At 68.4% G+C, this 55,587-nt stretch carries 52 protein-coding genes (1 of these 52 only partly in view); 18 read left to right on the top strand and 34 right to left on the bottom strand.

Features of this window, described 5'->3' with window-relative positions; genetic code table 11:
- The 3 genes in view from AX750_RS23930 to AX750_RS23920 are tightly spaced (each overlapping or abutting the next) and all read right to left on the bottom strand, a layout consistent with a single transcriptional unit that may run on beyond the window.
- A protein-coding gene (locus tag AX750_RS23930) for a DUF6352 family protein (protein WP_066723797.1) crosses the window boundary here: on the bottom strand, positions 1-391 show its beginning. It extends 620 nt beyond the left edge of the window; only the first 391 of its 1,011 coding nucleotides appear in the window; it begins with the start codon at positions 389-391; its stop codon lies beyond the left edge, outside the window.
- The gene (locus AX750_RS23925) at positions 388-942 is read right to left on the bottom strand and encodes a DUF6505 family protein (protein ID WP_156446623.1); all 555 of its coding nucleotides are present in this window, start codon (positions 940-942) and stop codon (positions 388-390) included. The genes AX750_RS23930 and AX750_RS23925 overlap by 4 nt, the downstream gene beginning before the upstream one ends.
- Positions 939-1,682, bottom strand: a complete 744-nt coding sequence (locus AX750_RS23920) for a biotin/lipoate--protein ligase family protein (protein WP_066723802.1) — start codon at positions 1,680-1,682, stop codon at positions 939-941. The genes AX750_RS23925 and AX750_RS23920 overlap by 4 nt, the downstream gene beginning before the upstream one ends.
- A gap of 131 nt (positions 1,683-1,813) precedes the next feature.
- Here AX750_RS23920 and AX750_RS23915 point away from each other — a divergent pair, with 131 nt between their 5' ends.
- Positions 1,814-3,853 carry a 4Fe-4S binding protein gene (locus AX750_RS23915; RefSeq protein ID WP_068074440.1) on the top strand — a complete coding sequence of 680 codons (2,040 nt, stop codon included), beginning with the start codon at positions 1,814-1,816 and terminating at the stop codon, positions 3,851-3,853.
- Between the two features lie 84 nt (positions 3,854-3,937).
- On the opposite strand, the gene AX750_RS23910 is transcribed toward AX750_RS23915, so the two are convergent.
- On the bottom strand, positions 3,938-5,212 hold the full coding sequence (locus AX750_RS23910; RefSeq protein ID WP_066718145.1) for a c-type cytochrome: 1,275 nt from the start codon (positions 5,210-5,212) through the stop codon (positions 3,938-3,940).
- Between the two features lie 101 nt (positions 5,213-5,313).
- On the opposite strand from AX750_RS23910, the gene AX750_RS23905 reads away from it, so the two are divergent.
- Entirely contained in the window at positions 5,314-5,544 is a 231-nt protein-coding gene (locus AX750_RS23905; protein WP_066718143.1) for a sulfurtransferase TusA family protein, read from the top strand.
- 24 nt (positions 5,545-5,568) lie between these two features.
- Complete coding sequence (locus AX750_RS23900) at positions 5,569-6,702, top strand: Mrp/NBP35 family ATP-binding protein (protein ID WP_066718140.1); 1,134 nt, start codon at positions 5,569-5,571, stop codon at positions 6,700-6,702.
- 157 nt (positions 6,703-6,859) lie between these two features.
- Here AX750_RS23900 and AX750_RS27100 read toward each other — a convergent pair whose 3' ends face one another.
- The 5 genes from AX750_RS27100 to AX750_RS23880 form a co-directional block, all read right to left on the bottom strand.
- Entirely contained in the window at positions 6,860-6,985 is a 126-nt protein-coding gene (locus tag AX750_RS27100) for a hypothetical protein (RefSeq protein ID WP_280939924.1), read from the bottom strand.
- Between the two features lie 76 nt (positions 6,986-7,061).
- A complete protein-coding gene (gene mobA, locus AX750_RS23895) occupies positions 7,062-7,682 on the bottom strand; it encodes a molybdenum cofactor guanylyltransferase MobA (RefSeq protein ID WP_066718137.1) in 621 nt (206 codons plus the stop codon).
- Positions 7,682-8,113, bottom strand: coding sequence for a hypothetical protein (locus tag AX750_RS23890; RefSeq protein WP_156446447.1), 432 nt, complete (start codon positions 8,111-8,113; stop codon positions 7,682-7,684). Before AX750_RS23890 ends, mobA begins: the two co-directional genes overlap by 1 nt.
- 116 nt (positions 8,114-8,229) lie before the next feature.
- A complete protein-coding gene (locus AX750_RS23885; protein WP_156446446.1) occupies positions 8,230-9,123 on the bottom strand; it encodes a formate dehydrogenase accessory sulfurtransferase FdhD in 894 nt (297 codons plus the stop codon).
- 13 nt (positions 9,124-9,136) lie between these two features.
- Positions 9,137-9,649, bottom strand: a complete 513-nt coding sequence (locus AX750_RS23880) for a DUF2478 domain-containing protein (RefSeq protein WP_066718128.1) — start codon at positions 9,647-9,649, stop codon at positions 9,137-9,139.
- Positions 9,650-9,837: 188 nt separating this feature from the next.
- Here AX750_RS23880 and AX750_RS23875 point away from each other — a divergent pair, with 188 nt between their 5' ends.
- Positions 9,838-11,076, top strand: a complete 1,239-nt coding sequence (locus AX750_RS23875) for a hypothetical protein (protein ID WP_066718125.1) — start codon at positions 9,838-9,840, stop codon at positions 11,074-11,076.
- Positions 11,077-11,082: 6 nt separating this feature from the next.
- Here the strand turns inward: AX750_RS23875 and AX750_RS23870 are convergent, their stop codons facing one another.
- The 6 genes from AX750_RS23870 to argE all read right to left on the bottom strand — a co-directional run bounded on the left by AX750_RS23870 (position 11,083) and on the right by argE (position 18,107).
- Positions 11,083-12,084, bottom strand: coding sequence for an oligopeptide/dipeptide ABC transporter ATP-binding protein (locus tag AX750_RS23870; RefSeq protein ID WP_066718123.1), 1,002 nt, complete (start codon positions 12,082-12,084; stop codon positions 11,083-11,085).
- Positions 12,081-13,082 carry an ABC transporter ATP-binding protein gene (locus tag AX750_RS23865; RefSeq protein WP_066718121.1) on the bottom strand — a complete coding sequence of 334 codons (1,002 nt, stop codon included), beginning with the start codon at positions 13,080-13,082 and terminating at the stop codon, positions 12,081-12,083. The genes AX750_RS23870 and AX750_RS23865 overlap by 4 nt, the downstream gene beginning before the upstream one ends.
- 5 nt (positions 13,083-13,087) lie before the next feature.
- Positions 13,088-14,032, bottom strand: coding sequence for an ABC transporter permease (locus AX750_RS23860; protein ID WP_156446445.1), 945 nt, complete (start codon positions 14,030-14,032; stop codon positions 13,088-13,090).
- 16 nt (positions 14,033-14,048) lie between these two features.
- Positions 14,049-15,032: an ABC transporter permease gene (locus tag AX750_RS23855; RefSeq protein ID WP_066718118.1), complete on the bottom strand. Its 984-nt coding sequence runs from the start codon at positions 15,030-15,032 to the stop codon at positions 14,049-14,051.
- A gap of 176 nt (positions 15,033-15,208) precedes the next feature.
- On the bottom strand, positions 15,209-16,810 hold the full coding sequence (locus AX750_RS23850) for an ABC transporter substrate-binding protein (protein WP_066718105.1): 1,602 nt from the start codon (positions 16,808-16,810) through the stop codon (positions 15,209-15,211).
- A 151-nt stretch (positions 16,811-16,961) separates the two neighbouring features.
- Positions 16,962-18,107, bottom strand: coding sequence for an acetylornithine deacetylase (argE, locus tag AX750_RS23845; RefSeq protein WP_066718163.1), 1,146 nt, complete (start codon positions 18,105-18,107; stop codon positions 16,962-16,964).
- 169 nt (positions 18,108-18,276) lie between these two features.
- Between argE and AX750_RS23840 the strand changes: the two genes are divergently transcribed.
- The 4 genes from AX750_RS23840 to AX750_RS23825 all read left to right on the top strand — a co-directional run bounded on the left by AX750_RS23840 (position 18,277) and on the right by AX750_RS23825 (position 22,146).
- Positions 18,277-19,245 (top strand): pyridoxal-phosphate dependent enzyme, encoded by a 969-nt coding sequence (locus AX750_RS23840; protein WP_066718103.1) that lies wholly within the window; start codon positions 18,277-18,279, stop codon positions 19,243-19,245.
- Between the two features lie 146 nt (positions 19,246-19,391).
- Entirely contained in the window at positions 19,392-19,781 is a 390-nt protein-coding gene (locus AX750_RS23835; RefSeq protein ID WP_066718101.1) for a cupin domain-containing protein, read from the top strand.
- Positions 19,782-19,852: 71 nt separating this feature from the next.
- On the top strand, positions 19,853-21,025 hold the full coding sequence (locus AX750_RS23830; protein WP_066718099.1) for a M20 aminoacylase family protein: 1,173 nt from the start codon (positions 19,853-19,855) through the stop codon (positions 21,023-21,025).
- 14 nt (positions 21,026-21,039) lie between these two features.
- Positions 21,040-22,146 (top strand): NAD(P)/FAD-dependent oxidoreductase, encoded by a 1,107-nt coding sequence (locus AX750_RS23825; protein ID WP_066718097.1) that lies wholly within the window; start codon positions 21,040-21,042, stop codon positions 22,144-22,146.
- Positions 22,147-22,268: 122 nt separating this feature from the next.
- Here the strand turns inward: AX750_RS23825 and eda are convergent, their stop codons facing one another.
- The 8 genes from eda to AX750_RS23785 all read right to left on the bottom strand — a co-directional run bounded on the left by eda (position 22,269) and on the right by AX750_RS23785 (position 30,613).
- Entirely contained in the window at positions 22,269-22,913 is a 645-nt protein-coding gene (gene eda / locus AX750_RS23820; protein WP_066718095.1) for a bifunctional 4-hydroxy-2-oxoglutarate aldolase/2-dehydro-3-deoxy-phosphogluconate aldolase, read from the bottom strand.
- Positions 22,914-22,952: 39 nt separating this feature from the next.
- A complete protein-coding gene (locus AX750_RS23815) occupies positions 22,953-23,642 on the bottom strand; it encodes a 6-phosphogluconolactonase (protein WP_066718092.1) in 690 nt (229 codons plus the stop codon).
- Positions 23,642-25,144: a glucose-6-phosphate dehydrogenase gene (zwf, locus tag AX750_RS23810; RefSeq protein ID WP_066718089.1), complete on the bottom strand. Its 1,503-nt coding sequence runs from the start codon at positions 25,142-25,144 to the stop codon at positions 23,642-23,644. The genes AX750_RS23815 and zwf overlap by 1 nt, the downstream gene beginning before the upstream one ends.
- Positions 25,145-25,268: 124 nt before the next feature.
- Positions 25,269-26,021 (bottom strand): ABC transporter ATP-binding protein, encoded by a 753-nt coding sequence (locus AX750_RS23805; RefSeq protein ID WP_066718086.1) that lies wholly within the window; start codon positions 26,019-26,021, stop codon positions 25,269-25,271.
- 154 nt (positions 26,022-26,175) lie between these two features.
- Positions 26,176-27,042, bottom strand: a complete 867-nt coding sequence (locus AX750_RS23800) for an ABC transporter ATP-binding protein (RefSeq protein WP_066718081.1) — start codon at positions 27,040-27,042, stop codon at positions 26,176-26,178.
- Positions 27,043-27,047: 5 nt separating this feature from the next.
- On the bottom strand, positions 27,048-27,938 hold the full coding sequence (nikC, locus tag AX750_RS23795) for a nickel transporter permease (RefSeq protein WP_066718080.1): 891 nt from the start codon (positions 27,936-27,938) through the stop codon (positions 27,048-27,050).
- Between the two features lie 7 nt (positions 27,939-27,945).
- On the bottom strand, positions 27,946-29,001 hold the full coding sequence (locus AX750_RS23790; RefSeq protein ID WP_197426546.1) for an ABC transporter permease: 1,056 nt from the start codon (positions 28,999-29,001) through the stop codon (positions 27,946-27,948).
- A 115-nt stretch (positions 29,002-29,116) separates the two neighbouring features.
- On the bottom strand, positions 29,117-30,613 hold the full coding sequence (locus AX750_RS23785; RefSeq protein ID WP_245282508.1) for an ABC transporter substrate-binding protein: 1,497 nt from the start codon (positions 30,611-30,613) through the stop codon (positions 29,117-29,119).
- 355 nt (positions 30,614-30,968) lie between these two features.
- Between AX750_RS23785 and AX750_RS23780 the strand changes: the two genes are divergently transcribed.
- The 4 genes from AX750_RS23780 to pobA all read left to right on the top strand — a co-directional run bounded on the left by AX750_RS23780 (position 30,969) and on the right by pobA (position 39,052).
- Positions 30,969-34,370 (top strand): transglutaminase family protein, encoded by a 3,402-nt coding sequence (locus AX750_RS23780; protein ID WP_066718079.1) that lies wholly within the window; start codon positions 30,969-30,971, stop codon positions 34,368-34,370.
- Between the two features lie 36 nt (positions 34,371-34,406).
- Positions 34,407-36,899 carry a circularly permuted type 2 ATP-grasp protein gene (locus tag AX750_RS23775; RefSeq protein WP_245282507.1) on the top strand — a complete coding sequence of 831 codons (2,493 nt, stop codon included), beginning with the start codon at positions 34,407-34,409 and terminating at the stop codon, positions 36,897-36,899.
- Positions 36,896-37,774, top strand: a complete 879-nt coding sequence (locus AX750_RS23770; protein ID WP_066718077.1) for a transglutaminase family protein — start codon at positions 36,896-36,898, stop codon at positions 37,772-37,774. The genes AX750_RS23775 and AX750_RS23770 overlap by 4 nt, the downstream gene beginning before the upstream one ends.
- Positions 37,775-37,879: 105 nt before the next feature.
- Positions 37,880-39,052 (top strand): 4-hydroxybenzoate 3-monooxygenase, encoded by a 1,173-nt coding sequence (gene pobA / locus AX750_RS23765; RefSeq protein ID WP_066718076.1) that lies wholly within the window; start codon positions 37,880-37,882, stop codon positions 39,050-39,052.
- A 9-nt stretch (positions 39,053-39,061) separates the two neighbouring features.
- Here the strand turns inward: pobA and AX750_RS23760 are convergent, their stop codons facing one another.
- Entirely contained in the window at positions 39,062-39,412 is a 351-nt protein-coding gene (locus AX750_RS23760; RefSeq protein ID WP_066718073.1) for a helix-turn-helix domain-containing protein, read from the bottom strand.
- 101 nt (positions 39,413-39,513) lie between these two features.
- On the opposite strand from AX750_RS23760, the gene AX750_RS23755 reads away from it, so the two are divergent.
- A complete protein-coding gene (locus AX750_RS23755; protein ID WP_066718070.1) occupies positions 39,514-40,527 on the top strand; it encodes a zinc-binding alcohol dehydrogenase family protein in 1,014 nt (337 codons plus the stop codon).
- A gap of 543 nt (positions 40,528-41,070) precedes the next feature.
- Here AX750_RS23755 and AX750_RS23745 read toward each other — a convergent pair.
- From AX750_RS23745 to AX750_RS23735, 3 genes are all read right to left on the bottom strand, one after another.
- On the bottom strand, positions 41,071-42,075 hold the full coding sequence (locus AX750_RS23745) for a BMP family protein (RefSeq protein ID WP_082735139.1): 1,005 nt from the start codon (positions 42,073-42,075) through the stop codon (positions 41,071-41,073).
- Between the two features lie 109 nt (positions 42,076-42,184).
- Positions 42,185-43,630 (bottom strand): aldehyde dehydrogenase family protein, encoded by a 1,446-nt coding sequence (locus AX750_RS23740; RefSeq protein ID WP_066718065.1) that lies wholly within the window; start codon positions 43,628-43,630, stop codon positions 42,185-42,187.
- Positions 43,631-43,739: 109 nt separating this feature from the next.
- Positions 43,740-44,396: a glutathione S-transferase family protein gene (locus AX750_RS23735; protein ID WP_066718062.1), complete on the bottom strand. Its 657-nt coding sequence runs from the start codon at positions 44,394-44,396 to the stop codon at positions 43,740-43,742.
- Positions 44,397-44,571: 175 nt separating this feature from the next.
- Here AX750_RS23735 and phaZ point away from each other — a divergent pair, with 175 nt between their 5' ends.
- Positions 44,572-45,786 carry a polyhydroxyalkanoate depolymerase gene (gene phaZ / locus AX750_RS23730; protein WP_066718059.1) on the top strand — a complete coding sequence of 405 codons (1,215 nt, stop codon included), beginning with the start codon at positions 44,572-44,574 and terminating at the stop codon, positions 45,784-45,786.
- A 13-nt stretch (positions 45,787-45,799) separates the two neighbouring features.
- Here phaZ and AX750_RS26665 read toward each other — a convergent pair whose 3' ends face one another.
- Entirely contained in the window at positions 45,800-45,964 is a 165-nt protein-coding gene (locus AX750_RS26665; protein ID WP_156450759.1) for a hypothetical protein, read from the bottom strand.
- 102 nt (positions 45,965-46,066) lie between these two features.
- Between AX750_RS26665 and AX750_RS23725 the strand changes: the two genes are divergently transcribed.
- Positions 46,067-46,555 (top strand): pyridoxamine 5'-phosphate oxidase family protein, encoded by a 489-nt coding sequence (locus AX750_RS23725; RefSeq protein ID WP_066718056.1) that lies wholly within the window; start codon positions 46,067-46,069, stop codon positions 46,553-46,555.
- A 15-nt stretch (positions 46,556-46,570) separates the two neighbouring features.
- On the opposite strand, the gene AX750_RS25740 is transcribed toward AX750_RS23725, so the two are convergent.
- The 4 genes from AX750_RS25740 to AX750_RS23705 form a co-directional block, all read right to left on the bottom strand.
- On the bottom strand, positions 46,571-47,248 hold the full coding sequence (locus AX750_RS25740; RefSeq protein ID WP_197426543.1) for a phosphatase PAP2 family protein: 678 nt from the start codon (positions 47,246-47,248) through the stop codon (positions 46,571-46,573).
- Positions 47,249-47,316: 68 nt separating this feature from the next.
- Complete coding sequence (locus AX750_RS23715; RefSeq protein WP_066718050.1) at positions 47,317-48,219, bottom strand: diacylglycerol kinase family protein; 903 nt, start codon at positions 48,217-48,219, stop codon at positions 47,317-47,319.
- A gap of 76 nt (positions 48,220-48,295) precedes the next feature.
- Positions 48,296-49,189: a transglutaminase family protein gene (locus AX750_RS23710; protein ID WP_066718155.1), complete on the bottom strand. Its 894-nt coding sequence runs from the start codon at positions 49,187-49,189 to the stop codon at positions 48,296-48,298.
- 194 nt (positions 49,190-49,383) lie between these two features.
- Complete coding sequence (locus AX750_RS23705) at positions 49,384-49,779, bottom strand: PRC-barrel domain-containing protein (protein WP_066718152.1); 396 nt, start codon at positions 49,777-49,779, stop codon at positions 49,384-49,386.
- A 276-nt stretch (positions 49,780-50,055) separates the two neighbouring features.
- On the opposite strand from AX750_RS23705, the gene AX750_RS23700 reads away from it, so the two are divergent.
- The gene (locus tag AX750_RS23700; RefSeq protein WP_066718047.1) at positions 50,056-50,316 is read left to right on the top strand and encodes a hypothetical protein; all 261 of its coding nucleotides are present in this window, start codon (positions 50,056-50,058) and stop codon (positions 50,314-50,316) included.
- A gap of 75 nt (positions 50,317-50,391) precedes the next feature.
- Here AX750_RS23700 and hutC read toward each other — a convergent pair whose 3' ends face one another.
- Entirely contained in the window at positions 50,392-51,141 is a 750-nt protein-coding gene (hutC, locus tag AX750_RS23695) for a histidine utilization repressor (RefSeq protein WP_066718045.1), read from the bottom strand.
- A gap of 5 nt (positions 51,142-51,146) precedes the next feature.
- Positions 51,147-52,514 (bottom strand): formimidoylglutamate deiminase, encoded by a 1,368-nt coding sequence (locus AX750_RS23690; protein WP_066718043.1) that lies wholly within the window; start codon positions 52,512-52,514, stop codon positions 51,147-51,149.
- Between the two features lie 104 nt (positions 52,515-52,618).
- On the opposite strand from AX750_RS23690, the gene hutI reads away from it, so the two are divergent.
- Positions 52,619-53,851 (top strand): imidazolonepropionase, encoded by a 1,233-nt coding sequence (gene hutI, locus AX750_RS23685; RefSeq protein WP_082737723.1) that lies wholly within the window; start codon positions 52,619-52,621, stop codon positions 53,849-53,851.
- A complete protein-coding gene (gene hutH / locus AX750_RS23680) occupies positions 53,848-55,383 on the top strand; it encodes a histidine ammonia-lyase (protein WP_066718039.1) in 1,536 nt (511 codons plus the stop codon). Before hutI ends, hutH begins: the two co-directional genes overlap by 4 nt.
- Positions 55,384-55,587 lie beyond the last annotated feature (204 nt).

Raw genomic sequence — 55,587 nt, 5'->3', positions numbered from 1 at the left:
CAGCCTCGTCGAGCGCCGCGCGCATGATGACGTGAACCAGCTGGTCGAGGAAGAGCGGCGGGATCCCGCTCACGCCCTCGCGGATGATGCCGGCATAGGCCGCCTCGAGCGTCGGTGCGGCCAGCAGCCGGTCGCGCCAGCCGAGCATGAAGCGCCAGTTCTCGCGTGCGTCCTCGTCGGCGATGGCCGCAATCGCGCTCGCCGGCACCTCCGCCTGAGGCGTCTCCATCAGCCTTGCATGCAGCGCACGCTCGGCCTCGCAGGCCTCCGCCGGCGGCAGCAGTTCCGGCCGGGCGAGATAGGCCTTGATGAAGTCGTCGGTCACGCGCAGCCCGCCGCCGGGTTCGCGGTCCAGCAGGAGATGGCCGGAGCTGGCCCAGAAATGCGTCATGTCAGCCTGGTCTTTTCGAGATTGAGGAGGTCGACATGCTCGACCGGCCCGTCCTCCTCGCCCGCCACCTCGAGGAATTCGAAGGCGCGGAAGCCTTCGCTCTGGCTGGCATCGCGCGGCGTCAGGGTGCGGAAGCGCTCGCGAATCTCGCCGTCTTCAATCGTCCGGTGCAAAGCGAGCAGGGTCTGAGGGGGATGATCGCAGAGGGTGGCGGCAAAAGCGACCTCCTCGGCGGCGGCCGCGCGCGCCGTCGCGAGATCGGGTGCGCCGAGCTTGTCGACGAGATGACCGGCGAGGCTTTCGACCGCCGCCTCGAGCTCGGGCTCGCTCGCCTCCGTCACCACGGCGAGCGTGCTCCAGCCGAAGCTCGCCACGCCGAGGAAGCCGGAGCGGAAGGCGGCCTTGCCCTTGGCGTCGAGCGCGGAGGGATCGGTGCCGCCGAACAGGAAGGACCCGGTCACGAGCCAGTCGCCCGGCTCGGCCGCCCTCCGGAAGACGAAGGTGTCGGACGGGTCGAGCCGGATGGCGCGAGGCAGCTTCAGCCCCTTCACAGCTTCGGCCCGCCGCTCTCGCGGTCCAGCCAGTCGACCCGGGCCAGCGCCTCGACCAGGCTGCGGCGCTCGGTACCGGCCTGGGTGGTCGCGACGAGATCGCCGTTGGGCTCGATGCCGTGGCGCGTGCCGACGACCTTGTCGAGCCGGTCGAGCCAGCGCAGCGCGGCAGCCTTGGGCCCGGCGCTCTGCCAGCGGGTGACGGCCAGCATGAGATGGCGGGCGAAGGCCTCGATCAGATCGACGGCGTCGATCTCCTCGAAGCCCTCCTCGGCCATCCCGACACCGACCTGCCCGATCGCGAAGGGCGTCATCGTGGTGGCCCGCAGCATGGCGCCGAAGACGACCCAATCCGGCACCTCATCCTCGCCGCAGTTCTGCGGCCAGGCGAGCCGGCCGCCGCCGATCAGGCCGAGATCGTAGATCAGCGCATCGGGCCAGCGGAACAGAATCGGCCGCTCGGGCGGGCTGTAGACCGCAAGCGCGTCGGCCAGCGCCGTCATCGCGAGGTAATGCGCCAGCCGCGCCTCGCGCAGCGGATTATCGGGTTCGAGCACGACGGCAAATTCGATGACGTCGAAGCGCCGGGTCCAGACCAGCGTCGCCGCGCCCGCCTCGGCCGCGATCGAACAGGCATGGGCGAAGGCGTCGCCCGATTCCCGCAGCGCCACCAGCGAGAATCCCGGCGGCAGGACCGGCTCGCGGCGCAGATCGTCCGTACGCAGGGCGCTGGCTGCCATGATCGGGCTTCCTCCGAGACTGCGACGAAACACGCCGGCTTCGTTTCTTTTGAACCGCTCCAATTCCATATAAGCATGGTTTATCGCAAGAGAGGCGACACAACGCCGCCGGCCCGAGGATCAAGCCCACCATGCCTGACACCACCCGCACGCTGATGGTGTGCTCGTGCGAGGACACCATGCCGCTCGATGCGGCGGCCATCGCACGCGGCTGCAAGGGCGCCGATATCCGCAGCGCGCGCCATCTCTGCCGGACGCAGACCGACCTCTTCACGCGCGCATTGGGCGAGAGCCAGGCCATCACCGTCGCCTGTACGCAGGAGGCACCGCTGTTCGAGGAGATTGCGGCCGATCTCGATTATGCGGGCGATCTCGTCTTCACCAATATCCGCGAGACGGGCGGCTGGTCGCGCGAGGCCAAGGCGGCCGGGCCGAAAATGGCGGCGCTGCTGGCGGCGGCGGCCGAGCCGATGCCGCCGATCTCCTTCACGACCCTGACCAGCAAGGGCGTCGCCCTGGTCTATGGCCGCGACGAGACGGCACTGTCCGTCGGGCAGCGTCTCTCGGAGCATCTCGACGTCACCATCCTGATCAGCCGGCCCGGGGAGATCACGCCGCCGCGCGTGGTCGAGACGCCGGTGCTGAAGGGCACCATCGTCGCCGCGACCGGCTGGCTCGGCGCCTTCGAGCTGCGCATCGACGATTATGCCGCGCCGGCCCCCTCCTCCCGCGCCCGCCTCGTCTTCGGCGAGCCCCGCAATGGCGCGACCTCGCATTGCGACATCGTCATCGACGTCTCGGGCGGGACGCCTCTGTTTCCCGCCGGCGAGTTGCGGGCGGGCTATCTGCGGGCCGACCCGGCGAGCCCCGCCGCAATCGAGAAGCTGATCGCGGAAGCCGGCCATCTCGTCGGGGAGTTCGACAAGCCGACCTATGTCCGGCTGAACGAGGATCTCTGCGCGCATTCGCGCTCGAAGAAGACCGGCTGCACGCGCTGCCTCGAGCTCTGCCCCACCGGGGCCATCACCCCGAACGGCGACCATGTCGCGATCTCGGCCGAGATCTGCGCCGGCTGCGGCGCCTGCGCCGCCGTCTGCCCGACCGGTGCTGTGACCTATGCGCTGCCGCCGGCGGACGCGCTGCTGCGCCGGCTGCGGACGCTGCTGACCACCTATGCCGAGGCCGGTGGCCGCGAGCCGGTCGTGCTGCTGCATGACGAGGCGCATGGCGAGCCGCTGATCGACGCGCTCGCCCGCTTCGGCGAAGGGCTGCCGGCCCGCGTGCTGCCGCTGCGCGTCAACGAGATCACCCAGATCGGGCTCGACGCCTTCGCGGCGGCGCTCGCCTTCGGCGCGGCCTCGATTCAGGTGTTGAGCCGCGCCCGTCCCAAGCACGATCTCTCAGGCCTGCAGCGCAACCTCGCCTATGCCGAGACGCTCGCCGCGGCGCTCGGCTATGGCGCCGGCAGTGCCGGGCTGATCGAGACCGACGATCCCGAGCAGCTGGCGGCGGCGCTGGCGCGGGTCGTGCCGGGCACGGTCTCGCCGAAGCCGGCGCGCTTCCGCCCGATGGGCGAAGGCCGGCCGCTGCTGCGCCAGACGATCGGCGAGCTACACGCCGCGGCGCCGATGCCGGTGGCCACGGTGGCGCTGCCGCCGCGCGCGCCCTTCGGCACCGTGCATGTCGACACCGATGGCTGCACGCTCTGCCTGGCCTGCGTCTCGGCCTGCCCGGTGCAGGCGCTGTCCGATGATCCCGAGCGGCCGACCCTCGCCTTCCAGGAGGACCTCTGCGTGCAGTGCGGGCTCTGCGCCGCGACCTGCCCGGAGAAGGTCATCACGCTGGAGCCGCGCATCGATTTCGAGGCCTGGAAGGGCGGCAAGCGCGTGATCAAGCAGGAGGAGCCGTTCCACTGCATTGCCTGCGCCAAGCCCTTCGGCGTGCGTAGCACGATCGAGAAGATCACCGCCAAGCTCGAGAACAAGCACTGGATGTTCTCCGGCGACGCGGCGAAGCGCATCTCGGTTTTGAAGATGTGCGAGGATTGCCGCGTCGAGGTCGTCGTCAACGAGAGCTTCGACCCGCATCTCTCGCCGCAGCGCCCGCCGGTGCGCACGACCGAGGACTACCTGCGCGAGAGGGCGGAGCGCGGGGACGATCCGCTGCAGTAGGCGTCATGCTCGGGCTTGACCCGAGCATCTCTGACAGCAGCGATCTGGTTCAGGAGATTCTCGGGTCAAGCCCGAGACTGACGCCTATTTTGTCACCTTCTCCAGCCAGTCGACCAGCGCCTGCCGGTCTTCGGCCGAACTGATCGTCTGCTCGGGCATCTTGGTGCCCGGCGTGTAGGCGTTGGGGCCGATCTCGAAGAGCTTCGCCACCGTCTCCTTGGTCCAGACGATGTCCATCGTCCTGAAGGCCTCGGAATAGGCGTAGCCCGGCGCGGTGGCGATGCGGCGGCCGAAGATGCCGTGCAGTGTCGGCCCGGCGCGGTTGCCGTCCGACGGGGTCAGGGTGTGGCAGGCGGCACAGGCGCGGAAGACCTGCGCGCCACGCTCGCCGTTGAAGGCGGCGAGCACATCCGCTCCGGCGCGCGGCACGACCGTGCCGATGTGTTCGCCCGTGACGGCGTTCCAGCGGCGCACGAGCCGGTCGGCGCCGCCCGAGAGGATTTGCTTGCCGTCTGGAAGGAAGGCGAGCGACCAGACCGGAAGGCCCGGCCCGACAAGCGTCGCGCGGATGCGGCGTGCGGCGCGGTCGATCAGTGCGACCTGCCCGCGCAGGCCGCCGGCGGCCAGCGTCGTGCCGTCGGCCGAGAGCGCCAGCGCGATCAGCGGCGTCTCGCCGACAGTCACCTCCCCGCGCGCCTCGCCATCCGGCCCGAAGAGCCGCAGCCGCCCGTCCGCCGCGGCGACGGCGATTTCGCCATCGGCGGCCACGACGACCCCGTTCAGCGGCGCTGGCAGCGTCACGATCCGGGGGGCGCCGGCATCCGCCGGCCAGATCCGCAAGGTCGCGTCATAGCCGGCGGTGACGAGGCCGCCGCCGGGCAGGAAGGCGACGCCGTTGACCGGCCCCTGATGGCCCTCGAAGGCGACCGCAGCGCCGCCCTCGCGGGTCGTCACCCGCGCCGTCCCGTCCCAGGAGGCGGAAGCGATGCGGCGCCCGTCGGCCGAGACCGCCAGTGCGGCCACCGGCCCCCTATGGCCCTCGACGACCTCGGCCGGCGCGGCCGCCGCCCCGCGCCAGAGCGCGATGCGCCCATCCTCGGCACCGGTGGCGAAGCCGAGGCCCGGCACGGCCGCGACCGCATTGACCGCGCCCTCATGGAAGCGCAGCACGGCCTCCGCCGTGCCGCCCGACAGGCTCCAGAGGATCGCCGACTGGTCGAAGGAGCCGGTCATGGCGGTCGTCCCGTCGGGCGCGACCGCGATGGCGCGCACCGGCCCGCCATGGCCGCGCAGCTCCTGGGCGGCGACGGGTTGGGCGAGACAGAGAAAAAGGATGAGGGGCTTCAGGAGGGGTCGCATCTTTCCATCATGCCGGCTCCCCGGCGCCGTGACAAAGCGGCCAGTTGCCCCGGTGCGACCGGCCATCCTATGAAGCGGCGCCCCTCCTGCTGGTTACCGCCATGACCGCCACGCCTCTCAATCTTCGCGGCCTGAAATGCCCCCTGCCGGCGCTGCGGGTCCGCAAGGCGCTGAAGGGTGCGGCGCCCGGTACGCTGTTGCTGGTCGAATGCACCGATCCGATGGCGGCCATCGACATTCCCAACCTGATGCGCGAAACCGGGGATGCGATCGAGGAGAGCCGCAGCGACGGCGACCTGCTCGTCTTCCACATCCGCAAGGCGCCGGCCTGAGCCGCGCCGATAGGAGTTCAGCCCTTGGCCCTCACCCAAGCCGACATCCTGCGCGCGCTCGAGCTGGTGAAGCTGCCGGCCAGCGGCCAGTCGCTCTCCGCCTCGGGCCGCGTCGCCGACATCCTGATCGACGGCGGCAAGGTGATCTTCGCCATCGGCATCGACGCCACCGAAGCCGCCGCCATGGAGCCGGTGCGCAAGGCGGCCGAAAGCGCCGTCTCGGGCCTCCCCGGCGTGAACCAGGTCCTCGTCGGGCTGACCGCCGACAAGGCGCCCTCCTCGGCCGCAGCGCAGGCACGGCAGCAGGCCCAGCGTCCCACTCCCGGTGCGGGGCCCGGTGGCCCGACGCCGAAGGCGGCCGGCGTGCCCGGCGTGAAGCAGATCATCGCGGTCGCCTCCGGCAAGGGCGGCGTCGGCAAGTCGACCACCACCGCCAATCTCGCCGTGGCCCTCAGCGTTCTCGGCCTCAAGGTCGGCGTGCTCGATGCCGACATCTATGGCCCCTCGGTGCCCAAGATCTTCGGCATCACCGGCAAGCCGCGGCTGGTCTCCGGGCGGACGCTGGCGCCGATGGAGGCCTATGGGCTGAAGATCATGTCGATCGGATTCCTCATCGACGAGGAGACGCCGATGATCTGGCGCGGGCCGATGGTGATCTCGGCCATCACCCAGATGCTGCGCGAGGTCGCCTGGGGCGAGCTCGACGTGCTCGTCGTCGACATGCCGCCCGGCACCGGCGACGCGCAGCTGACCATGGCGCAGCAGACGCCGCTGGCCGGCGCCGTCATCGTCTCGACGCCGCAGGATCTGGCGCTGCTCGACGCGCGCCGCGGCGTCGCGATGTTCAAGAAGGTCGAGGTGCCGATCCTCGGCATCGTCGAGAATATGAGCTATTTCATCTGCCCGGAATGCGGCACGCGCTCGGACATCTTCGCCCATGGCGGGGCGCGGCATGAGGCGGAGCGCCTTGGCGTGCCTTTCCTCGGCGAGGTGCCGCTGGCCATGCCGATCCGCGAGACCTCCGATTCAGGCCGCCCGATCGTGGCGAGCGATCCGGACTCGGCGCACGCCAAGGCCTATCTCGCGATCGCGCGGCAGGTGATGGCGTCGATGGCCGGAGGCGCCGCCAAGGCCGCGCCGCGCATCGTCATCGAGTGAGGGCGGAGCTCGCTGGCGCGACCTCGACGTCATTCTCGGGCGAAGCGAAGCGCAGACCCGAGAATCTCAGGATGATGAAGCGGCACGCTTGCGGCGGCACGAGATGCTCGGGTCAAGCCCGAGCGTGACGGCCTGGCTCGGGCGCCGCTTCAGCCGTTCAAAGCCGGACGCCACCGGTCGTGAAAGCGACGTCGACGGGCTTCTGGAAATAATCGTTGAGGACGAGGCTCGCGCCGAAGGCGAGGATGGCGGCGACAGCGACAGCGGCGACGAACGACTTCATGATCTTCCCCCGAGAGGCGACACGGCAGCGATAAGCCGCTCTTATACAAGACAGATAGCGAAGGACAGCGGGCGCTTCAAGCGGTCGCAAGAGTGGCGAAAAGCCGCTCGGCCTCGTCCAGATCCTCGGGCCTGTTGGCGTTGAAGAAGGGATCGACCGGATCGACCGGCCACTCCGCGCTGGCGCAGCCATGGCGGGCGGTCCAGCGGTCGATCTTGCGCTCGTCCTCGACCGTCAGCGCCCGGCGCAGATTGTCCCTCAGCGACACCGGCCAGAGCCCGATCACCGGATGCGTCCAGCCGCCCGAGGCGGCGCAGGCGAGCGGGACGCCCTGCTCCTCGCGCGCCTCGTGCAGACGGGCGACGAGATCACGCGGGATGAAGGGCGTGTCGGCGGCGACGCTGACGAGCCATTCGGTCTCGGGCCGATGGGCCGCCATCCAGTCGAGCCCGGCGAGGATGCCAGCGAGCGGTCCGGCGAAATCGGGCACGCTGTCGGCGACCACCGGCAGGCCGTAATCCGCGAAGCGGGCGGGATCGCCATTGGCGTTGACCAGCAGGCGATCGCATTGGGGCGCCAGGCGCTCGATGACATGGGCGAGGATGCTGCGGCCCGCGATGGTCCGCAGCGGCTTGTCACCGCCGCCCATGCGGCGCGCGAGGCCGCCGGCGAGGAGGAGGCCGAGGGTGGGGGGCATCACGACGCAATTCCCTGCAGGCGACGCATTTCCTGGGCGACAGCCTCGGCATCGGCGATGCCGATGAAGCCGTCCCTGATCATGTCAGGACCGCTGTCACTGGGAGGCGCCGGTCGATCCAGAAAAATGACGCTTCCAATCGGCTTACCGCTGTTTTCAACCTCGACCGAGCGGATCGCAGCGAGACGAGCATCTGTCACTGCGCTTCCTTCCACGATGATCGCTCGGCGGTCGGTCAGGAGGTACGTCAGCCCCCTCGCGCGCCGAAACCGAACTGCCGGCCAGCTCACAGCAAGCACACCGCACGCTGCGAGGAACGCGCAGAACACCGGAACGACCATGCCGACGCCACTCCAGCGTCCTTCCCGAAAAGATTGAGCTGCAATAAGCCCCGCAACAACAATCCCCCCTGAGCCAACCAGCAGCGGCACCCACGCCTGTCTCTGACCGTAGCGCCACGGATCAGGCCGACCCCACCAGATTGCCTGCTCGCCAGGATCAAGCAAATGCGTGGGACACGGCAAATCCGTTCGGGGCGCAAGGCCGCTCAATCGTCGCCCCCCGCCCCCTTGCGGCGGCTTTTCCCGCCCTCTTCCTCGACCGTGTCCGGGTCCTGGTCGAAGACGATGTTCTGCTCGCCGGCGAGCGCGACGAAGCGCTTGCCGCGAGCCCGGCCGATCAGGGTGAGGCCTGCCTTGCGCGCCAGTTCGACGCCCCATTCGGTGAAGCCGGAGCGGGAGACCAGCACGGGGATGCCCATGCGGACGGTCTTGATGACCATCTCGGAGGTCAGGCGGCCGGTGGTGTAAAAGATCATCTTCGCGGGATCGACATTGTGCCGGAACATCCAGCCCGCGACCTTGTCGACGGCGTTGTGGCGGCCGACATCCTCCATATAGACCAAGGGCCTGTCGGCCTCGCAGAGCACGCAGCCATGGATGGCGCCGGCCTCGAGATAGAGCGAGGGCGTGGTATTGATCTTCTTCGTCAGGGCATAGAGCCAGCTGGTGCGGAGTTCCGCCTTGGGCAGTTCGATCTCGTCGATCGCTTCCATCAGGTCGCCGAAGGCGGTCCCCTGGGCGCAGCCCGAGGTCAGCGTCTTCTTCTTCAGCTTCTCCTCGAAATTCGTGCGCTCCGGCGTGCGCACGACCACGACCTCGAGTTCCTCGTCGTAATCGACGGCGTCGACGACATCGCCGCGCTTGAGCATGTTCTGGTTGAGCAGATAACCCAGCGCCAGCGCGTCGGGATGGTCCCCGATCGTCATCATCGTGACGATCTCCTGCGCGTTCAGGTAGAGCGTCAGGGCCCGCTCGGTGACGACACGGGTCTCAACGGTCGCGCCGGTCTGGTCGATGCCCGAGACGGTCGCTCCGAGGCGGGCCGCCTGCGGGTCGGGCCGCACAAGATAATCGTCGAGGAAGCTCATATCCTGTGGCATCGCGCCCCTCCGCTCAGGCGGCGACCCGCGCGACGCCGAGCCCCCAGGACTCGACCGCCTCGGCCAGAGCCGGCAGCTCGGTCCAGTCCTCCCCCGCAAAGTCGCGGAAGGCGGGCAGCATGTCGCGCCGCACGGCGATCAGCACGGGCAGGCCCGCGAGCAGCGCCGCGGCGATCTCGTGCCGCAGACCCTTCCCCAGAGCCTCCTGCCGGCCGAATTTGTTGACGATGACGAGATCGGTTTTGTCCGCCAGCGCCGCGCCCAGCGCACCGCCGGCTGCCGCGAGGCCGGTCGCGTCGAGGCGGCAGCCGGTGGCGCCGGCGCCGCGGTTTTCGCTGATCGGGAAACGCGCGCCGCTGGCGAGGTCCTCCAGCGCCATCGCGAAACAACCGCTCTCGCAGGTGCCCTCATTGTGCTGGACGACGCCGCCGAGACGCAGGCCCCGCGCCTTCAGCCGCGAAGCGGCGTCGGCCATGAACCGGTCGATCTCGAAACCCGACGAATAGGGAATGACGGCCATCAGCATCAGGACCTCATCCCATGAATTGGGGGCTGCCACCAGTGGACATTCGCCGCAGGAGGAGCGGGCGTTTCGCGGCGAGAAGCGATCCCAGTGTTGCGCCGGACCTACAGTCTCGCCCGCCGGGGACGGCTACGGTTGAGATCCGCTCTCCGGGTGCTCGCCGGCAGAGCCTTTCCCTCGGTTCCCGTTTGATGCCACGTCACCTTGCCCCGACTCCGCTCGACCCGGCTGCCGACGCCGCGCTGCTGCTGCGCCGCATCGCCTTCGGCACGCTGGCGCTGCTGCTGCCGATCGCCTCTCTGGTCTCGCGCCGCGCCGCCGTCGTGCTGGCGCCGATCGGCGTCGTGCTGCTGGTGATTGCCGTGCTGATCGAGGACCCGCGCGATTTCGTCTCGCGCCTGAAGCGCAGCGTATTCAGCCTGCCCGGACTGATCCTGCTCGGCCTTGTCGGCTGGGCCGTGCTGTCGCTGGTTTGGAGCCCCTATACGGGCTCGGCGACGGAAAAAGCCGGCAACATCGTGCTTGCAGTCGCGCTCGGCTTTCTCGGCAATGCCGCGCTTCCTGACCGGATGCGGGCCTCGAACCTCAACCTCGCCCCGCTCGGAGCCGGCACGGCCGCCGCCTTCGCACTCGCGCTGATCGTGGCGACGGCGCTTCGCCATCAGGACACCGATGCCGGCGTCGAGCGTGGCATCAGCGTCATCCTGATCATGGCCTGGCCCGCCCTCGCCTGGCTGCTTTCGCGTGAGCGCGGCTTGAGCGCGCTCGGGCTCGCGCTGGTCGTCGGCCTGCTCTCGCTGACGCGATTCGAAGATGGCGAGGCCGTCGCGATGATCTGCGGCGCCGTCGCCTTCGGCGCGGTCAGCGCGAGCCGCGAGAAGGCCTCGGCCCTGATCGCGGCGGCGATCGCCGGGCTCATGTTGCTCGCGCCGATCCTGCCCTTCCTGCTGATTCCGATCGCCGCGCGCCTGCCGGACAGCGGGCTTATCGCCTCGCTCGCTACCTGGGCCGACGTCGTCAGCGGCGCGCCGATCCAGCTCGTGACCGGCCATGGGCTCGACACCGTGTTGCGCGGACGGCTGACTGGCGCGCTGCCGCCCGCGACGCCGACGACTCTGCTGTTCGAGACCTGGTACGAGCTCGGACTCGTCGGCGCGGCCGCCGCCGCCTTCTGCCTCTATGTCGCCATCCGGGCCGCGGGGCGGATGCCGAGCGCGCTCGCGGCCGGCGGTGTCGCGGCTTTCACCACGGCGTTCGCCCTCTCGGCGCTTGGCTTTGCGACGCTTCAGCCCTGGTGGCTGATGACGCTGACGGCGGTGGTGCTGCTGTTCGGCGCCATCGCGCGCGGGCAATACCGTACAGACCGGCCCGTCGCGCCGCTGCTCAAGCCCGCCGGCACGACGCGCCCGAAGGCCGGCACGCCCGCCTGATCGCGATCAGGCCGCCGCCTCGCGTGTCGCCTGCACGGCATGGCAGGCCACGCCGTCGATCACCGGCGGGTTTTCCACCCGGCAGCGGTCGAAGACGAGCGGGCAGCGCGGGTGGAAGGTGCAGCCCGGGGGCGGCGCGATCGGGTTCGGGATCTCGCCCTTCACCGATTGGCGCAGCTTGCCGACCATCGCGAGGTCGGGCACCGCGTCGAGCAGCATGCGGGTGTAGGGGTGGCGCGGCGCGGCGAAGAGCTGCCGCCCTTCCGAGACCTCCACGAGGCGGCCGAGATACATCACGCCGATGCGGCTCGCCATGTGCCGGACGACGGCGAGGTTGTGCGAGATGAAGAGATAGGTCAGCCCCAGCCGCTCCTGCAGGTCGCGCATCAGGTTGAGGATCTGGGCCTGGACCGAGACGTCGAGCGCCGAGGTCGGCTCGTCGCAGACGATGAACTCGGCGTCGGAGGCGAGCGCGCGGGCGATCGCGATGCGCTGGCGCTGGCCGCCCGAGAACTCGTGCGGGAACTTGCTGCGGTCGTCCGGATGCAGGCCGACGAGGCTGAGCAGTTCGCCGACGCGCTCGGCGATCGTCGCCTCGCCCTCGATCAGCCCGAAGGCGCGGATCGGTTCGGCGATGATGCGCCCGACCCGCCAGCGCGGATTGAGCGAGGCGTAAGGGTCCTGGAAGATCATCTGGATGCGCCGGCGCAGGCGCTGGCGCTCATCGGCCGCCGCCGCATCATGCATCGAGACGCCGTCGATGGTGACCGTGCCCGCCGAGGGCGGCAGCAGGCCGACCACCATGCGCGCCACGGTCGATTTGCCCGAACCGGATTCGCCGACCAGCGCGAAGGTCTCGCCCTTCCGGATGTCGAAGGAGACGCCGTCGACCGCTTTGAGGAACTGGCGCGGCGCGCGCTCGATGACGCGGTTGAGCCAGGGCTTCGAGACGTCGAAGACGCGCTTGAGATCGCGGACCTGGACGAGTGCGGCGGGATCGGCGGTCATGCGGCGACCTCGCTGTCGGTGCGCGTGTCGTAGAGATGGCAGGCGACCTTGCGGCTGCCGACGGCGATCGGCTCCGGCCGCTCGGTGCGGCAGCGGTCGAAGGCCTGGGCACAGCGCGGGTTGAAGGCGCAGCCTTGCGGGATGGCGGAGAGCCGCGGCATCGAGCCCGGGATCTGCACGAGCCGCGTGGTCTCACCCTCCAGCGAGGGGATCGCGCCCATCAACCCCTTCGCATAGGGGTGCAGCGGCTCCTTCACCACCTCGCGCACGGGACCGATCTCGGCGATGCGCCCGGCATACATCACCGCGACGCGGTCGGCCGTCTCGGCGATCACGCCCATATCGTGGGTGACGAGCATGACCGAGGTGCCGCGCTCGCGGCAGAGCGTCTTGATCAGCGCGATGATCTGCGCCTGCACCGAGACGTCGAGCGCGGTGGTCGGCTCGTCGGCGATGATGAATTCCGGCTCGGCGCAGAGCGCCAGCGCGATGACGACGCGCTGGCGCATGCCGCCGGAGAACTCGTGCGGGTAGCTGTCGATCCGCTTTTCGGGGGCGGGAATGCCGACTTCGTCGAGCAGGGCGATGGCGCGGGCCCGCGCCTGGGCAGCGTCGAGATCGGTGTGGACGCGGATCGTCTCGATCAGCTGCTCGCTGATCCGGTAGAGCGGGTTCAGGCTGGTCAGCGGATCCTGGAAGATCATGCCGATGCGCTTGCCGCGGACCTTGCGCATCGCCTCGTCGGGCAGGTCGTCGATGCGCTCGCCCGACAGCCTGACCTCGCCGCCGGCGATGCGGCCGGGCGGGTCGATCAGGCCGATGATGGCCGAGCCGGTGACCGACTTGCCGGCGCCGGATTCGCCGACCACGCCGAGCACCTCGCCGCGCGCGACGTCGAAGGAGATGCGATCCAGCGCGCGCAGCGTGCCGCGGCGGGTAACGAACTCGACCGTCAGGTCGCGGACGGAGAGGATCGGGGCAGCGTTTTCAAGCTCCATCGCGCTCATCTCAGCTTCGGGTTGAGCGCATCGCGCAGCCAGTCGCCGAACAGGTTGATCGACAAAGCGAGCAGCACCAGCACAAGCGAGGGAAACAGCAGGATCCACCACTCCCCGGAGAAGAGATATTGCTGACCGAAGCGGATCAGCGTGCCGAGCGAGGGCTGGGTCGGCGGCATGCCGACGCCGAGGAAGGAGAGCGTCGCCTCCTCGATGACGGCGAGCGCCAGGTTGATGGTCGCAATCACCAGCACGGGCCCGGCGACATTGGGCAGGACATGCTTGAGCATCACCGGCCAGGCCTTGAGCCCGATCAGCCGGGCGGCATCGACATAGACCTTGTTCTTCTCGACGAGCGTCGAGCCGCGCACGGTGCGGGCATATTGCGCCCAGTTCGACAGGCCGATGGCAACGACGAGGACGAGCAGCGTCATCTGCTCCTGCAGCGCCGGGGGGATCAGCCCGCGGGCCACGCCGAAGACCAGCAGCGCAACCAGGATCGCCGGAAAGGAGAGCTGCACGTCGGCGACGCGCATGATCAGCGCCTCGGTGCGGCCGCCGACATAGCCGGCGACGAGACCGAGCCCCACACCGATGACGAGCGAGAACAGCACGGAGGCCGCACCGACCAGCAGAGAGACGCGCGATCCGTAGAGGATGGCCGAAAAGATGTCTCTGCCCTGCGCGTCCGAGCCCAGCCAGAAGACCTTTCCGGTGATCTCGTTGGGCACCATCGGGCGGGAAAAACCGTCGGAGAGATCGAGCGAGGCAGGGTCGAAGGGATCATAGGGCGCGATCAGCGGCGCCGCGATTGCCGCCAGCACGAGCAGAAGCGCCAGCAGTGTCGCCACCACCGTCATCGGCGAGGAGCGAAAGGAGTAGGCGATATCGGAATCCCAGAGCCTCGCGAGGCGTCCGGGCGGCTTGGGGGAAGCAGGCATGCTGGTCATGATGCGAACCTCGCTCTCACTTCGCCATGGCCGGATTGCCCGTCCGCAGGCGCGGATCGAGCGCGACATAGACGAGATCGACCAGGAGCGAGGTCAGCACGAAGACGAAAGCCACGAAGAGGAGATAGGCCGACATCACAGGCACGTCGACGAACTGCACGGCATTGACGAAAAGCGCCCCCAGCCCCGGCCACTGGAACACCGTCTCGGTGACGATGGCGAAGGCGATGACGCCACCGAGCTGCACGCCGGCGATGGTGATGACCGGGATCAGCGTGTTGCGCAGCGCGTGGCGGAACTCGATGCGCCGCTCGGGAATGCCGCGCGCCCGTGCGAAGCGTATGAAGTCCGCCCGCATCACCTCCAGCATCTCGGAGCGGACGAGGCGCATGATCAGGGTGAGTTGCAGAAAGCCCAGGGTCAGCACCGGCAGAACCAGCGATTTCAGCCCGCTGGTCGTGAGCAGGCCGGTGGTCCACCAGCCGATCGCAACCGTGTCGCCGCGCCCGAAGGAAGGCAGCCAGCGCAACTCCACAGCAAAAATGTAGATCAGGCCGATGCCGATCAGGAAGGTCGGCAGGCTGACGCCGATCAGCGAGAGCGACATCACCAGATTGGCGAGCCAGCCATCGCGCCGGATGGCGGCATAGACGCCGAGCGCGATGCCGGTCACGAAGGCGAAGATCGCCGAGAGCACCGCGAGTTCGACCGTCGCCGGCAGCCGCTCGAGGATCAGCGTCGAGACCTTGCGACCCTGGCGGTAGGAGATGCCGAAATCACCCTGCGCCGCATCCGCGACGAAGCGGGCGAACTGCAGCGGCACGGGGTCGTTGAGGCCGAGACGCTCGGTCAGCTCGGCGCGGTCCTGCAGCGTCGCCTCCTGGCCGAGCATGTTGACCACGGGATCGCCGACGAAGCGGAACATCGAGAAGGCGATGAAGGCGACCGCCAGCATCACGACGATGCCCTGCATCAGCGAGCGCAGGATGTAGGCGAGCATTGCGCTGTCATTTCATCACGAAGCACAGGCCGGACACACCCTCCACGTCATCCCGGGCGGAGAGGAGCGGAGACCCGGGATCCATGCCGGAACGGCTCAGGCATGGATCCCGGATTAGCGCCGCTATGCGGCTTGTCCGGGATGACGATGGAGGTTCGAAAGCCAACTCGCCGGAACTACGAGCCCTTGAAGCTCACCATCTTCAGCTTCGGGTTGTTGCCGACGTCGACCGGGATATCGAGCGAGGTCTTCATCGCGTAGCTGAGCGACTGGTGGTGGATCGGCAGGTAGATTGTCTCGTCCTTCAGCCGGGTCCAGAGCTTCGCGATGGTCGCATCACGCTTGGCCAGATCGACCTCCTTCGAGAGCGACTCGATCATCGTGTCGACCTCGGCGTTCTTGAAGCCGGTCGCGTTCCAAGAGCCCTGCGAGCCGGTGCGCGAGTGGTACATGTAGGAGAAGATGTAGTCGGAATCGTAGGTCGGGACGCCCCAGCCGACGAGGTAGAACTCCGTCTCCGGCGGGTTCCGCTGGATCAGGTTGAAGTGGATCGACTTCGACTGCGAGACGAGGTTCACCTTCACGCCGATCTGGCCGAACATGCCGACCGCCGCCTGGCAGATGCCCTCGTCGTTGACATAGCGGTCATTGGGGCAGTGCAGCGTCACCGAGAAGCCGTTGGGATAGCCCGCTTCCGCGAGAAGGGCCTTCGCCTTGGCGTTGTCGACCGCGGGGAAGCTGTCCAGCTCCTTGGTCCAGCCATTGACGAAAGGCGGCATGATCACGCCCGTCGGCACCGATTCGCCGCGCATCACGACCCGCTGGATCGCCGGCCGGTTGATCGCCATGTTGAGAGCCTGGCGCACCCGCTTGTCCGCGAAGGGGTTCTTGCCCTGGACGTCGTCGCCCTTGAGGTCGGCGGAGGCGACGTCCATGCCGAAGAAGATGGTGCGGTTCTCGGCGCCGGAATTGACCCGCAGGTTCTGCTGGTTCTTGAGACGCGCGATGTCCTGCACCGGCACGTCCTGCACGAAGTCGACCTCGCCCGAGAGGAGCGCCGCGACGCGGGTCGCGTCCTGCTTGATCGGCACCAGCGTCAGCTCGGTGATCTGGAGCGGAACCTTGGCCTTGTTCCAGTAGGCGTCGTTGCGCTTCATCACCGTCTTCACATCGGCCTCGCGCGAGACGAGGATGAACGGGCCGGTGCCGTTGGCGTTGCGGACGGCGAAGTTCTCTTCCTTGTTCTTGAAGTCCTGTGCCTTGACGGCGTTGTTCTTCTCCGCCCAGGCCTTGCTCATGATGCGGATCGAGGAAGTGTTGTTGACCAGCAGCGGGTTCGGCCCCTTGGTCTTGATGCGCACCGTCAGGTCATCGACCTTGCTGACCTTCTCGACCGAGGTGAGATAGCCCTTGAAGTCCGAGGTCGGCTGCATGGCGCGCTCATAGGAAAACACCACGTCGTCGGCCGTGAAGGGCGTCCCGTCATGGAACTTGACGCCGGACTCCAGCTTGAACTCCCAGGTGGTCGGATCGTCCGGCAGGACGCGCCAGGACGAGGCCAGCAGCGGCAGCAGCTTGCCGGCGTGGTCACGCTCGGTCAGGCTTTCATAGATGTGCTGGTTGAGCGACGTCGTCGGCCCCTCGTTCTGGGCATGGGGATCGATCGTCAGGGCGTCGCCGGCAGCGGCCCATTTCAGGGGTCGGGCCTCGGCGGCGCCGAGCGCCAGCAGCGAAACCCCGAGCAAAGCGGCCGCAAGGCCGAACACACGCGCTTTCATCGAATCACACCTCCCCTTGCAGGCACCGCGCGGCGCCTGAAAGGCAGGATGTTAGGGGCAGGCCGCGCGCGAGTCACGGGTCTCCCGCGCGGCAGACGCATGGCTGGGTGCACGCGCTGCACAAGTTTTCGTCATCTGCAGCGACGGAGCTCTAACGCGCGAGGTCGGCAATGAGCTTGCGCACGAACTGCGTGCCGGCCTCGAGCTGGTCGAGCGTGATGAACTCGTCCGGCTGGTGGGCCTGGGCGATGTCGCCCGGACCGCAGACCACGGTCGACCAGCCGGCGCGCTGGAACAGGCCGCCTTCCGTGCCATAGGCCACGACATGGCGGCCATTATCGCCGGTCAGGCGGCGGCAGAGCTCCTCGGCCGCGCCGTTCTCCTCCGGCCCCATTGCCGGGGTGTCGGAGGTCACGACGAAATCGATGCCGGTCTCGGGGGCGATCGCCTGCATCTGCGCTTCCAGCGCCGCGACCTCGGCGCGGTAGCGCTGCTCGTAGCTCTCGAAGCTCTCACCCGGGACGCAGCGAACCTCATGGGTGAACATGCAGTTCTCGGCCGTGATGTTGACCGCCGTCCCCCCATTCACCACGCCGACGTGGAGCGTCGTGTAGGGCGGCTCGAAACCGTTACCCGGCGCGGTGCGGGCCTTGTTCTCGGCCATCACCTGGTTGTGCCAGTCGATCAGGCGGCCCGCGATCATCACCGCCGGCACGCCGACATCGACGCGGCTGGAATGGACGGCGTGGCCGCGCACCGTCGTCCTCATCCGCATGCCGCCCTTGTGGCCGGTGACGACGTGCATCATCGAGGGCTCGCCGACGATGACGGCCGATGGCTTCAAACCGTCCTTCGTCATCGCCTCGATCATGACGCGGGCGCCCTGGCAGCCGACCTCCTCGTCATAAGAGAGCGCGATGTGGATCGGCCGCTTCAGCGGCGCCGCCAGCATCTCGGGCACCAGCGCCAGTGCGATGGCGTCGAAGCCCTTCATGTCGCAGGTGCCGCGGCCGTAGAGCTTGCCGTCCCGCTCGGTCAGCGTCCAGGGATCGGAACTCCAGTCCTGCCCGGCGACCGGAACGACATCGGTGTGGCCGGAGAGGACGACGCCGCCGTCAACCTTCGGGCCGATCCTGGCGTAGAGATTGGCTTTCTGCCCGTCGGGGCTGGGCGCCAGACGGCTCTCGACACCGAGGTCTGCGAGATAGTCGCGGCAGAAATCGATCAGCTCGAGATTGCTGCGCTGCGATTCCGTGTTGAACGAAACCAGCCGGGCCAGCATCTCCTTGGGGGTCATCGTCACGCGGCTTCACTCCAAATGGCGCTGCGAGGCAGGTTTCGTGCCGGGGCCGGCCCGGCGCTGCCCTGATATATGTTCCTAGGCCTCTGCTCCGCCGCTGCCAACGATCCGTTTCCGTCCGTTGCCGGGGCCGCCTATAACGACGGCTCAAGACACGAGGCCCAGCATGACATTCGACGTCACCCTTGCCGATATCCAGGCTGCCGCTGCGCGCATCGCCGGCAAGATCCGGCGCACGCCGACCTATTTCAGTGCCGGCCTCTCGGCGCGGCTGGGCGTCGAAACGGTCGTCAAGGTCGAGAGCCTGCAGCTCGGCGGTTCGTTCAAGGTCCGGGGCTGCTTCAACAAGCTGATGGCACTGAGCGAGCGGGAGCTTGCCCGCGGCGTCGTGACCGTGTCGGGCGGCAATCATGCGATTGCGGTCGCGCTGGTCGCCAAGACGATGGGCTGCCGCGCGCTGGTGCTGATGCCGCAGAACGCGGCGGCCTTCAATGTCGAGATGGCGCGTTCGCTGGGGGCCGAGATCGAGCTCTGCGCGGATTCGATCGAAGCCTTCGCGAAGGCTGAAGTCTACGCGGCCCAGGGCATGACCCATGTCCATTCCTATGACGATCCGGCGATCATCGCCGGCCATGGCTCGCTCGGGCTCGAGATGAACAACGATGCCGGCGGGCGGCTCGACCACGTCTTCATCTTGATTGGCGGCGGCGGCTTCGCGGCCGGCGTCGGCGCGGCGATGAAGGGGCTCGACCCCGCCCTGCGCATCCATGGCGTCGAAACCGAGGGCGCGACCGCGATGACGCAGGCGCTGGCGGCCGGCAAGCCGGTGCCGATCCGCCCGACCTCGATCGCACGCACGCTCGGCGCCCCCTTCGCGACAGAGCGGACCATGGCCGCCGCGCGGCAGTTCCTCGAGGACATCGTGATCGTGCCGGACGCCGAGGCCGTGCGCGAGATCACCTGGGTGCTGCAGAACGGGCGCGTGCTGCTGGAGCCGGCGGCCTCCTGCGTGGTGGCCGCGGCGCTGGCGCGCAAGGCGATCTTCAAGCCCGGCGAGCGGGTCGGGCTCGTGCTCTGCGGCTCGAATGTCGCGCTCGACGACATTGCCGCCTGGCGGACGCAGTTCGGGGTTTGAAGCGCCTGTGCCGCCGACGCGCGGCAGGGTCGCGGCGCCGCGCCTTGACGCTGCCGCCAGTTCCGGGTTGTGGAGAGAGGCGCCACGTCCGACCGAGACGGCGGGGGGCCGCCTCGGCGGGCGCGGGCTGAAGCGGAGGCAGGCCTATGACGATCCTCGACCACAAGACGCAGCCGCAGGAGAAATGGCGCGACGGCGTCATGACCGAGATACGGGTCTCCGCGATGGTCGAAAGCAAGCAGCTCTGCATCTTCGAGCAGTTCTGCGAGCCCGGTCTCGGCGCGCCGATGCATCTGCATGCGGTCGAGGAGGTGCTGGAGGTGATGGCCGGCACGGCCGAGATCTATCTGCGCGACAAGACGATGGTCGTTACCGCCAACCAGTCCGTCCTGGTGCCGGCCGGTGCCCGCCACGGCTTCAAGAACATCGGCACCGACACGCTGCATGTGCGCGCAACCCTGGCGGCTGCGATCTTCGAAGCCTCCTATGACGACCGCAACGAATTGTCGCGCCGCTACGTGCCCGCCAACGCCTGAACGGCTCTGTCCACCTTGCCCAAGACGCGATCCGCCGCGGGTGGGTCGCATTCGCGCTTTCCGAGGTTCCGATGCCCAAGACCGAACTCATCGCCGCCATTCATCCGGAGCTCACGGCGATCCGCCGCGACCTGCACCGCCATCCCGAGCTGATGTACGACGTGCACCGTACGGCGGGCGTCGTCGCGCAGAAGCTGACCGAATGGGGCGTCGACGAGGTCGTGGCCGGCATCGGCAAGACCGGTGTCGTCGGCGTGATCAAAGGCCGCAACCAGGGCTCGGGCAAGGTCATCGCGATGCGCGCCGACATGGATGCGCTGCCGATTCATGAAGAAACCAATCTCGAGCATCGCTCGACCGTGCCGGGCAAGATGCACGCCTGCGGCCATGACGGCCACACGGCCATGCTGCTCGGCGCCGCGAAGTATCTCGCCGAAACCCGCGATTTCGACGGGACGGCCGTGGTGATCTTCCAGCCGGCGGAGGAAGGCGGCGCCGGGGCCAAGGCGATGATCGACGACGGGCTGATGACCCGCTTCGGCATCCAGGAGGTCTATGGCATGCACAACAAGCCCGGCCTGCCCATCGGCCAGTTCGACGTGCGCAAGGGCCCGACCATGGCGGCTGCCGACCGCATTCACATCAAGATCGAGGGCAAGGGCGGCCATGCCGCGGCGCCGCACCGCGTCAACGACCCGATCGTCGCCGCCTGCCAGCTGGTGACGGCGCTGCAGACGATTTCCTCGCGCAATGCCGACCCGCTCGATTCGATCGTCGTCTCCGTGACCGCGATCAATGCGGGCGAGGCCTTCAACGTCATCCCGCAGACCGTCGAGCTCAAGGGCTCGGTCCGGACACTGACGCCGCAGATGCGCGAACTCGCCGAGAAGCGCATCAAGGAGGTCACCGCCGGCATCATGGGCGCCTTCGGGATGAGCTTCGTCTGCGACTATCTCCACGGCTACCCGGTGACCTTCAACCATGCGGAGCAGGCCGAATTCGCGGTCAGCACGATCGAGGCCGCCTTCGGGGCGGGCAAGGTCGATACCAGCGTGCCGCCGACGATGGGCTCGGAAGATTTCTCCTACATGCTCGAGGAGCGGCCCGGCGCCTTCATCAATATCGGCAATGGCGACTCCGCGGGGCTGCATCACCCGGCCTATGAGTTCAACGACGAGGTCATCCCCGTGGGCGTGACCTACTGGGCGAACCTCGTCGAGACAGCGATGCCAGCCAAGGCCTGAAGGGCGCCCGCCTCATGCATGACATCGACTGCCTGGTGATCGGGGCCGGCGTCGTCGGCCTCGCGACAGCGCGGGCGCTGGCGCTCGCCGGGCGCGAGGTCGTCATCGCGGAAGCCGCGGAGGGCATCGGCACGCAGACCTCGGCGCGCAACAGCGAGGTCATCCATGCGGGGATCTATTATCCGCCGGGCTCGCTGAAGGCGAAGGTCTGCGTCGAAGGTCGCAAGCTTCTCTACGCCTATCTCCGCGAGCGGGGCCTACCGCACAAGGCCTGCGGCAAGCTGATCGTCGCGACCAGCGCTTCGCAGAAGCCGGCGCTGGAGACGATCATGACGCGGGCCCAAGCCTCCGGTGTCGACAGCCTGCGCTGGCTCGACGCGGCCGAAGCCAAGGCGCTGGAGCCGGAGGTGCGCTGCGAGATCGCGCTTTTGTCGCCGGAGACCGGCGTGGTCGACAGCCATGCCTTCATGCTGTCGCTGCTCGGCGAATGCGAAGCGGCGGGCGGGTCGCTGGCACTCAACACGCCGATCGCCGGCTGGAGGCGCGAGGCGGACGGCTTCAGCGTCGATTTCGGCGGGGCGGAGCCCGCGACCTATAGCGTCAGGACGATCGTGAATTCGGCCGGCCATGGCGCGCCGAAGCTGCTCGGCACGCTGGAGGGTTTCCCATCCGAGCATGTGCCGGTGCAGCATTACGCCAAGGGCAATTACTTCGCGCTGCTGGGCAAGCAGCCCTTCTCACATCTGGTCTATCCGGTGCCCGAAGCGGCGGGCTTAGGCATCCACGCCACGATCGACATGGGCGGGCGGGTCAAGTTCGGCCCGGATGTCGAATGGGTCGAGCACGACCAGGACCTCGTCGTCGATCCCGCGCGGGCCGAGACGTTCTACGCCGCGATCCGGACCTATTGGCCGGCCCTGCCCGACGGCGCTCTCGTCGCCGATTATGCCGGCATCCGCCCGAAGCTGCATGATTCGACGCAGCCGATGCCCGATTTCCGCATCGACGGGCCAGCCGTCCATGGTGTGGACGGGCTGGTCAATCTGCTGGGGATCGAAAGTCCCGGCCTGACGAGTTCGCTGGCGATCGCGGAGATGGTGGTGGAGCGGCTGCGGGCCTGACGCCCGTCATGCTCGGGCGAAGACCCGAGCATCTCAGGGCGACGAGGCCGCCGTGCCGGCGCTCCATTCTGGAAGAGCTTCTCGGGTCTGCGGTTCGCTTCGCCCGAGAATGACGCCGGCGGTCAGCCCCTCAGCGCCCTGAACGCCTCGCTCGCCTCTTTCGCGAGCCTCGTAACGCGCGCCCAATCGCCGGATGCGATGGCGTCCGCCGGCACCAGCCATGAGCCGCCGACGCAGATGACCTGCGGCAGGGCGAGGTAGCTCCCGAGGTTGTTCAGGCCGACGCCACCGGTCGGGCAGAAACGCATCTGCGGGAACGGGCCCGAGAGCGCCTTGAGCGCGGGCGGCCCGCCCGCTGTTTCTGCAGGGAAGAACTTCGCGACAATGCGGCCGGCAGCGACCGCGCGCATGCAGTCCGACGCCGTGGCGACGCCCGGCAGCCAGGGCAGCCCCGCCGCCTTCAGCGCCTCGTCGACGGCTTCAGAAAAGCCGGGACTGACGACGGCCTTGGCGCCGGCATCCTTGACCTGCTGGACCTGCGCCGGCGTGACGACCGTGCCGGCGACCGGCAGCGCGCCCGGCACCGATCGGGCGATGGCTTCCAGCGCAGCGAGCCCGGCCGGGCGGCGCAGCGTGACCTCGACGACGTCGATGCCGCCGGCGACGAGGGCGTGCGCCAGGTCGATGGCGCGCGAGGCATCCTCGATCACCACGACCGGAATCACGCCACAGGCTTCGAGGCGGGCAATCGCGGCGGTCTCGTCCATCGTCGGCGTCTTTCAATCGTTTGAACGGGTTCGGGCGGTCTAGCCTTTCGCCCAGTAGACGTCGAGGCCCTGCGGCCGGCCGAGGAGGAGATCGACAGGCAGCGGCACGGGGCGGTCCGAGGCCGCCTTCAGCACGGCTTCCTTCTGCGCGCCCGAGACCAGCAGGCTCGCCCAACCCGCGCCGGAGAGACGGGCGGGCGACAGGGAGAGTCGCGGCGGCAGGCCGGGCGGCGTGGCGATGCAGATGCCGCTGTCGGGCAGCGCTTCAAAGCGAGCCTCTTCGCCCGGGAACAGCGAGGCGATATGGCCGTCGCTGCCCATGCCGCTGACGACGAGGTCCAGCGGCGGCAGGCTCGCGAGGTCGGAGGCGAGCGCGGCGGCAGCCGCTTCGATATCGCTGCCATGGTCATGGAAGGACAGGAACCCGACCCGCCCCTCGCGCAGCGGCGCGAATTGCGCGCGGATCATGCGCTCGTTCGAGGCTTCGTCGTCGGCGGCAACGAAGCGCTCGTCGGTCGGCAGCAGCGTGACGTTCTCCCAGGCCAGGTCGCGGCTGCCGAGCGCGGCCAGAAAGCGGGCCGGCGTCGTGCCGCCGGGGACGGCGAGCGACGCCCTGCCCTGCCCCGCCAGCAGGGCGCGCAGCCGGATGGCGACGGCCTCCGCCAGCGCCTCCGAGGCGTCGGCCAGGGTCGCGAAACGATGCCAGGCGACAGATCCTTGCGGCTGCATCACTCGAAGTCCGGATCGGCCCAGGAGCGGCCCTCGCGCTCGATCAGGCCGATGGCCTGGGACGGCCCCCAGGAGCCGGCGGCGTAACGATGCGGGTGGGGCGAATAATCCTGCCAGCCGGCGATGATCGGATCGACCCAGCGCCAGGCCTGCTCGACCTCGTCGCGATGCATGAACAGCGTCTGGTCGCCGCGGATGACGTCCGTCAGAAGGCGCTCATAGGCGTCGGGCGTGCGCTCGTCGAAGGCGGTGGAATAGCGCAGGTCGAGCTGGCGCGGCACGATCTTCAGCCGGCCCGAGCCCGGCACCTTCATCATCAGCTGGAGCTGGACGCCGTCATTGGGCTGGAGGCGGATCAGCAGGCGATTGGCGTAGAGCTTGTCACACGATCCGCCGCCAAAGATCGAGTGCGGCACCGGCTTGAAGGTGACGACGATCTCCGAATAGCGCTGCGCCATGCGCTTGCCGGTGCGCAGATAGATCGGCACGCCGGCCCATCGCCAGTTGTCGAGTTCGCAGCGGAGCGCGACGAAGGTCTCGGTGTTGCTAAGATGGCCGAGTTCGTCGGCATAGCCGCGCACGCGCTGGCCGTCGATCTGGCCGGTTCCGTACTGGCCCCGGACCGTGTAGCGCTCGACGTCGGGGCCGACGATGGGCCGCAGCGCCTTCAGCACCTTGATCTTCTCGTCGCGCACGGCGCCGGCCTCGAGCAGGTTGGGCGGCTCGATGGCGAAGAGAGTGAGCAACTGCATGAGATGGTTCTGGACCATGTCGCGCATCTGCCCAGCCTTGTCGTAGTAGCCGGCGCGGCTTTCGAGCCCCACCGTCTCGGCCACCGTGATCTGGACATGGTCGATGTCGCGGCCGGTCCAGGAGCGCTCGAACAGCGTGTTGGCGAAGCGCAGCACCAGCAGGTTCTGGACCGTCTCCTTCCCGAGATAATGGTCGATCCGGTAGGTCCGGTCCTCCGGCAGGATGCGCGCGACGGCGTCGTTGATCTCGCGCGCGGAGGCGAGATCGCGCCCCAGCGGCTTCTCGAGGATGACGCGCGAGGTCGGCGTCAGGATGTCGGCGGCGGCGAGGTTCTCGCAGATCGGGATGAAGAGGTCGGGCGGCGTCGAGAGGTAGAAGGAGCGAACGCGGCCATCGTCACCGAGCGCCTTCTTGAGCGCCTTGTAAGTCTCCGGCTTCACGGCATCGAGAAGCACGATGGTGAGGCGCTGCTGGAAGGCATGGATGTGATCGGGGGAGAGCCCCTCCTCCTTCAGTCGCTTGGCGATCTGCTTCGGCAGACCATCGACATCCTCCTGCTTGCGGACGATGCAGAGAATGCGGCTCTCGTCGGGAAGAACGCCTTCGCGGCTGCGCTGCGCCAGCGCCGGGAAGAGCTTGCGCAGGGCAAGGTCGCCGCCCGCGCCGAAGATCACCAGGTCGAAGGCGGGCACGGGCGTGCGCTCGGGAATGGTTTCGGGCCGCAGCGTGCGGCCGGCAATGGCGTCCATGGGTCAGTCGTCTCCGTGCCCGTCCGCGAATCCAGCGCGGCGTCCGAGTGGACGGCGGGCGTGCGACGAGAATGAGACCAAGCGCCGCGATTGCCAAACGCTCAGAGCGCAGGGCGGCCGGCCGTCAACCGCGGCGGAAGCCCTCGCTGGCGGTCAAAAGCTGCCGGGCATAGTCCGTCTGCGGGTTGCGGGCCGCGAGCGTGCCCGCCGTCATCTCCTCGACGCCGCGGCCGAACTGCATCACCAGCAGCCGCTCGCACATATGGCCGACGACGGCGAGATCGTGGCTGACGAGGATATAGGTCAGCTTGCGCTCGTGGCGCAGCGCCTGCAGCAGGTTCAGCACCTCGGCCTGGATCGAGACGTCGAGCGCCGAGGTCGGCTCGTCGAGCAGCAGGATCGAGGGCTCGAGCACGAGCGCGCGCGCGATCGCGACGCGCTGGCGCTGGCCGCCGGAGAGCTGGTGCGGGTAACGGAAGCGGAATGAGGACGGCAGGCCGACCTCCGACATCGCCCGCCCGATCCGCGTCTCGGCATCGCCGATGCCGTGGATGGCGAGCGGCTCGGCCAGCGTGTCATCGACCGTCTTCTTGGGATGGAGCGAGCCGTAGGGGTCCTGGAAGACCATCTGGACGGCGCGGTAGAAGGCCTTGTCGCGGATCTTCGGCTGGGTCTGGCCGGTGATCTCGACGATGCCGCTCCAGTCCCGGTTCAGCCCCGAGAGCACGCGCAGTACGGTCGACTTGCCGGAGCCGGACTCGCCGACGATGCCGTAGCTCTCGCCGGAGGCGACCGCGAAGGAGAGGTCCTTCACGACATGCGAGTCGCCGAAGGAGACGTTGAGGTTTTCGACGCGGATGGCGGGTTGCGTGGTCATTCAGATGTTCCGGGGTCGGCAGCCGCACCGCCGTCATGCTCGCCCTCGTGGCGAGCATCCACGTCTTGGTCATAGTGCTCGGCGCAGAGAGGCGTGGATGGTCGGGACAAGCCCGACCATGACGGGAGAGGCAAGGCGCTGAACGCGACGACCCTCATGCTAGCCATGCCGGGTCGCGCTGGAGGGTCGACAGCTTCGCGCGCGGATGGTCGAGATCGGGCAGACAGCCGAGCAGGCCGAGCGTGTAGGGGTGGCGCCGGGCGCGGGCGGACTCATCGGCGAGTTCGGCCGCCGGCAGCGTCTCCATCGCCTTGCCGCCATACATGACGATGACGCGGTCGCAGAAGGACTGCACCAGATGCAGGTCGTGGCTGATGAAGATCAGCCCCATGCCGCGCTGGGTGACGAGATCGTCGAGGATCTTCAGGATCTGCAGTTGCACGGTGACGTCGAGCGCCGAAGTCGGCTCGTCGGCGATCAGGATGTCGGGCTCGGCGATCAGCATCATCGCGATCATCACGCGCTGGCCCATGCCGCCCGAGACCTCGTGCGGGTAGAGGTCGTAGACGCGGCCCGGCTCGCGGATCTGGACCTGCTCCAGCATGGCGAGCGAGCGTTCCTTCGCCTCGCGGGCGCTGGCCTTGTGGTGGACGCGATAGGCCTCGGCGATCTGGTCGCCGACGGTGCGGACGGGGTTGAGCGAGAATTTCGGGTCCTGCATCACCATCGAGATGCGGCGGCCGCGCAGTTTGCGGCGCTCGCGCTTGTCCATGGTCAGGAGGTCCTGCCCGCGGAAGACCATGCGGTCCGCCGTGACGATTCCGGGCGGCGGAATCAGGTCGAGGATGGCGCGGCCGGTCATCGACTTGCCGGAGCCGGACTCGCCGACGATGCCGAGTCGCTCGCGGCCGAGCGTGAAGGAGAGCCCGCGCACGGCATGGACGATGCCGGTCGGCGTGTGGAAATCGACGCGCAGATTGTCGAGTTCGAGGAGGGGCTGGTCCGCAGGGGTCTGGTTCATGGCGCTCACCTCGCATCCATGACGTCGCGCAGGCCGTCGCCGAGCAGGTTGAAGCCGAGGGCGACGATGCAGATGGCGATGCCGGGGAAGGTCGCGACCCACCACTGGTCGAAGATCTGCTCGCGGCCGGCCGAGATCATCGCGCCCCATTCGGGGATCGGCGGCTGGGCGCCGAGCCCGAGGAAACCGAGGCCGGCAGCGATGAGGATGACGCCCGCCATGTCGAGCGTGGTGCGCACGATCAGCGAGGGCAGACAGAGCGGCACGACATGCTTCCAGACGATGCGCCATTGCGAGGCGCCCTGCAGGCGGATCGCGGCGATGTAGTCCTGCTGGCGGATGATCAGCGTCTCGGCGCGGGCGACGCGGGCGTAAGGAGGCCAGGCAGTGATCGCGATGGCGATGACCGCATTCTCCAGGCCGGGGCCGAGCGCCGCGACGAAGGCGAGCGCCAGCACCAGCCGCGGAAAGGCCAGAAAGACGTCGGTCATGCGCATCAGCGCTCGGTCGACCCAGCCGCCGAGATAGCCCGAGGCCGCGCCGATGAGCAGGCCGATCGGCCCGACCGAGACAACGACGAGCAGCACGATCACCAGCGTGACGCGGGTGCCGTAGACGATGCGGCTGAAGATGTCGCGGCCGAGCGAGTCTGTGCCAAAAAAGTTGGTGCCCGAGGGCGGCAGCAGGCGGCGGTCGAGATTCTGTGCCAGCGGGTCGGCGGTGGCGATCAGCGGCGCGAAGGCCGCGACCAGCAGCAGTGCGACGATGATGCCGAGCCCGACCATGGCGAGCCGGTTGCGCCGGAAGGCGAGCCATTTCCGGTACATCTGCCCGAGCCGCGCTTGGCGGCGGGAGGACGGCGAGTCGGTGAGGAGATAGTCGGTCCAGGTGGTCATGCCGGCCTCAACGCGTACGCGGATCGACCAGCCGGCCGAGGATGTCGGAGAGCAGGTTGACGCCGATGAAGACGGCTCCGATCACCAGCGTGCCGCCCAGCACCGCGTTCATGTCGGCGTTCAGGAGCGAGTTGGTGAGGTAGCGTCCGAGCCCGGGCCAGGCGAAGATCGTCTCGGTCAGCACCGAACCTTCGAGCAGGTGCATGTAGGAGACGGCGATGACCGTCACCAGCGGCACGAAAGCGTTGTGCATCGCATGACGCCAGACGACGCGGAATTCGGAGAGCCCCTTCACCCGCGCGGCGATGACGTATTGCTGCTGCAGCTCGGTGATCATGAAGCTGCGGGTCATGCGGCTGATATAGGCGACGCTGAGAATGCCGAGCACGGAAGCCGGCAGGACGAGATGGGACCAGGCGTCGCGGACGGCCTCCCAGTCGCCCTCGAGCGCGGCGTCGATCATCAGGATGCCGGTGACGGGCGTGATCAGGTCCTGGAAGGCGACGCCGGCGCGGCCGGGCCCGCCGACCCAGCCGAGCTTGGCGTAGAACAGCAGTAGCCCCATCAGGCCGAGCCAGAAGACGGGAATCGAATAGCCGAACAGGCCGATGATGCGGGCGACCTGATCGGGCCAGCGGCCCTGATTGACCGCCGCGACGACGCCGAGCGGGATGCCGAGCAGGCAGCCGATCAGCGTTCCGAGCGTCGCTAGTTCCAGCGTCGCCGGGAAGACGCGCTTGATGTCGTCGACGACGGTGTTGGAGGTCAGCACCGAGCGGCCGAGATCGCCGCTGAAGACCTTGCCGACATAGATCGCGAATTGCTGCCAGAGCGGTTTGTCGAGGCCGAGCTCGATGCGGGCGGCCTCATAGGTCTCCGGCCGGGCGTTGTCGCCGACGACCGCGAGCACCGGGTCGATCGGGATCACCCTGGCGATGAAGAAGGTGATCAGCAGCAGGCCGAAGATGGTGATGGCTACGGTGACGAGTTCTCGCGAGGCGATCTTCGCCCAGCGTCCCGCCGTTTCGCCCCAATGGCGTTTTCGAACCGGGCCGGCAGCCATGTCCGTCATCGTCGTTCTTCCGTGTTCGGCTCCGGCGAGGCAGGTGCGCCCCGGACCGGAAGCAAAAGCCCCGCCGCGGCCGGTCGGCCGAGGCGGGGCGTGTCGTGAGAGGCGCTCAGTTCTTGGCGATCGGCGCGTAGAAATTCGTGTCCGAGCTCGGACCGATGACCCAGTTCTTGACGTTCTTGCGCTCGGCCGAGACCTCGACCTGCTGGAACATGATCACGAAGGGCGAGACCTTCTGGTGCTCGCGCTGCAGATCGCCATAGACGGCGGCGCGCTTGGCGGCGTCCTGCTCGAGCACATTGGCCTGGGTGGTCTTGGTCATCTCGGGGATGTCCCAGGCGTTGCGCCAGGCCAGCGTCTTCGACTTCGCGTCCTCGTTGTTGTTCTCGTTGATGGCGAAGGTCTCCGCATTGGTGTGCGGGTCGAGATAGTCCGGGCCCCACTGGCCGATATAGATATCGTGGGTGCGGGCGCGGTACTTGGTCAGCGTCTGCTTGCCGTCACCGGGGATCAGCTCGAGCTTGATTCCGGCCTGACCCCAGGTCGACTGGATCGCCTGAGCGATGTCGGTGATCGGGCTGACCGAGCGCACGTCCATCGTGACGGAGAAGCCGTTCGGCAGACCGGCCTTGGCGAGCAGTTCCTTCGCCTTGGCGGGGTTGAACGTGTAGGGCTTGTCGTCGATCGCGCCGAGGAAACCCTTGGGCAGGAAGGACTGGTGCGCCTTGTAGGTGCCCTCGACGATGTTGCGCTCGATCGAGGCATAGTCGACGAGGTACTTGAGCGCCTCGCGGACCTCCGGCTTGGCGAAGTTCGGGTTCTTCGTGTTCAGGCCGAGATAGAGAATGTAGCCCTTGTCGCCCTGGACGAGCTCGATGTCCTTGTTGGCCTTGACCGCCGTCAGCTGGTCCTTGGACAGGTTGCGGGCGATGTCGATGTCGCCCTTCTCGAGCAGCAGGCGCTGCGAGGCCGGCTCGGCGACATGGCGCACGATGATGCGCTTGTTCTTCGGCGCGCCCTTATACCAGGCCTCGTTGGCATCGAGCGCATATTGCTCGTTGGGACGATAGGCGCGGACCTTGTAGGCGCCGGAGCCGGCCGAGTTCTGCTTCAGCCAGCCATTGCCCCAGTCGCCATCCTTCTCATTGGCCTTGACCAGCTTGCTGTCGACGATCGAGGCGACGCCGGAGGTCAGGCAGTTGAGGAAGAAGGTCGGCGCGAAGGGCTTGGAGACGGTGATGACGAGGGTGGAATCGTCGGTCGCCTTCACCTTCTCGGTGACGTTGTCCTTGGTGAAGCCGAACTGGGCCAGGATGAAGCCGGGCGACTTGTTCAGCGTCACGGCCCGCTGGAAGGAATAGACCACGTCGGCCGCCGTCAGCGGGTTGCCCGAGTGGAACTTCACGCCGGGGCGCAGCTTGAAGGTGTAGGTCAGATTGTCGGGCGTGACGCTCCAGCTCTGGGCGAGTTCGGGGACGAGCTCGTTGTTCTTGGCGAGGTCGACGCCCATCAGCTTGTCGTAGAGGTTGGTCACGACCTCGACGCCGGAGAATTCGAACGCCTCGGCCGGATCGAGCGAGATGATGTCGTCGATCTGCTTGGCCATGACCACCGTGTCCTTCGGGGTCTGGGCCAGGGCCACGGTGGTCTGGGCGGTCGTCGCCAGCAAGGCCGTGAAGGCCGACGCCACCATCAATTTCGCAACGTGACGCATCGCATTCCCCATCGGTTCGGATTGTCGGCCGCGCTCCGGCGGCCATTGGCGTGAATGTGGAACCAGTTGGCGGCTTCTGTCCAGCAGGACGAGGCGCATGTCCAGATGTTGCTGCACAGTTCTTGTGCATCGGGCTGGTCGGGATCGGGCAATGCGTCGCGAGTTGCGGCTTTGCGCGCCCTGCCGGCCTCGCTAACGTGAGCATGCTCCGGCGCCCGCCGGCCCATGACAAGCAGGTGCCCAGCCCTTGGCCATCATCGCCGCGCTCCACCACGTCACGCATTACCGCTACGACCGGCCCGTCACGCTCGGGCCCCAGATCATCCGCCTGCGCCCCGCGCCGCATTGCCGGGCGGCGATCAACAGCTATTCGCTGAAGGTCACCCCGGCCGAGCATTTCGTGAACTGGCAGCAGGACCCCAGCGGCAACTGGCTGGCGCGCTATGTCTTCCCGGAGCCGGTGCGGGAGTTTCGCATCGAGGTCGATCTCGTCACCGAGCTGTCGATCATCAACCCCTTCGACTTCTTCGTCGAAACCGATGCCGAGACCTTCCCCTTCGCCTATCCGGAGGAACTCAGGGCCGAACTCGCGCCCTATCTGGTGACCGAGCCCGCCGGCCCGTTGCTGACGGATTTCCTCGCCACGGTGGCGCGCGAACCGACCAATACGGTCAACTTCATCGTCGACCTGAACGCGCGGCTCGCCGGCACGATCGCCTATGGCATCCGCATGGAGCCCGGCGTGCAGGAGCCGGAGCACACGCTCGGCATCAAGTCCGGATCCTGCCGGGACACGAGCTGGCTGCTGGTGCAGATCCTGCGGCATCTCGGCCTCGCGGCCCGCTTCGTCTCCGGCTACCTGATCCAGATGAAGGCGGATATCGACCCGCTCGAGGGGCCGCGCGGCACGGACAAGGACTTCACCGACCTCCACGCCTGGGCGGAGGTCTATATCCCCGGCGCCGGCTGGATCGGGCTCGATCCGACCTCGGGCCTGCTGACCGGCGAGGGCCATCTGCCGCTGGCGGCGACGCCGCATTACCGCTCGGCAGCGCCGGTCTCAGGCCTGGCGAGCTATGCCGAGACGGTCTTCGATTTCGACATGAGCGTGGCGCGCGTCCATGAGGTGCCGCGCATCACCCTGCCCTTCTCGGACGAGTCCTGGCAGCGCCTCGACGCGCTGGGCGAGCGCGTGGAATCCGATCTTCAGGCGCAGGATGTGCGGCTGACGATGGGCGGCGAGCCGACCTTCGTCTCGATCGACGACCAGACCGGCGAGGAATGGAACACCGCTGCGGTGGGGCCGACCAAGCGACAGCGCGCGGATGTGCTGATCCGGCGCCTGCGCGAGCGCTTTGCGCCCGGCGGCATGCTGCATTACGGCCAGGGCAAGTGGTATCCGGGCGAGAGCCTGCCGCGCTGGGCCTTCGCGCTGTACTGGCGCGCCGATGGCGAGCCGATCTGGCGCGACGCCGCGCTGATCGCCCGCGAGCCCGGGGCTCCGACCGGCGTCGACCGCGAACTCGAGGCGGGCGCGACCATGGCCGAAGCGGAGGCCCTCGCCGAAGGACTGTCAGACAAGCTCGGGCTCGGCGCCGACTATGTGCTGCCGGCCTATGAGGACACCGGCTTCTGGCTGCTGAAGGAGGCGCAGCTTCCCGACAATGTCGATCCGCTCGACCCGCGTCTCGCTGACCCCGAGGAACGCGCGCGGATGCAGCAGGTCTTCCAGCTCGGGCTGGGCAAGCCGCGCGGCTACGTCATCCCGGTGCAGCGCTGGCAGAGCCAGGCCGGCGACCGGCGCTGGCGCTCGGAGAAATGGCGCCTGCGGCGCGGCAAGCTCTTCCTCGTGCCGGGCGATTCCCCCGTCGGCTACCGGCTGCCGCTCGGCTCCCTGCCGGTGGTGCCGAAGGCGGAATACCCGCATATCCACCCGCAGGACCCGATGGAGACCCGCCCGCCGCTGCCGCGCGCGGCCGGCGGCTTCGGCCCCGCGGTCGATCCGCCGCATGAGGCGCCGGTCAAGCCGGAGCCGCACCCGACCCAGGACCCGCCTCATCAGACGTCGCGCTCGGTCGAGACCGGCGGCGCCGCCGCGCAGGACCGCACCGAGCAGGAGATCGGCGGCGAGCATGTGCGCACCGCGATCAGCCTCGAAATCCGCGACAAGGTGCTCTGCGTCTTCCTGCCGCCGGTGGAGCGGCTGGAGGATTATCTCGACCTCGTCGCCAGCGTCGAGGCGGTGGCACGCGAGCGCAACCAGCCCGTCCATATCGAGGGCTATGCGCCGCCGCACGATCCGCGGCTCAATGTCGTCAAGGTCACGCCCGATCCCGGTGTCATCGAGGTCAACATCCACCCGGCACGGAACTGGCGCGAGGCGGTCGAGATCACGCGGGGCGTCTATGAGGAGGCGCGGCTGGCGCGGCTCTGCGCCGAAAAGTTCATGGTCGACGGGCGTCACACCGGAACGGGCGGTGGCAACCATGTCGTGCTCGGCGGCGTCACACCGCCGGATTCGCCGTTCCTGCGCCGGCCGGACCTGCTGAAGAGCATCGTGCTCTACTGGAATCGGCACCCCTCGCTCTCCTATCTGTTCTCGGGGCTTTTCATCGGCCCGACCAGCCAGGCGCCGCGCATCGACGAGGCGCGGCACGACGCGCTCTACGAACTCGAGATCGCGCTGGCGAACATCCCGGGGCCGGACGCCCCTTCGATCCCGCTCTGGCTGGTCGACCGGCTGCTGCGCAATCTCCTGGTCGACGTCTCCGGCAACACGCATCGCACCGAGATCTGCATCGACAAGCTCTATTCGCCGGACGGGCCGACGGGACGGCTCGGGCTGATCGAGTTCCGTGGTTTCGAGATGCCGCCGGATGCGCGGATGAGCCTGGCGCAGCAACTTTTGGTGCGGGCGCTGATCGCGTGGTTCTGGCGCGAGCCGCAGACTGGCCCGCTGGTGCGCTGGGGCACGGCGCTTCATGACCGCTTCATGCTGCCCGAGATGGTCTGGCAGGATTTCCGCGAGGTGCTCGCCGATCTCGGCCGGGCCGGCTACGCCTTCGATCCGGTCTGGTTCGAGGCGCAGGCCGAGTTCCGCTTCCCCTTCTTCGGCAAGGTCGAGCATGGCGGCGTCGAGATCGAGATCCGCCAGGCGCTCGAACCCTGGCATGTGCTCGGCGAGGAGGGCGCGATCGGCGGCACGGTGCGCTATGTCGATTCCTCGGTCGAGCGGCTTCAGGTCAAGGCGAAGGGGCTGGTGCTAGGGCGCCATCTCGTCACCTGCAATGGACGGCGGTTGCCGATGACGCCGGCCGGGACCACGGGCGAGAGCGTCGCGGCCGTGCGCTTCAAAGCGTGGCAGCCGGCGTCGGGCCTGCACCCGACGATTCCGGTCCATGCTCCGCTGACCTTCGATATCGTCGACACCTGGGTCGGGCGCTCTCTCGGCGGCTGCGTCTACCATGTCGCCCATCCCGGCGGTCGCAATTACGAGACGCCGCCTGTGAATTCCTATGAGGCGGAGGCGCGCCGGCTCGCGCGTTTCGAGGCAATCGGCCATACTCCCGGGGCGCTGGCGATTCCGCCGGAAGAGCGCAGCGCCGAATTCCCGCTGACGCTGGATCTGAGGCGGCCTGCGGGAGTGTAGACGAAAGCGATGGCAGCCCAGGGCCGATCCCCCTCCGTGCGCGTGAGGACGGAGCGTCGCAACGCTCTGCTGGCGGATTATCGCCCTCTTCCGGGCGTCTATGACGAGATCCTCGGTGCGGACGGCCAGGTCCGCCCGCAATGGGAGCCCTTCCTGACGGAGTGGTGCGCCTTCTCGCCCGAGGAGCTGAATCAGCGCTTCGGCCTTGCCGACCGCCATGTCCACGACACCGGCGTCTCCTACCGCGTCCATGGCGACATCGATCCGCGCGACCCGACCGCAGGCGAACGGGCCTGGCCGCTCAGCCATGTGCCGCTGGTCATCACCGGGGCGGAGTGGCAGACGATCGCGGCCGGCGTCGCCCAGCGGGCGCAGCTCTTGAGCGGGCTGCTCGAGGACATCTACGGCCCCGGCGAGATGATCGCGAACGGTCTCCTGCCAGCGTCGGTGGTGACGGGGAGCCCGGACTATCTGCGCCCGCTGCAGGGCGCGCCCGGCGGCGGCACGCTGCAGCTCTATGCGGTCGATCTCGGGCGCGGACCGGACGGGCGCTGGTGGGTGCTGCAGGACCGCACCCAGGCCCCGTCGGGAACCGGCTATGCGCTGGAAAACCGGCTCGCCCTATCGCGCGCCTTCCCCGACATGTTCCGGACCATGAACATCGAGCGGCTGGCGGCCTTCTTCCAGGCCTTTCGCGCCGGCCTCGTCGCTCGGTCCAAGCGCGTCGAACCGCGGATCTGCCTGCTGACGCCAGGGCCGCTGAACGAGAGTTACTTCGAGCAGACCTATCTGGCCCGCTATCTCGGCTTCCTACTGGTCGAGGGCGGCGATCTCGTCATGAGCGAGGGACGTGTGCATGTGCGCACCATCGCCGGGCTGAAGCGCGCGGACGTGATCTGGCGCCGCATCGACGGCGATTTCGCCGATCCGCTCGAACTCAACGCCTCTTCGGCGCTCGGTGTCGCCGGGCTGGTGCAGGCCGTCCGCAAGGGCAGCGTGCATGTCGCCAACGGGCTGGGCTCAGGCGTCGTCGAGGCGCGCGCCCTGATGGGCTTCCTGCCTGCGCTGGGCCAGCGTCTGCTGGGCGAAGCGATGATTCTGCCGAACGTCGCGACCTGGTGGTGCGGCCAGCCGCGCGAGCGGGCCGTGGTGCTGGAGCGCTTCGACGAGATGAGCATCGCCCCGGCCTTCCGCAGTGCCGGCGGCGGGCTCGACAGCGGGCCGGTCGTGGTGGCCGATCTTCCGGCCGCCGAGAAGGAGGCGCTGAGGCGCCGCATCGAGGCGCGGGGCATGGACTATGTCGGGCAGGAGGTGGTGCGGCTCTCGACCACGCCGGTGTTCCAGAACGGGCGGCTGCAGCCGCGCCCGATGACGCTGCGTGTGTTTGCCGCCGCCACGCCCGACGGCTGGAAGGTGATGCCGGGCGGCTTCTGCCGGATCTCCGACGAGCGGGACGCGCGGGCGGTGAGCATGCGCAGCGGCGTGCGTTCCAGCGACGTCTGGGTGACCTCGGATGCGCCGGTCGACCCCGTTTCGCTGCTGCCGGCGCCCGACCGCATCACCATCCGCCGCATCACCGGCACGCTGCCGAGCCGCGCCGCCGACAACCTGTTCTGGCTCGGGCGCTATCTGGAGCGGACGGAGGCGACGCTACGGCTGGTGCGCGCGCTGCTGGGGCGGCTGATCGACACCGACCCGGCGCAGGGCCGCAACGAGACGCTGAAACGCCTCGCCAATCTGCTCGTCGCCTGGGGCGCCGCCCCCGGCGGGCGCGGCCAGACTCCGGCCGGCCAGGCCTCGGCGGCGCTCCACGCGCTCGACCAGTACGGCTCGGCGATCTCGACGATGCGCGAGGCGCGACGCACGGCCTCGGTCATCCGCGAGCGGCTCTCGATCGACGCCTGGCGGCTGTTCGGCGACATGCAGGAACAGCTGACCCTGGAGCCGGGACGCGAGCCCAGCGAGGGCGAGGCTTATGAGATCGCCGACCGGGCGCTGAAGTCGCTCGCCGCCTTCTCGGGCCTCAGCCAGGAGAACATGGTGCGCGGCCCGGGCTGGCGCTTTCTCGACATCGGGCGACGGCTGGAGCGCGGCATCGCGACCTGCCGCTTCGCCCGCCATTTCGCCGAGACCAATGCGCCGGGCGACGCGCTCGACGCGCTGCTCGACCTGACGGATTCGCAGATCACCTATCGCTCGCGCTATCTGCTCGGCGCCAGCCTGCAGCCCGTCCTCGATCTCGTGATGCTCGACCCCTACAATCCCCGTTCCGTCGCCTTCCAGATCGACCGGCTCGACACCGAGATCCGGGATCTGCCGTCGCTGACCGAGGACGGCATGCTGGAAGCTCCGCGCCGGCTGATCCTCAAGCTCGCCGCCGAATGCCGCACGGCCGAAGCCTCACGGCTCGACCGCACCAGCATCCTGCTTTTCGAGCAGTTGCTGATGGGCGTCTCGAGCGCCATCGCCGACCGCTATTTCCTGCAGAGCAGCGGTCCGGAAGCCTCGCGCCTGACAGGCATCGCGTGATCTACGACCTGCGTCACGTCACGACCTACGCCTATAGCCGGCCGGTCCCCTTCGCGCGCTGCATCCTGCGGCTGCAACCCCGCAACGACGGCGGGCAGAGCGTCCAGAGCAGCGAGCTCATCGTGACGCCGCGCCCGGCCGAGCGCGACGACGGCGTCTGCTTCTTCGGCAACCGGATGACGACGCTCACCATCGCCAAGCCACATCGCGAGCTGAAGATCGAGATGCGGGCACGCGTCGAGGTGCGGCGGCCGCAGGCGCCCTTCCCCGCTCTGACGCGCAGCTGGGAAGAGGTCGGCGAGCAGGCCCTCGCCTCGGCCAGCCTCGCGCCGGATTCCCCGGCGCATCACCTCTATCCCAGCCGTCTCGTGCCGCCTGTCGCGGCCGTCACCGACTATGCGCGCAACAGCTTCCCGCCGAGGCGACCCGTCCTCGAGGGGGCGACCGAGCTGATGGCGCGCATCAAGACCGACTTCACCTATGATCCCGAAGCCACCGAGGTCTCGACGCCGCTGGAGGAAGCCTTCCGCCAGCGCCACGGCGTCTGCCAGGACTTCGCCCATGTCATGATCGCAGGACTGCGCGGGCTCGGCCTGCCGGCGGCCTATGTCAGCGGCTACATCCGCACCGTGCCGCCGCCGGGGCAGAAGCGGCTCGAGGGCGCCGACGCCAGCCATGCCTGGGTGATGCTCTGGTGCGGGCCCGAGACCGGCTGGATCGGGCTCGATCCGACCAACGACCTGATCGTCGCCGACGATCACATCGTCACCGCGTTCGGGCGCGATTATGCCGACGTCTCTCCGCTCGACGGCGTGGTCATCGGCCCCGGCTCGCAGAAGATCGGCGTGGCCGTCGACGTCATCCCGATCGGCTGAGCGCCTGCGGCCACGCAGACCAGCCCGAGCTACTTTTCTTTTATTGGTTGCCATGGCAACTTGTTTCCGCGCAGCCGCCGGCAAGGCGGGCGCAGGGAGGATGTCGTGCGAACTCAGGTGGCGATCATTGGGGCCGGCCCGTCGGGGCTGCTGCTCGGCCAGTTGCTGCATCAGGCGGGGATCGACAGCGTCATCCTCGAACGCAAGAGCCGCGACTATGTACTCGCGCGCATTCGTGCCGGCGTGCTCGAGCAGGGCACCGTCGGCCTGCTCGACAAGGTCGGGGCCAGCGGACGGCTGCATGCGGAGGGCCTGCCGCATGACGGCTTCGAGCTGCTCTTCGGCGAACGGCGCCACCGCATCGCCCTCAGCGAACTGACCGGCGGCCGGCACGTCACCGTCTACGGGCAGACGGAGGTGACGCGCGACCTGATGGACCAGCGCGCCGCGCAGGGCGGCAAGACGGTCTTCGAGGCCGACGACGTGACGCTGCACGGCTTCGACGGCACCAGCCCCTATGTCACCTATCTCGACGGCGGCGTTCCGAGGCGGCTCGACTGCGACGTCATCGCCGGCTGCGACGGTTATCACGGCGTCGCCCGCGCCAGCATTCCGGCGAGCGCGCTGCGCGTCTTTGAGCGAGTCTATCCCTTCGGCTGGCTCGGCATCCTCGCCGATGTGCCACCCGTCTCCGACGAGCTGATCTATGCCCGCAGCCAGCGCGGCTTCGCGCTCTGCTCGATGAGATCGCCCACGCGCAGCCGCTACTATGTCCAGTGCGGGACCGACGAGCGGGTCGATGCCTGGTCCGACCAGCGCTTCTGGGACGAGCTGCGCCGAAGGCTCGACCCCGAAACGGCGGAAGGCCTGACGACGGGGCCCTCGATCGAGAAGTCGATCGCGCCACTGCGCTCCTTCGTGGCCGAGCCGATGCGCTTCGGCCGGCTGTTCCTCGCGGGCGACGCCGCCCACATCGTGCCGCCCACCGGCGCCAAGGGCCTCAACCTCGCCGCCAGCGACGTGCATTACCTGTTCGAGGCGCTGCGCGAACTTTTCCTCGACCACTCCGAGGCGGGCATCGACGCCTATTCGCAGACAGCGCTGGCCCGGGTTTGGAAGGCGGAGCGCTTCTCCTGGTGGCTGACCTCGCTGATGCATCTCTTCCCGGAGCAAAGCCCGTTCGAGCAGCGCATGCAGCAGGCCGAACTCGACTATCTGGTCTCGTCCGAGCACGCGATGGCGGCGCTGGCGGAGAACTATGTCGGGTTGCCCTACTGACGGAGGCGCTCAGGCGGCCTGCGGCTCCCGCTGCGTGGCGTGGCGTTCGCCCCACGCCTTCAGCGCCATGATGACCGGCTGCAGCGTTCGCCCCCTGTCCGAGAGCGAGTATTCGACCCGCGGCGGCACCTGCGGATAGACGACGCGCAGGATCAGCCCGTCAGCCTCCAGCTCACGCAGTTGTGTGGTGAGCATGCGCTGGGTCACGCCGGGGACGCGCTTGCGGATCTCGTTGAAGCGCAGCGTCCCGCTCATCAGGTGATAGAGCAGGATTCCCTTCCATTTGCCGCCGATCAGCCCCAACGCGGCCTCGACCGGGCAGCCTGCGGAACAATAGGGCTCCTGAAAACGAGGAGGCATCACGGTATCCTTTTCGGCACTATCGGCGGAAATTGTGCGTTCTTGCGGCATCCGAGAATAGGGATCATCTCGCCTGCATTGCAATGCAGGAGACCTCCCCCATGCGCGCCATCGGCTATCGCGAACCCCAGGACATCAGCGCCGAAACCAGCCTCATCACCCTCGATCTGCCCGAGCCCGTCGCGACCGGCCGCGACCTGCTGGTCGAGGTCAAGGCGATCTCGGTCAATCCGGTCGACACCAAGGTCCGGCGCAACGCCCGCCCGCCGGAGGGCGAGGCGCGGATTCTCGGCTGGGATGCGGCCGGCATCGTCAAGGCTGTGGGTCCCGAGGTCACGGCCTTCGGGCCCGGCGACGCCGTGTTCTATGCGGGTGCGCTGAACCGCCCCGGCGCCAACATGGAGTTCCATCTCGTCGACGAGCGGATCGTCGGACCCAAGCCGACAAGCCTGTCCTTCGCCGAAGCCGCCGCCCTGCCCCTGACCATGATCACGGCCTGGGAGATGCTGTTCGACCGGCTGAAGGTGCGTGACCCCGTGCCGGGCGCGGCGCCGGCCCTGCTCATCGTCGGTGGGGCGGGCGGCGTCGGCTCGGCGGCGATCCAGCTCGCGCGCCAGATGACCGATCTCACCGTCATCGCCACCGCATCGCGGCCGGAGACCCGGGCCTGGGCGAGCGAACTCGGCGCGCATCATGTCGTCGATCACAGCCGCCCGCTGGCGGAGGAGGTCGCGGCTCTCGGGATTGGAGCGTCCGGTTTCGTCTTCTTCACGACCCACACCGCCCAGCATCTGCCCGAGGTTCTGAAACTGGTCGCGCCGCAGGGGCGGCTCGGCGTCATCGACGACGCGCCGACGCTCGATGTGATGCCGCTCAAGAACAAGTCGCTGTCGCTGCACTGGGAGCTGATGTTCACCCGCTCGCTGCACCAGACCGCCGACATGCAGGCGCAGGGCGACCTGCTGGCCGAGGTGGCGCGGCTGGTCGATGCCGGCGCGTTGCGCTCGACCCTGACCGAGAGCTTCGGCCGGATCGACATCGCCAATCTCAAGCGCGCCCATGCCCTGCTCGAAAGCGGCAAGGCCAGGGGGAAGATCGTGCTTGAGGGCTTTTGAGCGTCAGGCGTGACGCGGGAGCGCCGAACCGTTCACCGGGCGGCGCAACACGGTGAGCAGCCGAGCCCGCCCTTGCGGATTCCCGCTGGGTCCGCGCGGTCGGGCCAACTGATGGCAGCCGGCCCGGAACCCCTCCGGGCCCAGGCCGTTCCTCAAAGGCCTCCGCACCTTCGGCGGAGGCGACAGCAGAAAGGAACGTCATGCACAGACGCTCATTTTTGGCCGTCCTGGTCGGCAGCTTGACCATGGCGACGAGCGGAGCCGCTCTGGCGGCATCGACCGTTTCGAACGAGGCGCAGGCCGATGCCGTCGATCTTGCGGGACTCGACGAAGCAGATTCTGAATATGCCCATATGCCGCCCGGACCGCGGCATCGCGGGCATCGCGAATGGCACCGGCGCCGCTGGGCCCGGCGTCGCCGCCGCCGGATGCGCCGCATGCGCCGCCGCTGGCATCGCGGTCGCTGGCATTATTACTGGTAGCCGGCCGATAGCTTGAGGCGCTGCCCCGACATGACGACGCTCGCGCTCCGCTGCGCGGGCGTCAGGCAGGGGTGGGGAACTCGGATCCCGACCATTCGACGGGGACCTTCAACGTTCCGGCGACGATGGAGCTCGCCGCAGCTTCGATCCGCCCCCGGATATCGACGGGCACCGAGGGGGCCATAACGAGCCGGACAGCCTCCGGCGTCTCCAGCCCGAGCCGCTTGATCTCGCCGGTGGCGAATTTGCCCGCGGTGAAATCCGCCACCGCATCGAACAGGGCCCGGCCGGAATCGGCGAAGGCGGAGGCGATGAAGACGTCGGGCGCGATCGCGGTCCAGTCGCCGACATTGCCGATCTGCTTGACGCCGCGCTCGCGGCAGGCGGCCGTGACGCCGTCGCGACCGGCATTGAGCATGGTGAAGATCACCTGCGCATCCTCGGCGATCATGGCGCGGGCGACCTTTTCCGACAGGGCGTTGTCGTCCTGGTTGCCGGAGAAATTCGTCAGCAGGATCACCTTCGGGTCGGCATGAGCGACACCGGCGGCATAGGCGGCGCGGCCCTTCAGGCCCGGCGTGACGCGGATGCCCGACATATGGCCGACGACACCGGTGCGGGTGGTCAGGGCGGCGAGCATGCCGGCAAGGAAGGCCGACTGCTCCTGCAACACCTCGTAGCTCGCGAGGTTGGTTCCCGTGACGTTGCCCTGGGTCACGGCGAAACGCACCGACGGGAATTCGGCCGCCACCGCCTTGGCGGCGGCGTTGTTCTGGCCGCCATGGGCGATGACGAGGTCGGGCCCGGCAGCCGCGAGTTCGCGCAGCGCGGCCGTCAACTCCTCGGGCTTCGGCTGGACGCCCTGTTTGAAGGCGACGGAGACGCCGAGACGGGCTTCGGCCAGCTTCAACCCGTCATAGCCCGCCTGCATGAAGCCGCGATCGTCGATGCGCCCGGCAAAGAGCGCGGCGACCTTCTTCGGAGCCTGAGCCCGCCCGAGGGTCGGCAGGCAGGCGGACGAGATCAGGGCGAGCGCGGTACGGCGGTTCGGACGAAGCAGGGTCATCGTGGCGGGGTGCCTCCGGTTGAGATCAGCCGGGAGCAAAGACCAGATCGGCGGGCGCTGCAATGTCGGAAGACCGGGCGGCGCTGCGGCCGCCCGGTCCCGAGTCGTCTCAAGCCAGCGTGTAGGCGGTCTTGACCGTGGTGTAGAACTCTTTGGCGTAGGCCCCCTGCTCGCGGGGTCCATAGCTCGAGCCCTTCCGGCCGCCAAAGGGCACATGGTAGTCGACGCCCGCGGTAGCGAGGTTGACCATCACCATGCCGGCTTCGGCATTGCGCCGGAAATGCGTCGCATGCTTCAGCGAGGTCGTGCAGATGCCGGAGGACAGGCCGAACTCGGTGTCGTTGGCGATGGCGAGCGCTTCCTCGTAGTCCTTGACGCGGATGATATTGGCGACGGGCCCAAAAACCTCCTCCCGCGAGATCCGCATGCTGTTCGTGGTCTCGGTGAAGAGCGCCGGCTGGAGATAGAAGCCGGGGGTCTCGCGGTTCAGGAGCTCGCCGCCCCAGACCAGCTTGCCGCCCTCGTCCTTGGCGATCTGGATGTATTTCAGATCCTGGTCGAGCTGGCTCTGGTCGACGACCGGGCCGATATGCGTGCCGGCCTTGAGCGCGTCGTCGACGACGACGCCCTTCAGCCGCTCGATGCAGGCCTCGACGAAGCGGTCATGGATGCCGGACTGGACGATCAGGCGCGAGGACGCCGTGCAGCGCTGGCCGGTGGAGAAGAAGGCGCCGGTGACGGCGGCCTCCACCGCGACCTTGAGATCGGCGTCGTCGAGCACGACGAGCGGGTTCTTGCCGCCCATCTCCAGCTGAACCTTCTTCATCGGCGAGGAGGCGATGCAGGCCTCCGCCACCTTGCGGCCGGTCGCGACCGAGCCGGTGAAGGAGATGGCGTGGACGTCCTTGTGCTGAAGCAGCGCCTGGCCGACGACCGAGCCGCGACCCATGACCAGGTTGAGCACGCCCTTGGGCAGTCCGGCGCGCTGCAGGATGTCGACCAGCGCCCAGGCCGAGCCCGGCACGAGGTCCGCCGGCTTGATGACGACGCAATTGCCATAGGCGAGCGCGGGCGCAATCTTCCAGGCGGGGATCGCGATCGGGAAGTTCCAGGGCGTGATCATGCCGACGATGCCGACCGGCTCGCGCGTGATCTCGACACCGACGCCCGGGCGCACCGAAGGCAGGGCCTCGCCGGTCAGGCGCAGGCATTCGCCGGCGAAGAAGGCGAAGATCTGGCCGGCGCGACCGGCCTCGCCGATGCCCTCGGCCAGGGTCTTGCCCTCCTCGCGGGAGAGCAGGCGGCCGAGCTCCTCCTTGCGGGCGAGGATCTCGTCGGACGCCTTCTTCAGGATCTCGTAGCGCTCCTGCGGGCCGGAGCGGCTCCAGGCGGGAAAGGCGGCCTTGGCGGCGGCGACGGCGTCGTTGAGCTGATCGACGGAGCCCTGGGCATATTCGCCGACGACGTCATTGGTGTTGGAGGGGTTGATGTTGCGCGAAACTTGCGAGCCGCCGGCCCATTCGCCAGCGATCAGGTTCTTGAACATCTCGGTCATCAGCGGCCTCCCACGGCGTTTTGTGTTCGCCGCGCGGTGTAGCCGTTCTGGCCGGCGATGACCATTGCCGCGGCGGGACGGGCCAAGTCCGCTCGCGCATGGAGGGCGCTCAGAACTCCGCGTCGAGCTCCTCGACCTCCTCGGGCTCGGCCTTCGCGGCTTCGATCCAGCGCTGCAGCACGGGCCAGGCGGCGATGGTGCGGCAATAGCTCCGGCAGGCTTCGTCCAGCGCGACGTCATAGGTGAGGAAGCGCAGGCAGACCGGCGCGTACATCGCATCCGCCATCGTCAGCGTCCTGCCGAAGAGATAGGGCCCGCCATAGCGCTGCAGGCAGTCGCGCCAGATCTCGGTGACACGGTCGATATCGGCCTGGGCGCCGGCCCAGACCTTGAAGCCGGGGTAATGCGCCTTGAGGTTCATCGGCAGGGCCGATCGCAGATTGGCGAAGCCGGAATGCATCTCGCCGCAGATGGCGCGGCAATGGGCGCGGGGGGCGGCGTCCTGCGGCAGGAGGCCGGCATCGGGCCTGATCTCGTCGAGATAGGCGGCGATGGCGAGCGTGTCCCAGACCTTGATGCCGTCATGGGTCAGGCAGGGCACGAGGAAGGAGGGCGAGAGCAGCAGCAGCTCGGCCCGCGTCGAGGGGTCGTCGGCGGAGAGCATGTGCTCCTCCACCTCGAGACCCGCCATCATGCAGAGCAGCCAGCCGCGCAGCGACCAGGACGAGTAGTTCTTGCTGCTGATCGTCAGTGTCGCGCCGGTCATGGCAGGCATCCTCTGCGGCAGTCAGAGATCTAGCAAGAGCCATTCCACTGCGGAATGCGGATTAGAACAATCTTGCGGAAACCCGCTTTTGCAGTGCAACATCGAGCGGGGCGCGGCCTGCCGCCGGAGAATGCCGGTTGCGGCCCGCCGGGCTGTTCAGCAAGGGCGCGTCGCGATGCTCTATCTCGCCTATCAGGCCCAGTCGGATCTGTTGAATCCGGCCCGGATGCTGGCGCAATCCGCCCTGGCGGCGATCGGCGCGCGGGCGATGAGCGGCCAGCCGGTAGACTGGCGCGCGACGGCGGCGGCTTACGAGATGGTGACGCGGGCGGGCCTGACCCATGAACGCCCGCCCTACCACATCGAGAGCGTGCGCGAGGGCAATCGCGACGTGCCGGTGACCGAGGAGGTGGTGCTCACCCTCCCCTTCGGCAGCCTGCTTCGCTTCCGCAAGGACAGCGACACGCCGCAGGCCAAGGTGCTGGTCGTGGCGCCGATGTCGGGCCATTTCGCGACGCTGCTGCGCAACACGGTGGCGACGCTGCTGCGCGACCACGACGTCTACATCACCGACTGGCACAATGCCCGCGACGTCTCGCTGGAGGCAGGCCCTTTCGGCTATGACGACTATGTCGACACGCTGATCCGCTTCGTCGAGACGCTGGGGGCGGACACGCATATCGTCGCCGTGTGCCAGCCCTGCGTGCAGGTGCTGACGGCGGCGGCCGTGATGGCGCAATCGGGCAGCCCATTCCAGCCGCGCAGCATGACGCTCATGGCCGGGCCGGTCGACACCCGGATCAATCCGACGACGGTCAACAAGCTCGCGACCGACAAGCCGATCGAGTGGTTCCGGCGCAATCTGATCGCGACGGTGCCGTCACGCTTCCCCGGCGGCGGTCGCAAGGTCTATCCGGGCTTCGTGCAGCTCGGCGCTTTCGTGGCGATGAACATGCAGCGCCATGTCAACGCGCATATCGACATGTTCCTCCACCTCGCCACCGGCGAGACGGAGGAGGCGCAGAAGATCAAGTCCTTCTACGACGAATACTTCGCCGTGCTGGACCTGCCGGCGGAGTTCTATCTCGAGACCGTGCAGTGGATTTTCCAGGAGGCGCGGCTCGCCGCCCGCACCCTGACCTATCGGGGCGAGCCGGTCGATTGCCGTGCGATCCGGCGCACCGCCCTGCTGACCGTCGAGGGCGAGCGCGACGACATCTGTTCGCTCGGCCAGACCTCGGCGGCGCATGACCTCTGCTCGGGGCTGAAGCCCTTCCGCAAGCGCCACCACATGCAGGCCGGCGTCGGCCATTACGGCGTCTTCTCCGGCCGCAAATGGGAGGGGCAGATCTACCCGATCGTCCGCAACATGATCCTGGCCAACAGCTGAGGCCCCGGAGGCCTCACTTCTCCTTGATCGACAACCCGTTCTTGCCGACCGAGATCTCGACGCCCTCGGGCTGCTTCTTCTCCTGGTAGAGGGCATAGCCGGTGGCGGCGAGGCCGACGACAAGGGCGAAGACGAGGGCAACAAGCAACTGGCGCGAGGCGAGCATGTGACGATCCATGTGAAACCGCATTCCCTGCGGCGCGTTGACAACTTGCGACCCGCCCCGATGTTCCCGGACATCCGCGTCCGGCGGCGGGCCCGTTCGGAGAAGGAGACCGCTATGCCGGACAGCGAACTGCAGCAGAGCGTCTGGGAGGCGCTGGAGCGCCACCCGGTCTGCATGGTGACGACCGTGGTCGACGGGGCGATCCGCACCCGCCCGATGAGCGGACATGTCGAGCGCGAGCATCACCGCCTGCTCTTCATCGTCCATCGCGAAACCGGGCTCGTTGCGGCCGCCGGTCAGCCGACCGGGCTTTCGATCGCGATCAGCGACGAGGCCCGGAACTTCTATGCGGCCGTGCGCTGCGCCGCGGCGGAGATCGAGGACCGCGATCTTCTCGCCCGGATCTGGACGCCGGTGACGGGGGCGTGGTTTCCGGGCGGCCCAGACGATCCGGAGGCGACGCTGCTAGCGTTGACTCCGGAGAGCGCGGAGATCTGGAACGGGCCCTCGAGCGGCGTGTTGGTGGCCTTCAAGCTCGCCACGGCGAAGCTCTTGGGACGGACGCCCGATCTCGGCGTCAACGCCAGGATCGACATGCGCTGAGACGGCGTCGCCGTCTCAGGCAGCCTGTCCGGCCGGCGGCGGCTCGATCCCCTCCGCCCGCGCCATGCTGCGACCGAGGATCGCGATCGACAGACTCGACCAGGCAATCCCGAGGCACCAGCCGCCGATGACGTCCGTCGGCCAATGGACGCCGAGATAGATCCGGCTGAGCCCGATCAGCACGATCATCACCCAGGCGAGCCAGACGCAGAGCCGGGCGATGTCCTCCCGGCGGGAGGCCAGGCCAACGAAGCCCGCGATGCTTAAAAGCGTCACGGCCGAGAGGAAGGCGTGGCCGCTCGGGAAGCTGGCGGTAAAGGTCAGCGCCGCATGTTCAACGATATCGGGCCGGTCGCGGCCGATCAGAATCTTCAGCACCGTAGAGGCGAGCGTCGCGGCGAGCACCGAGACGGCGAGCCCGATCGCCAGCGGCCGGTGTCGACAGATCCAGAGCGAGAGGCTCGCAGTGATCGTCATCAGGCCAAGACCGACGAAACTGCCGAAGGCGGTCATGTCGCGCACCGCCTCCTGCAGCCAGGCAGGGCCTATCGGCGAGGTCGGGTCGCCCGCCTCGCGGAAGAACAGGACGATGCTGCGGTCAAAGGCGAAGCTGCGCCCGGAGACGATGAAGAGAGCCAACCCCAGAAAGGCGAAGCCGGCAGCGACGGGAAACAGCACACGCGGGGACAACACGAAAAAACCGCCTCCGGAACAGGGACCATCGGGACATAGGAGCCAAAGGTCGGGACGCAACCCGCTCGCTAGCCGGCGAGCCGATCGCGCGCGGCAATCAACTGGATCGCTCCCGGCAGGAGCGCGTAGCGGAGCGGGCCCGCCTTGCGTTCGACCTCGCCGTCGAAGGTGATATGCCCACGGCGCTGGTCGCGGCGCGTCAGCGTCACCTCCTCCGCCGTGAAGGAGGTCAGGTTCGGTGAAGTCCGCCAGCCGCCGGACACGACGGACAGGGCCGCCTTGCAGCGCGAATAGATGCCGCCCGCCTTGAGGATATGGACCTCGAACAGGCGGCCGTCGAGCCTCGGGCGCCGCCATTCCGCGCCCTCGAATCCGTTGACGGTGACGAGCACGGCGTCCGCCTGGACGACGCTGCGTTGGCCCTGGACGCCGATATCGACCGTAACGGCCCGTGTGAACAGGATCGAGCGCGTCGCTGCGACGACGAAGGCGATGGCCCGGCTGAAGGGAAAGCGACGACGCGCCTGCTCGCGCTCTCGTGCCATCAGGCTGAAGAACCCCATGCCGGACAGTGAATGGAACAGGCGGTCGTTGACGGTGCCGATGTCCAGAACGACAGCCTCGCCCTGGCAGAGCGCTTCGATCTGCTCCTCCAGCGTCCCGGTCAGGCCGAGATCGCGGCCGAGCACATTGACGGTTCCGAGCGGGAGCACGCCGACCGGCCGGCCGGCCTGAAGCAGGACGGGCAGAACGCCGTTCAGCGTGCCGTCGCCGCCGGCGATGACGGGGATGCTGTCAGCGTTCTCGATCGCCAGCGACAGGGCATCGTCGAGTTCGCGCGGGTGCACCAGCCGCACCTCCGCCGTGCAGCCGCTCGCCTCAAACGCCGCGACGATCCGCGCCGCGAATGCGTCGGGCCCCGCCTCGAGAGCGGTCCCGGCCCGAGCGTTGACGACGACGGTGTGGTGCATGGGCCGGGGAGTGAGAGGGAGGGCGGGAAGGAGAGGTCGAACGACGACAATAAGGCCAGGACGAGATACTCGCCCTTCAGGAATGGATGGTTAGCGGTGAGCCATCCTGCCGGTGCCCGGCGGCGAATGCCGGCGAGGGCATGGGATCCTCGATTTCCTCGGTGATCACCTCAAACCGTTGCAGCGTGTGCGGCCCGAACGAGCTGAGCATCGCCACATCCGTCGCGTCGCGGCCCCGGGCGATCACGACACGTCCGATCCGCGGCACGTTGTGGCGGGCGTCGAACGTGAACCAGCGCCCGCCGAGATAAACCTCGAACCAGGCGTTGAAGTCCATGGGCGCGGGATCCCGCGGCACGCCGATATCGCCGAGATAGCCGTTGCAGTAGCGCGCCGGCACATTCATGCAGCGGCAGAGCGCGACCGCGAGATGCGCGAAGTCGCGGCAAACCCCGATCCGCTCCTCGAAGGCCTCGGCGGCGGTGCGGGTGCTGCGGGCGAACTGATAGCCGAAGGTCAGATGGTTATGGACAAAGTTCACGATCGCCTGGACGCGGGCCCAGCCGGCGGGAATGTGGCCGAACAGGCTCCAGGCCTGGGCCGAGAGCTTGTCGGTCTCGCAGTAACGGCTGCCCATGAGATAGACGAGCGCCTCGTCGGGCAGACGCGCGGGGGGCACTTCCATCGCGGTCAGCTCGACCGGGTCCGGCGCGCCGGAGTCGTGAACGATGCCCTCGGCGCGCAGCGCGATCCCGCCCGCAGGGGCGGTGATCCGGCGGCAGATGTTGCCGAATTGGTCGATGTATTCCCTGGCGGCGATCCGCAACAACGGGTCGCGCAGGGAGACGATGTTCAACTCGTCGGCGACCAGGATGTCGTGACGACGCGACGGGTGGATATCGAGCAGCGTCACGAGCGGCAGATCCTGCTCGCAGATCATCTCGATGTTGTATCCGTAACGGATGCGCATGACGCCCTCGCGGTTCGCCCTGTGCGCCGCGGAGAAGGCAGCGCTTCCTGAATGGGCCGCCTCCAACCCCGGCGCTGACGCGGGATTGGAGGCTCTCACAAAACGGAAGATGCGGGCCTTTCGGCCCGCATCCCGCCGCCACGACGGTTCGGCTGGGGGGATAGCAACCGCCGCGACTTGCGTCTGGGCGTCGCCTACATCATCCAGTAGGGCATCGTGCCGTAGTAATCGTGGACCCGCTTGCCATAGGTGCGGTCGTCCCAATCCGGCTCGCCCTGACTGTCATACATCGGCGCCGCCTCGAGCTTATCCTTGGTCATGGGGACGACATAGCCGCCTCTTTCCGGATCGAAGTCGAGAACGCTCCAGGGGATGGGATGATACTTCTCGCCGAGACCGAGGAAGCCGCCAAAGGACATGATCGCGTAGGCGACCTTGCCCGTCTTTTTGTCGAGCATGACGTCGTAAATCTCGCCGAGATGCTCTCCTGCGGTGTTGTAGACCTCGGTACCCGCCACTCGCGCTCCGGCAATCAGCGGATTCGACGAAACCGTGGACTCCGACGTCGAGAACGTGTCGCGCAGGGTCATGATCGTTTCCTCCATCGGGAGCAGCATTCGGTGCTGCGGATCGTCGGAAGAACGCCGCTTCGGAGCCAAAGGTTCCGGCAGACCAGTGGCTTTTCGATCGGACCAGCAACCGCCCATCTCTGGCGGGGACCTGTCGGTGGCGGCCCGATGCGGCGGAACCTTTGTCGAGAGAGCACGTTCCGTTGGGCAGCCGGCCATCGCGCCGCCACGATGTGCACCTCATTCTGGCGTCCGCGCGGCAATGCTCCGAAACGACAGCGCCAAGGAAACGAACCCATGAAGAAGATTCTGATCATCGCCGCGGTTGCGGCCACGCTCGGCGCCTGCACGGCGCAGGAAGAGCGGACCGCGGGCGGCGCGCTGATTGGCGCGGGCACTGGTGCTGTGATCGGCGGCCTTGCCACCGGCCGGGCCGGCGGCGCCCTTGCGGGTGCGGCCATCGGTGGCGCTGGCGGCGCGATCATCGGCTCGGCCAGCGGACCGCGTACTTGCGTCGGCCGCGACGAATACGGCCGTCGCTTCCGCTACGATTGCTGAGCAACGCCGCCGCTGTTGCGGTGAGGTTGAGGCCCGGCTGGCGCGATGCGTCGGCCGGGCTTTTTCGTGTCGGCGTCAGACCGCTCCGTATGGCCCGAAACGGCCGACGAAACGGTGGCGGTTTCCAGGGTACAGCAGCCGCACCGCCGTGACCGGAGCTTCATGATTCCATGTCCGCCGCTCGATCAGCAAGCAGGCTTCCCCGGGGGCGATGTCGAGCAGGGCGGCATCATCAGGCTCAGCGGGCACGGCACTGATCGCGTGTTCGGCCTGTGACCAGAGGCTGTGCTGCAGCAGCCAGTCGCCCGGCGGGGTCTCGGTGAAATCCTGATCCGCCGCGGCCGGCACGGTCGCGAGATGGATGACCCGCTCCTCCAGCACATGCGGCTGATCGTCGGCGCGATGCAGCGTGACGAGATGGGCGATCCTCGCGCCGCGCTTCAGCCCGAAGCGCAGCGCCAGCTCGGGCGTCGGCCGGCCGTCATGACGCGCCAGAACCTCGAAGGTATAGCGCTGCCCCAGCCGCTCCACCTCGGCCGGGATCGACAGGATGTCGAGCATGGCATGGGTCGTCGGCGGGCTCGCCACCACGGTGCCCGAACGACGACGCCGCGTGATCAGGCCCTCGCGCGCCAGCTGTACCAGCGCACGATGAACGGTCATGCGGGAGGCGCCAAGCCGTTCCATCAGCGCGTGCTCGGGCGGCACCGGGGTTCCGGGCGGCCAGGTGCCACCGAGGATGAGATCGCGGATCGCGCGGCGGATCTGGTCATAGACCGGGCCTGCGCCATCCAGCTTCACGGCGTCGAGCCGGTCATGAGCCATCGCCGTCACAGCGCCGCCAGCAGCTTGCGCATGACGCTGCCGAAGCGGCCCTTCACCCGCTCGCGGCCGCGGTGGCGCCCCTCTGCGACGAGGTGCCGGCCGCCGACGATGACATCCCGCACCGGCAGCGCATTGGCGGCGAAGATGGCACTGTCGAGGGCCGCCTCGCCCGTCTTGCCGATGAGCGCCGGATGGTCGGCATCCAGTGTCACGAGGTCCGCCCTCATCCCCGGCGTGAGCACGCCGAGCGCCCTTCCGCAGGCCCGAGCGCCACCTACAGCGGCGGCCCGCCACAAAGCCACGCCAGTCGGAGCGTCTTCCTCGGCGAGCAATGCACGGCGGCGGTCGCGCAGGCGCTGCGAATATTCGAGCAGGCGCAATTCGGAGCCGGCGTCGATCTGGATGTTGGAATCGCTGCCGACGCCGTAAGCGCCGCCGGAGCGCCGGTAGCGCACGCCGTCGAAGATGCCGTCGCCGAGGCTCGCTTCCGTGATCGGGCAGAGACCTGCGACGGCGCCGCTGGCCGCGATCGCATCGCGCTCGGCATCGTCGAGATGGGTGGCGTGGATCAGGCACCAGCGCGCGTCGAGCGCGACCGTGTCCGCCAGCAGGGCGACGGGCCGGCGTCCCATGATCGCGATCGAATCCTCGACCTCGCGCATCTGCTCGGCGACATGGATGTGCAGGGGCGTGCCAGGGCGAAGACTGGCGAGCCAGTCCAGATCCTCCAGCGCGACCGCGCGCAGCGAATGCGGCGCAAGGCCGAGGACGGCGTCAGGCAGAGGGCGGATCGCGGCTTCGCTCGCCTCGATCAGCTTCAGATAAGAGTCGCGGTCGTTGACGAAACGGCGCTGGCCGTGGACCGAAGGTGCCTGGCCGAAATTGCCGAAGCGGTAGAGCACCGGTAGCAGCGTCAGGCCGAGCCCGGTTTCCTCAGCGGCGCCGGCGATCGCGGCCCCCATCGCGGCGATGTCGGCATAGGGGCGCCCGTCCTTGTCGTGATGGAGATAATGGAACTCGGCCAGCGCCGTGAAGCCGCCCTCCAGCATCTCGACGAAGGCCTGGGCGGCGAGCGCCTGCACGTCGTCGGGATCGAGCCGGTCAAGGAAGCGGTACATCACCTCCCGCCAGGTCCAGAAAGAATCCTCGCTCGCGCCACGGCGCTCCGAGAGGCCCGCCATGCCACGCTGGAAGGCGTGGCTGTGCAGATTGGGCATGCCGGGCAGAGCAAGCCCCGAGAGACACGTATCGCCGGGTTGAGCCCCGACGTCCGTCTCGAGCGCCGTGATCGTGCCCGCCGAACTCGTCAGACGCACATTCTCGGCAAAACCATTCGGCAGCAGCGCCTGCTGCAGATGCAGGGTCAGGGTCACGGCGTCTCTCCAGCGTCCAATTGCCTATGCAATTAAGGGCTTGTCATTTGCATATGCAATTAGCTAGCATACTCACCATTCGAGGATAGTCGAGAGGATGCGGCATGGCGACGATGTCGGCTGAGGCCCCGACCTGCGACCGGCTCTGGACGAACGCCCGTTTGGCGACGATGGCGTCCTCGGTGGCGGCGCCCTATGGCACAGTCGAGGATGGCGTCGTGGCCGCCCGCGACGGGCGCATCCTCTATGCCGGGCCGCGCCAGGAAGCGCCGGCCTTCCGCGCCGCCGAGACGATCGATTGCGGCGGGCGCTGGATCACGCCGGGGCTGATTGATTGCCACACCCATCTCGTCCATGGCGGCGACCGCGCCCATGAATTCGAGCTGCGCCTGCAGGGCGCGAGCTACGAGGAGATCGCGCGCGCCGGCGGCGGCATCCTCTCCACGGTGACCGCGACCCGGGCGGCGAGCGAGGATGCGCTGTTCGCCAGCGCCGACCGGCGGCTTTCGGCCCTGCTGGCCGAGGGCGTGACCACGGTCGAGATCAAGTCCGGCTACGGGCTGGAGATCGAGGCCGAGGTGAAGACGCTGCGCGTTGCGCGCCGGGTCGGGCGGGAGCGGCCGGTGCGGGTGCGCACGACCTTCCTCGGTGCTCATGCCGTGCCACCCGAATTCAAGGGCCGCTCCGGCGACTATACCGCGCTCGTCGCCGGGCCGATGCTCGACGCCATCGCGGCAGAGGGGCTGGCGGATGCGGTCGATGTCTTCTGCGAGGGCATCGCCTTTTCGCCCGACGAGACGCGGGCCGTCTTCGAGGCTGCGCAGGCCAAGGGGTTGGCGATCAAGATCCACGCCGAGCAGCTCTCCAATCTCGGCGGCGCGGCGCTGGCAGCCGAGATGGGGGCGCTCTCGGCAGACCATCTCGAATATCTCGACGAGGCCGGCGTGATCGCCATGGCAAAGGCCCGCACGGTCGCGGTGGTGCTGCCGGGCGCGTTCTACTTCCTCCACGAGACGCAGAAGCCGCCGATCGAGTTTCTGCGCCGGCATGGCGTGGCGATCGCGCTCGCGACCGACGCCAATCCCGGCTCCTCGCCCCTGACCTCGCCGCTTTTGGTGATGAACATGGCCTGCACGCTGTTCCGGCTGACGCCGGAGGAGGCGCTGGCGGGGCTGACCCGCCATGCCGCGCAGGCGCTCGGCCTCTCCGACGAAATCGGCACGCTGGAAGCGGGCAAAGCTTGCGACCTGGCGATCTGGGACATCGAGCGCCCGGCCGAACTCGCCTACCGCATCGGCTTCAACCCGCTTTACGCCCGGATCTGGAACGGACAATGAGCACGCCCCTTCTCCTCGACCCCGGCCATGCCGCCCTGACGCACTGGCGCGACGTGATCGACGGCGCGTCGATCACGCTTTCCTCGGCGAGTGCAGATGCGATCGCGGCCGCCCAGGCCATCGTCGACGACATCGTCGCGGCCGGCACCGTGACCTATGGCGTCAACACCGGTTTCGGGAAGCTCGCCAGCGTCCGCATCGCGGATGGCGACCTCGCGACGCTGCAGCGCAATCTCATCCTGTCGCACGCGGTCGGCACCGGCCCTGCCCTGCCCGACGGCGTGGTGCGGCTGATCCTCGCGATGAAGGCGGCGAGCCTGGCGCGCGGGGCCTCCGGCGTGCGGCCGATCGTGGTCGAGGCGCTGCTCGGCGCGCTCGAGGCCGATGCGCTTCCGGTCGTGCCGGCCAAGGGCTCGGTCGGCGCTTCCGGCGATCTCGCGCCGCTCGCCCATCTCACCGCCGCGCTGATGGGCGTCGGCGAGATCAGACTGAAGGGCGAGGTGATGCCGGCTGCCGACGCGCTCGCGCGGATCGGCCAGGCGCCGCTGGCGCTCGGCCCCAAGGAGGGGCTGGCGCTGATCAACGGCACGCAGGTCTCGACTGCGCTGGCGCTCACCGGCCTCAGCGCCATGGCGCGGGTGTTCGATGCCGCGCTGGTCGCCGGCGCGCTCTCGGTCGATGCGCTGAAGGGCTCGGACACGCCGTTCGACCCGCGCATCCAGGCCTTGCGCGGCCAGCCCGGCCAGATTCGCGTCGCGGCGCTGCTGCTGGAGCTGATCGCCGGCAGCGCAATCCGCGACAGCCACCGCTTCGGCGATTCGAAGGTGCAGGACCCCTATTCGCTGCGCTGCCAGCCGCAGGTGATGGGCGCGGTGCGCGATCTGCTCGCCAATGCCGCCGCGACGCTTGCGATCGAGGCCAACGCGGTCACCGACAACCCGCTGGTTCTGGGGCCGGGCGAGGTGGTTTCGGGCGGGAACTTCCATGCCGAGCCGGTGGCCTTCGCCGCCGACATGCTGGCGATGGGGCTGTGCGAGATCGGCAACCTGTCGGAGCGGCGGATCGCGCTTCTGGTCGATCCCGTGATGAGCGGCCTGCCGCCCTTCCTGGCGCGCGATGCCGGGCTCAATTCCGGCTTCATGATCGCGCAGGTGACGGCGGCCGCGCTCGCTTCCGAGAACAAGCAGAAGGCCTATCCGGCCTCAGTCGACACGATTCCGACCTCGGCCAATCAGGAAGACCATGTCTCGATGGCGACGCATGGCGCCTATCGCCTGCTCGACATGGCGGCGAATGCCGCGAGCATCATCGGCGTCGAGCTGATGGCAGCGGCGGAGGCGATCGAGCATCATCGCCCGATGACGACGAGCCCGCGGCTGGAGCCGGTGCTGGCGCTGCTGCGCGGCGAGATCGCGCCGCTGACGGAAGACCGCTACCTCGCCCCCGATCTGGCCGCGGCGACGGAACTGGTTCTGTCGGGCGCCGTGGGCCGGGCGGCGGGGCTGGATTCGTTTGCGGAGTTCGGGGCGTGAGGCGTGGGCAAAGAGCGGTCCTCGTCAACCGAGCAGGCGCGGGGAACCCCTCTCCCGTAGGGAGAGGGGCAGGGGTGAGGGGTCGGCCGTTTGACACCGTGGCCGTGACCTCCCCGCAGCCGCCGTCAGGGATGTGTTTCACTGGTCCGGGGGCCTACACCTCACCCCTGCCCCTCTCCTTACAGGAGAGGGGTTCCCCGCGCC

The organism is Methylobacterium sp. CCH7-A2 (genome assembly GCF_001557075.1).
Lineage (GTDB): Bacteria > Pseudomonadota > Alphaproteobacteria > Rhizobiales > Beijerinckiaceae > Allobosea > Allobosea massiliensis.
This window is presented reverse-complemented; position numbering and strand designations above follow the sequence as displayed.

What these genes read in the sequence shown, in the direction of transcription:
- AX750_RS23920 (WP_066723802.1), bottom strand. Translation starts at nt 1,682, where the DNA reads ATGGCAGCCAGCGCCCTGCGTACGGACGATCTGCGCCGCGAGCCGGTC.
- AX750_RS23915 (WP_068074440.1), top strand. Translation starts at nt 1,814, where the DNA reads ATGCCTGACACCACCCGCACGCTGATGGTGTGCTCGTGCGAGGACACC.
- AX750_RS23910 (WP_066718145.1), bottom strand. Translation starts at nt 5,212, where the DNA reads ATGCGACCCCTCCTGAAGCCCCTCATCCTTTTTCTCTGTCTCGCCCAA.
- AX750_RS23905 (WP_066718143.1), top strand. Translation starts at nt 5,314, where the DNA reads ATGACCGCCACGCCTCTCAATCTTCGCGGCCTGAAATGCCCCCTGCCG.
- AX750_RS27100 (WP_280939924.1), bottom strand. Translation starts at nt 6,985, where the DNA reads ATGAAGTCGTTCGTCGCCGCTGTCGCTGTCGCCGCCATCCTCGCCTTC.
- mobA (WP_066718137.1), bottom strand. Translation starts at nt 7,682, where the DNA reads ATGCCCCCCACCCTCGGCCTCCTCCTCGCCGGCGGCCTCGCGCGCCGC.
- AX750_RS23885 (WP_156446446.1), bottom strand. Translation starts at nt 9,123, where the DNA reads ATGCCACAGGATATGAGCTTCCTCGACGATTATCTTGTGCGGCCCGAC.
- AX750_RS23880 (WP_066718128.1), bottom strand. Translation starts at nt 9,649, where the DNA reads ATGCTGATGGCCGTCATTCCCTATTCGTCGGGTTTCGAGATCGACCGG.
- AX750_RS23875 (WP_066718125.1), top strand. Translation starts at nt 9,838, where the DNA reads ATGCCACGTCACCTTGCCCCGACTCCGCTCGACCCGGCTGCCGACGCC.
- AX750_RS23870 (WP_066718123.1), bottom strand. Translation starts at nt 12,084, where the DNA reads ATGACCGCCGATCCCGCCGCACTCGTCCAGGTCCGCGATCTCAAGCGC.
- AX750_RS23865 (WP_066718121.1), bottom strand. Translation starts at nt 13,082, where the DNA reads ATGGAGCTTGAAAACGCTGCCCCGATCCTCTCCGTCCGCGACCTGACG.
- AX750_RS23860 (WP_156446445.1), bottom strand. Translation starts at nt 14,032, where the DNA reads ATGACCAGCATGCCTGCTTCCCCCAAGCCGCCCGGACGCCTCGCGAGG.
- AX750_RS23855 (WP_066718118.1), bottom strand. Translation starts at nt 15,032, where the DNA reads ATGCTCGCCTACATCCTGCGCTCGCTGATGCAGGGCATCGTCGTGATG.
- AX750_RS23850 (WP_066718105.1), bottom strand. Translation starts at nt 16,810, where the DNA reads ATGAAAGCGCGTGTGTTCGGCCTTGCGGCCGCTTTGCTCGGGGTTTCG.
- argE (WP_066718163.1), bottom strand. Translation starts at nt 18,107, where the DNA reads ATGACCCCCAAGGAGATGCTGGCCCGGCTGGTTTCGTTCAACACGGAA.
- AX750_RS23840 (WP_066718103.1), top strand. Translation starts at nt 18,277, where the DNA reads ATGACATTCGACGTCACCCTTGCCGATATCCAGGCTGCCGCTGCGCGC.
- AX750_RS23835 (WP_066718101.1), top strand. Translation starts at nt 19,392, where the DNA reads ATGACGATCCTCGACCACAAGACGCAGCCGCAGGAGAAATGGCGCGAC.
- AX750_RS23830 (WP_066718099.1), top strand. Translation starts at nt 19,853, where the DNA reads ATGCCCAAGACCGAACTCATCGCCGCCATTCATCCGGAGCTCACGGCG.
- AX750_RS23825 (WP_066718097.1), top strand. Translation starts at nt 21,040, where the DNA reads ATGCATGACATCGACTGCCTGGTGATCGGGGCCGGCGTCGTCGGCCTC.
- eda (WP_066718095.1), bottom strand. Translation starts at nt 22,913, where the DNA reads ATGGACGAGACCGCCGCGATTGCCCGCCTCGAAGCCTGTGGCGTGATT.
- AX750_RS23815 (WP_066718092.1), bottom strand. Translation starts at nt 23,642, where the DNA reads ATGCAGCCGCAAGGATCTGTCGCCTGGCATCGTTTCGCGACCCTGGCC.
- zwf (WP_066718089.1), bottom strand. Translation starts at nt 25,144, where the DNA reads ATGGACGCCATTGCCGGCCGCACGCTGCGGCCCGAAACCATTCCCGAG.
- AX750_RS23805 (WP_066718086.1), bottom strand. Translation starts at nt 26,021, where the DNA reads ATGACCACGCAACCCGCCATCCGCGTCGAAAACCTCAACGTCTCCTTC.
- AX750_RS23800 (WP_066718081.1), bottom strand. Translation starts at nt 27,042, where the DNA reads ATGAACCAGACCCCTGCGGACCAGCCCCTCCTCGAACTCGACAATCTG.
- nikC (WP_066718080.1), bottom strand. Translation starts at nt 27,938, where the DNA reads ATGACCACCTGGACCGACTATCTCCTCACCGACTCGCCGTCCTCCCGC.
- AX750_RS23790 (WP_197426546.1), bottom strand. Translation starts at nt 29,001, where the DNA reads ATGGCTGCCGGCCCGGTTCGAAAACGCCATTGGGGCGAAACGGCGGGA.
- AX750_RS23785 (WP_245282508.1), bottom strand. Translation starts at nt 30,613, where the DNA reads ATGGCCAAGCAGATCGACGACATCATCTCGCTCGATCCGGCCGAGGCG.
- AX750_RS23760 (WP_066718073.1), bottom strand. Translation starts at nt 39,412, where the DNA reads ATGCCTCCTCGTTTTCAGGAGCCCTATTGTTCCGCAGGCTGCCCGGTC.
- AX750_RS23755 (WP_066718070.1), top strand. Translation starts at nt 39,514, where the DNA reads ATGCGCGCCATCGGCTATCGCGAACCCCAGGACATCAGCGCCGAAACC.
- AX750_RS23745 (WP_082735139.1), bottom strand. Translation starts at nt 42,075, where the DNA reads ATGACCCTGCTTCGTCCGAACCGCCGTACCGCGCTCGCCCTGATCTCG.
- AX750_RS23740 (WP_066718065.1), bottom strand. Translation starts at nt 43,630, where the DNA reads ATGACCGAGATGTTCAAGAACCTGATCGCTGGCGAATGGGCCGGCGGC.
- AX750_RS23735 (WP_066718062.1), bottom strand. Translation starts at nt 44,396, where the DNA reads ATGACCGGCGCGACACTGACGATCAGCAGCAAGAACTACTCGTCCTGG.
- phaZ (WP_066718059.1), top strand. Translation starts at nt 44,572, where the DNA reads ATGCTCTATCTCGCCTATCAGGCCCAGTCGGATCTGTTGAATCCGGCC.
- AX750_RS26665 (WP_156450759.1), bottom strand. Translation starts at nt 45,964, where the DNA reads ATGGATCGTCACATGCTCGCCTCGCGCCAGTTGCTTGTTGCCCTCGTC.
- AX750_RS23725 (WP_066718056.1), top strand. Translation starts at nt 46,067, where the DNA reads ATGCCGGACAGCGAACTGCAGCAGAGCGTCTGGGAGGCGCTGGAGCGC.
- AX750_RS23715 (WP_066718050.1), bottom strand. Translation starts at nt 48,219, where the DNA reads ATGCACCACACCGTCGTCGTCAACGCTCGGGCCGGGACCGCTCTCGAG.
- AX750_RS23710 (WP_066718155.1), bottom strand. Translation starts at nt 49,189, where the DNA reads ATGCGCATCCGTTACGGATACAACATCGAGATGATCTGCGAGCAGGAT.
- AX750_RS23705 (WP_066718152.1), bottom strand. Translation starts at nt 49,779, where the DNA reads ATGACCCTGCGCGACACGTTCTCGACGTCGGAGTCCACGGTTTCGTCG.
- AX750_RS23700 (WP_066718047.1), top strand. Translation starts at nt 50,056, where the DNA reads ATGAAGAAGATTCTGATCATCGCCGCGGTTGCGGCCACGCTCGGCGCC.
- hutC (WP_066718045.1), bottom strand. Translation starts at nt 51,141, where the DNA reads ATGGCTCATGACCGGCTCGACGCCGTGAAGCTGGATGGCGCAGGCCCG.
- hutI (WP_082737723.1), top strand. Translation starts at nt 52,619, where the DNA reads ATGGCGACGATGTCGGCTGAGGCCCCGACCTGCGACCGGCTCTGGACG.
- hutH (WP_066718039.1), top strand. Translation starts at nt 53,848, where the DNA reads ATGAGCACGCCCCTTCTCCTCGACCCCGGCCATGCCGCCCTGACGCAC.